Origin of the sequence: Streptomyces hyderabadensis (assembly GCF_020404845.1) — a bacterium.
In the GTDB taxonomy this organism is placed as follows: Bacteria; Actinomycetota; Actinomycetes; order Streptomycetales; family Streptomycetaceae; genus Streptomyces; species Streptomyces hyderabadensis.
Window position 1 is genome coordinate 1 of the sequence record NZ_JAIOJZ010000007.1, and the last position, 56081, is coordinate 56081.

A 56081-nucleotide genomic window follows, 5' to 3' on the forward strand; every position below is an offset into this window, starting at 1 on the left:
GGCCCCCGCCGCCCCCGGGCGGGGAGCGGCGGGCGCCCGTGCGAAGTGCCGTCGGACAGGACGGAGTTCGGCGTCAGACCGCCGAACCCGCCTTCCACTGGGCCCAGTCCATGTTCCAGCCGTTGAGGCCGTTGTCCGGGGCGATGGTCTTGTCGCCGGTGTTCTGGACGACGACCACGTCACCGATGATGGAGTTGTTGTAGAACCAGGCGCCCGGCGTGTTCGGGTCGCCCGCGCCCTTGGCGTCCTCCAGGCCCACGCAGCCGTGGCTGGTGTTGACGCTGCCGAAGATGCCCTTGCCCCAGTAGTTGCCGTGGATGAAGGTGCCGGAGGTGCTCAGGCGCATGGCGTGCGGCACGTCCTTGATGTCGTACTCGCCCTTGCCGTCGTCGTCGGTGAAGCCGACGGTCGAGCCGTCCATCCGGGTCTCCTTGAACTTCTCGGAGATCACCATCTGGCCTTCGTAGGTCTTGTTCTCCGGGGAGCCGGCGGAGATCGGGATGGTCTTGACGGTCTTGCCGTCCTGCGTGACCTTCATCTGCTTGGTCTTCGCGTCGACGTAGGAGACCTGGTTGCGGCCGATCTTGAAGGTGACCGTCTTCTGCTGGACGCCGTAGACGCCGTCGGCGCCCTCGACCCCGTCGAGCGCCAGCTTGAGGGTGACGGTCGAGCCCTCCTGCCAGTACTTCTCGGGGCGGCAGTCCATGCGCTGGGTGGAGAACCAGTGGCAGGCGACCTCCTGGCCGCTGCTGCTGTTGACCGTGATGCCCTTCTGGACGGCGGCCTTGTCGGTGATCTGCTTGTCGAAGTTGATCGACACGGGCATGCCGACACCGACGGTCTTGCCGTCGTCCGGGGTGAAGGTCCCGATGAAGCTGTTCTCGGGGGAGACCGTGGTGAACGACGTGTTCTCGTGGGCGGCGCGGCCCTCGGAGTCCTGCGCGGTCGCCGAGATCTGGTACTTGGTGGCCCGCTCCAGCTGCCCGCTGGGCTTCCAGCTGGTCTTGTCGGCGGATATCTCGCCCTTGACCTCGGTGCCGTCCGAGGCGGTCATCTTCACCTCGGTCAGCGTGCCCTTGCTCACGGTGACACCGGCGGAGTTGTTGATGGAGGCGTTGTCCGAGCCGCCCTTGGGCGTGATCTTGATCTGGGCCTCGGACGTCTTCTTGGCCGCCGCTTCGTCGACCTGGGCCTGCGAGGTCTTGTCCCCACCCCCGGAGGTGTCGGCGTCGCTACTGGAACATGCCGAGAGCACCAGCACACCGCCGAGCAGTGCGGACGCGGCCACCAGGCCCTTGCGCCGCTTACCGTCCGTCATCACACGCTTCTCCATCGTTGCCGATTCCCGAAACCCCGAGATACCCCGTCAATAACTTTCAACGCTACGACCGGTTCGTCCCGTTCCACATCGCTCACGGGTGTGGGGCATGCCACGTTTGCCGTCGAAGGCGGGAAGCGGTGCGGGGAGGTGTCGGTCAGTGCGCACCGTGAGACGAGGAAACCCCGGGCGGCGGTTGCCGCCCGGGGTCAGGAATTTCCCCACACCGCGTCAGCCGACCGTCATTTCTTCGTCTTCCGGGTCGTTCTCGCCGCCATCATCCTCGTCGAGGTCCCACTCGGGCGAGTCGGGGTCGTAGTCGATCTGCTCACTGCTCCAGGAGGCCTGCCGCAGCTCGACCCCGGGCACCGCGCCGACCAGGTCGAACGGGTCCACCAGGTGGGCCAGGGCCTCGGCGGTGTCCTCCGTCACAGCGCGCTCGGAGTCGGCCCGTTCCGCGTCGGACAGCTCGGCGTCGTCGGCGAGGGACTGCAGGGCGGCCCCGGTGACGGCCTCCTCGTCGTCGACCTCGAGGACCAGCTCGACGCGAATACGTACAAAACGTGATGTCTCAGGAGTGCTCATGCCCGGAGCGTAAGGCCGACGGCTCCCGTGACTTTCCTGTGACCCGCGCCTTTCACTAACATCTGCCCACACGGCCAATTCGCCAGCGCCACAAGGGGATCGATATTCCGTGTCATCCGCTCGCCGTTCCTTGCTGACCGCCGCCGCCGCGGGCGGCCTGCTGTGCGCCCTGTGGTTCGTCCCGTCGGCGAACGCGACACCCGAGGCGCCGGTTCTGGAGTCCGCCGCCGCGACCCCGTCCCCGCAGGTCACGGCCCAGGCGAGAGCCGCCTCCGCGGACTCGGCCACGGACACCGCGGCGTCCGGCGAGGGCACCACCCGGCTGGCCGACACCGGCAGCTTCGACAGCACGCCGTACGTCGTCGGCGGCGCCCTCTGCCTCGGCCTCGGCGCCGGCTTCGTGGGCTACTCGGTACGCCGGGAACGCCTCGGCCTTTGAGAGAACTTGACGTTCTTTTGGACTTCTTGACCCCACGCGCAGGGGCCCCGGCAGCACCCCGCCGGGACCCCTTCGGCACGTCACGGACGGCTAGCGCAGCGGTCCCGTGACCGTCTCCGCCGCCGCGACCAGGTGCCCGGCACGCACGAAGGCGTCCGCCGCGGCGAGGTCGGGCGCCAGGTGCCGGTCCGGTCCCGGCCCCGCCACCCCGGCCGCCCGTACGGCGTCGATGACGGCCTGCGAGGCGGGCGCCGGGGTCAGCCCCTCGCGCAGCTGGATCGCGCGCGTGGCGGCGTACAGCTCGACGGCGATCACGCGGGCCAGGTTGTCGACGGCCGTGCGCAGCTTGCGCGCCGCCGACCAGCCCATGGACACGTGGTCCTCCTGCATCGCGGAGGACGGGATGGAGTCGGCGGAGGCCGGCACGGCGAGCCGCTTCAGCTCGCCGACCAGGGCGGCCTGCGTGTACTGGGCGATCATCAGGCCGGAGTCGACACCCGCGTCGTCGGCGAGGAACGGCGGCAGGCCGTGGCTGCGGTTCTTGTCCAGGAGCCGGTCGGTGCGCCGCTCGGCGATGGAGCCGAGGTCGGCGACGGCGACGGCGAGGAAGTCCAGGACGTAGGCGACCGGGGCGCCGTGGAAGTTGCCGTTGGACTCCACCCGGCCGTCGGGCAGGACGACCGGGTTGTCCACCGCCGCGGCCAGCTCGCGCTCGGCGACGAGCCCGGCGTGGGCCATGGTGTCGCGTCCGGCGCCCGCGACCTGCGGGGCGCAGCGCACCGAGTAGGCGTCCTGGACGCGGGGGGCGTCGTCCTGGTGGTGCCCGGTCAGGCCCGAGCCCTTGAGCACGGCGGCCATGTTGGCGGCGCTGGCGGCCTGCCCCGGGTGCGGGCGGATGGCGTGCAGCTCGGGGGCGAGCACCTTGTCGGTGCCGAGCAGGGCCTCCAGGGTCAGGGCGGCGGTGATGTCGGCCGACTTGTAGAGGGTGTCGAGGTCGGCGAGGGCCATGACCAGCATGCCGAGCATGCCGTCGGTGCCGTTGAGGAGGGCGAGGCCCTCCTTCTCGCGCAGCTCGACCGGGGCGATCCCGTGCGCGGCGAGCAGCTCGCCGGCGGGCCGTACGGTGCCGTCGGGGCCCTCGGCGTCGCCCTCGCCCATGAGGGTCAGCGCGCAGTGCGACAGCGGGGCGAGGTCGCCGGAGCAGCCCAGCGAGCCGTACTCGTGCACGACCGGGGTGATCCCGGCGTTGAGCACGTCGGCCATGGTCTGCGCGACCTCGGGGCGGACCCCGGTGTGGCCGGAGCAGACGGTCTTCAGCCGCAGGAACATCAGTGCCCGGACCACCTCGCGCTCCACGCGCGGGCCCATTCCGGCGGCGTGCGAGCGGACGATGTTGCGCTGCAGCTGCGCCCGCAGGTCCGGGCTGATGTGCCGGGTCGCCAGGGCGCCGAAGCCGGTGCTCACGCCGTACACGGGGTCCGGCTTGGCGGCCAGCGCGTCCACGATGGAGCGGGCCGCGGCGAGGGCCGCCACCGCCTCCTCGGAAAGCTCGATCCGGGCGCCCGCGCGCGCCACGGCGAGAACGTCGGACGCGCTGACCCCCGACGTCCCCACCACCACAGTGTGCATATCCATATTCAGGAGCGTACGCAGTGAATTCGATGATGTCACGAGGGGATGTGTCACGGATGCCTGCGCGCTGCGCCCCTTACCGGCCGGATGTCACGGCGAGTGCCGCCCGCGGAACCGCCGGCGCTCCCCGTCCTCCTCCCGGGAGGGCTCGTCCGCGAGCCGCACCACGGGGTCGTCCGGCCCCTCGCGCCCGGCGACGACCGGCCAGGCCGCCCGCTCCGCCTTGGCGCGGTACTGGGCGGCGTCCGCGAGCCGGAACAGCCGGCGGGCGGAGCGGACCGGCCCGACCGGATCCTCCGTGGACGCGACCCCGCAGGCCACGCCGTCCCCCAGCTCCAGCTCGGCCGCCCGGCGGCACAGCTCCTCGGCCGCCTTGACCACCGCGTCGGCGGGCGGCCCGACCGCGAGCAGACAGAACTCGTCCCCGCCGAGCCGCGCCGCCAGCGCTCCCGGCAGCATCGCCCCGCACAGCGACAGGACCGACCCGAACCGCTCCAGGAGCCGGTCCCCGACCGCGTGCCCGTGCGTGTCGTTCACCCGCTTGAGGCCGTTCAGGTCGCAGACGACGAGGCTGACGACGACCGCCTCCTCCCGGTGTCGCTCGACGGCCTCGTCCAGCGCGGAGTCGACGGCGCGGCGGTTGGCGAGCCCGGTGAGCGCGTCCGTGTACGCGAGCCGCCTGACCTCCTCGAGGCGTTCGCTCTGCGCGATCCCGGCCGCGACGACGGACGCCAGTACGGTGGCGAAGTCGGCGTCGGCCCGCTCGAAGACCCGCTCCCCCACCGGCCGGGCCACGTACAGCTCGCCCCAGGCCCGCCCGTGCAGCACGATCGGCGCGACCACGCAGCAGCCGCGGCCCCGGCGGCGCAGGGCGGCGACGCGCTGGTGGACGTAGCCGGGACGCCCGGCGGCGGGCCCCTCGGCCGTCTCGACCCAGGCGTCGGGCTCGCCGCCGCCGGCCCAGCGCTCGTGCAGGAACTCGGTGATCTCCGCGAACTGGTGCACGGGGTAGGACTCGTTCTCGGGGAACTCCTCCTCGTCCTCGGCCCGCCGCCCGACGTTCACCAGCACCCGCAGGCGGCCCAGCTCCCGTTCCCACACCGACAGCGCGGCGAAGCTGCCGCCGAGCGCCAGGCATCCGCCGACGGCCGCCGCCCGCCACGCCTCACGCGCGCTCTGCGCGGCGGCCATCCCCTGCGCAAGCGCCACCACGGCCGCGAGCCGCCTGTCGTCACCCATCACTCCAGGCTAGGGAAATTTACGAAGAAACGTTACTCAAACGGGGCGAACCGGGCGATCATCTGCGGCTCGCGCGTTCGCCTCGCGCGGTCGGCTCACTCGCCCGGCCACCGCGGCGCCCGCTTCTCGTTGAACGCCGCCACGCCCTCCGCGCGGTCGCCCGAGAACGCCACCGACCGCCATGCCGCGTCCTCGACCTCCAGGCCCGCCCGCAGGTCGAGTCCGTGCCCGAGGCGCAGTGCGCGCTTGGCCGCCCGCAGCCCCACCGGCGAGTTGGCGGCCATCCGGGAGGCCAGCTCCAGCGCCTCCTCCCGGTCCCGCCCCTGCTCCACCAGCTGGTCCACGAGTCCCAGCTCGCGCGCCTCCCCGGCCGCCACCCGCCGTGCCGTGAACACCAGCTCGGCGGCGCGCGCCGCCCCCACCCGGCGCGGCAGCAGCTGGGTACCGCCGCCGCCCGGGATCACCCCGACCGACACCTCCGGCAGCCCCACCACGGCCGTACGGTCGGCCACGATCACGTCGCACGACAGCGCCAGCTCGAACCCGCCGCCCAGCGCGAACCCGTGCACGGCCGCCACCGTCGGCACCGGCAGCTCCAGCACCGCGGTGTACGCCCCCCGCGCCACCGGCCGCTGCCGCAGCAGGTCGGCGTCGGAGAAGGAGTTGCGCTCCTTGAGGTCCGCCCCGACGCAGAACGCCCGCTCGTGCGTCGAGGTCAGCACCACCACCCGCACGTCCCGGTCCTCGCCCAGTGCCGCGCAGGCCGCGCTCAGGGACTGGGCCATCGCGGTGGAGACGGCGTTCATGGCCTTCGGCCGGTCGAGCGCGAGCTCCGCGACGTGCCCCTCCGCGTGCCGCCGCACCAGGACGAACTCTCCGAACCGCTCCTCGCTCATGACACCCTCCGGGTTAACGCGTGTTAACAAGGTCGACGGCCCGATCATCGCAGGCGGATACGCGCGGGGGAAGGCCGGACCCGCCCGCATCGCGCACCGGTCACCGCCCACCCGTTCGAGTGACATGCGAGCGACCGCCGTACCCCGGCCCGTGGCAGACCGTAGCCTCGCTCCGCCACGGCGCGGCGGGGGCGCGGGCGGACCGGGGAGGAATCATGACGACGACCGGCACACCGACTCGGCCGCGGTACGCGTGGGGCGGTCGCGGCCGGCACCGCCGTCCCCGCCCCCGCAAGGTACTGCTGGCCGCCGGCGGCCTCGCCCTGGCGGCGGGTGCGCTGAGCGTCGTACGCCTGGTGCCCGGGCCCGGTGCCGATCCGGGGGGCTTCGGCGCCGAGGCGGGGCCGCGGGTGGAGGGCGGAGGCCCGGGCACGGCCCGGGACCGGGCGACGGCGCCCGCGGTCACCGGCGGTGGACCGTCCGGCGCGAGCCCTTCGGCGACCTCGGCCATGGGCGGCCTGAGCGGCTCCCCCGCGCCGGGCCCCGTACCCGGTCCGCCGTCCGGACCGTCCGCGAGCGGCCCGGCGGGCCCGCTGCCCGCCGCCACGACCGGGCCGGGCGGCCCCGACGGGCGGAGTCCGGGAGGAGGCGGAAAGGACCCGCGGGAAGGGGCGGGAGAAGGGGATCAGCGGGAGGACACCGGCGGCCGGGCTCCGGCCCCGGGGACGCCGCAGCCGACGCGGTCCGACCGCCCCGCATCGCCGTCCGCGCCGGTCCCGCCGCCGGACCGCGGCACACCACCGACGCACGGCCCGGAGCCGGAACCCGACGATCCGGGCCTGTGCGTGCCGGTCATCGGCCTCTGCGTGGACCTGCTCCACGGCTGACGGACGACGGCCGCGGTCCACGACGACTCGCACCCGCGCCCCACGACGGCCCACGGCCGCGGTCCACGACCGCGGCCTACGACTCCCCGCCGCCGTCCCGGCGCGTGAGCAGCCACGGTTCGACCACGCCCAGACCGCGCACCGGGCGCTGCCACATCGGCTGCAGCGCGAAGCGGTACACCGGCGGCTCCTCGCCCTCCTTCTCCGCCGCGGCGGCCTCCTCCGCCGCCGCGGCCTCCGAGGCGGGGGCGTCCCGGGTGCGGATCAGCTCCTCCGCGAACGCGGTGTCGACGAGGACGGCGTCCTTGGGGGCTATCGAGGTGAGCCGGGAGGCCAGGTTGACGGTGGTGCCGAAGACGTCGCCCATCCGGGTGGTGACCGTGCCGAAGGCGATGCCGACGCGCAGTTCCGGCATGGTCTCGTCGTTGGCCATGGTCTCGATGAGCCGCAGGGCGATCTCGGCGGCCGTACCGGCGTCGTCGGCGGCGTAGAGCACCTCGTCGCCGAGGGTCTTGACCAGCCGTCCGCCGCGCGCGGCCACCAGGTCGGCGGAGGTGGTCTCGAAGGCCTCGACCAGCTCGCCCAGCTCCTCCTCCTCCATCCGCCGGGTCAGCCGGGTGAAGCCGACCAGGTCCGCGAAGCCGACGGCGAGCCGCCGGTCCACCATCTCCTCGTCGTCCCCGGCCTGGATGACCCGGCCGGCCGAGGCGGCGAGCTGGCGCCGCCAGACGTAGACGAGGAACTCCTGCAGCTCGGGCAGGAGCAGCTCGACGATCGGGTACGTCACCTCGGTACGGGTCATCCCCGGCTCCGGGGGCTCGGTCAGGCCCTCCAGGAAGGAGTCGATCTGCCACTCGGCCAACCGGGCGGTGGTCTGGCCCGTGGACCGGGCGACCTGGACGGCCATCGCCTCGCTGAGCAGCCCCGCCTCCACCAGACCGGCCAGCCGCCTGAGGGCCAGGACGTCGGCCTCGGTGAGCGCCTTGGCCTGGCCGATGTCGGCGAAGCCCATGGCCCGCCAGAACCGGGAGGCCAGCTCCATGGAGACGCCCGCGCTGCGGGCGGCCTGGAAGGGGGTGTAGCGGCGCTCGGCGCCCAGGATGAGCCCTTCCAGGCGTAGCGCGAGCGGGTCCTCGCCGGGGTCGGCGGAGTCCGGGGCGGGCTCGGGGTCCACCCGGCCGTCCCCGTCCGCGCCGGAGCCGGTGTCGTCGACGGTCACGCCTGTTGCCTTTCCGATCTGCCGCGGTCAGGTTCGACCGGCCCCAACTTTACGTCAGGTGTGCCCCAGCTCACTCCCGTGCGGCCCGCACTCCGAGCGTGCCCCGGGGCCCGGCTCACGCCAACCGCAGGTGCACGATGTCCCCGGCCCCCACCGGCTCCTGCACGCCCGCCTCCGTCGCCAGCACCAGCCGTCCGTCCCCGTCCACGGCCACCGCCTCCCCGACGAGCGACCGGTCCCCCGGGAGTTCCGCCCGCACCTTGCGCCCGAGCGTCGCGCAGCCCGCCGCGTAGGTCTCCTGCAGCCCGCTGGCCGCCGGGTCGCCCCCGGCCTCGCGCCAGCGCCCGTACCAGTCCTCCAGCGACCGCAGCACCCCGCGCAGCAGCGGGTCCCGGTCGGTGTTCGCGGCCCCGGCCAGCGCCAGCGACCCGGCCCGCGGGACCGGCAGTTCGTCGGCGCGCAGCGAGACGTTGATGCCGACGCCGATCACGACGCCGTCGTCCCCGGCCCGCTCGGCGAGGATGCCGCCGGCCTTGCGCTCCTCGTCGCCGACGGTCACCAGCAGGTCGTTGGGCCACTTCAGGGCGGTGTCGACGCCCGCGGCGCGGGACAGCCCGGTCGCCACGGCGACGCCGGTGAGCAGCGGCAGCCAGCCCCAGCGGGCCACGGGGACCTCGGCGGGCCGCAGCAGCACGGAGAAGAACAGCCCGGAGCGGGCCGGCGCCGACCACTGCCGGTCGAGGCGCCCCCGTGCGGCGCTCTGCTCCTCGGCGACGAGGACGACGCCCTCCGCCAGGTCGCCCTCCGCAGCCCGGGCCACGAGGTCGGAGTTGGTGGACCCGGTGCGCTGCACGACGTCTACCCGCCGCCACAGCCCGCCCTCCCGCACCAGCCCCCGGCGCAGGGCGGTGCTGCTGAGGGGCGGCCGGTCCAGGTCGGACCACCGGTCGCGCGGGGAGTCTGCGGAGCCAGAGGAATCACGGGGCGTCATGCAACCCACCCTAGGTGTGGGAAAGACCGCACTGCCGAACGGAAGGGCCCCTACTACTCTACGAACGAGTAACCGTCCCCCCTTTTGAGCAGGCAGGGAGCCGCATCCCGATGTCCGAGCCGGAAGAGCAGCAGCCCGACATCCACACGACCGCGGGCAAGCTCGCGGATCTCAGGCGCCGAATCGAGGAAGCGACACACGCCGGTTCCGCACGCGCCGTCGAGAAACAGCACGCCAAGGGCAAGCTGACGGCTCGTGAGCGCATCGACCTCCTGCTCGACGAGGGTTCCTTCGTCGAGCTGGACGAGTTCGCCCGGCACCGCTCCACCAACTTCGGCCTGGACGCCAACCGCCCCTACGGCGACGGTGTGGTCACCGGCTACGGCACCGTCGACGGCCGCCCGGTCGCCGTCTTCTCCCAGGACTTCACCGTCTTCGGCGGGGCCCTCGGCGAGGTCTACGGCCAGAAGATCGTCAAGGTGATGGACTTCGCCCTCAAGACCGGCTGCCCGGTCATCGGCATCAACGACTCCGGCGGCGCCCGCATCCAGGAGGGCGTGGCCTCGCTCGGGGCGTACGGCGAGATCTTCCGCCGCAACACCCACGCCTCCGGCGTGATCCCGCAGATCAGCCTGGTCGTCGGCCCGTGCGCGGGCGGCGCGGTCTACTCCCCCGCGATCACCGACTTCACGGTGATGGTCGACCAGACCAGCCACATGTTCATCACCGGACCCGACGTCATCAAGACGGTCACCGGCGAGGACGTCGGCTTCGAGGAGCTGGGCGGCGCCCGCACCCACAACACCGCCTCCGGCGTGGCGCACCACATGGCGGGCGACGAGAAGGACGCCGTCGAGTACGTCAAGCAGCTCCTGTCGTACCTGCCGTCCAACAACCTCTCCGAGCCCCCCGCCTTCCCGGAGGAGGCCGACCTCGCGGTCACGGACGAGGACGCCGAGCTGGACGCCATCGTCCCGGACTCGGCGAACCAGCCCTACGACATGCACACCGTCATCGAGCACGTCCTCGACGACGGCGAGTTCTTCGAGACCCAGCCCCTGTTCGCGCCGAACATCCTCACCGGCTTCGGCCGCGTGGAGGGCCGCCCGGTCGGCATCGTCGCCAACCAGCCCATGCAGTTCGCGGGCTGCCTGGACATCACCGCCTCCGAGAAGGCGGCCCGGTTCGTGCGCACCTGCGACGCCTTCAACGTCCCCGTGCTCACCTTCGTGGACGTCCCCGGCTTCCTGCCGGGCGTGGACCAGGAGCACGACGGCATCATCCGCCGCGGCGCCAAGCTGATCTTCGCCTACGCCGAGGCCACGGTCCCGCTGATCACGGTCATCACCCGCAAGGCCTTCGGCGGCGCCTACGACGTCATGGGCTCCAAGCACCTGGGCGCCGACCTCAACCTGGCCTGGCCCACCGCCCAGATCGCCGTCATGGGCGCCCAGGGCGCGGTCAACATCCTGCACCGCCGCACCATCGCCGAGGCGGGCGACGACGCCGAGGCCACCCGCGCCCGCCTGATCCAGGAGTACGAGGACACCCTCCTCAACCCCTACACGGCGGCCGAGCGCGGCTACGTCGACGCGGTGATCATGCCCTCCGACACCCGCCGCCACATCGTCCGCGGCCTGCGCCAGCTGCGCACCAAGCGGGAGTCCCTGCCCCCGAAGAAGCACGGCAACATCCCCCTGTGACCCCTGCGGAAGGAGCCGCCGTGACCATCAAGGTCGTACGGGGCAACCCCACCCCGGAAGAACTGGCCGCCGCCCTGACGGTCGTCCGTGCCCGCGCCGCGACGCCGGCCACCGAGCCGTCCACCACCGACCGCCCGCGCGACGCCTGGTCCGACCCGTCCCGCATCGCGACGACCCGCCTCCCTCAACCGGGCCCGGTGTCATGGACCCGCACGTACTGGCCCGGGTGAGGTCGGACACTCAGGGGCGCGGGGAACCGCGCACAGACCTGCAACCCCGCGCCCCGATTTAAGTACCCGTACTCAAGTCACCCCCCACGGCCAAGCCCCACGCTAGTGACATGCTGTGGTCCGACCCCGAGAACGAGCCGCCCAAGGAACTGCGCGACATGCAGGACATGCTGCGGCGGCTGAGCGTCTTCCTGGCGCTGGCCATGGTCCTCGCGATGATCGTCCTCGGCCTGGGGTGAGCCGCCCCGCCCCCGGGGTGACTAATGTGACCCCATGACTGCTGCTCAGCCCCGCCGCCGACTCGTCCTCGCCTCCCAGTCCCCTGCCCGGCTCGGCCTGTTGCGCCAGGCCGGACTGGAGCCCGAGGTGCTCGTGAGCGGTGTCGACGAGGAGGCCGTCACCGCCCCCACCCCCGCCGAGCTGGCCCTGGCCCTGGCCGAGGCCAAGGCGTCCGTGGTGGCCGCGAGGCCGGAGGTGCACGGCGCCCTGGTGATCGGCTGCGACTCGGTGCTCGACCTGGACGGCCGGGCGCTCGGCAAGCCGGCGGACGCCGAGGAGGCCACCGCGCGCTGGAAGGCGATGCGCGGCCGGGCGGGCACGCTGCAGACCGGCCACTGCGTCTGGGACACCGCCTCCGGCCGGCACGTCTCGGCGACCGCGTCCACGGTCGTCCGCTTCGGCGAGCCGACCGACGACGAGATCGCCGCCTACGTGGCCTCCGGGGAGCCCCTGTACGTCGCCGGGGCGTTCACCCTGGACGGCCGCTCGGCCCCGTTCATCGACGGCATCGACGGCGACCACGGGAACGTCATCGGCCTCAGCCTGCCCCTGCTGCGCCGCCTGCTCGCCGACCTCGGGACCGGCATCACGGAGCTGTGGGCGCCGGCGGAGGACTGACCGGGGAACCGTCACCGCCCTTGCCGTCCCCGGGCCGCTGCCCCGCGGCGGCGGGCTCCTCCCGGGCGTCGTACGTCATGAGCAGCAGCACGATCAGAGCCAGTACGACGATCATGAAGACGAAGGCGCCGGGGCCCACCAGCCCCCAGGTGAAGGCGCCGAGCAGCCCGTGCACCACGGCGGCGCTGATCAGGAGGACCCGGCCGAGCCCGGCAGGGGCGCGGTCGCGCACCGCCACGAGCAGCGCGACCAGGCCGCACAGCGCGAAGTACAGCCCGAAGACGATCCCGCCGATCTTCGAGGACAGGGACATCATGTGCGGGTCGAGACCGGCCAGGGACATGTCCTGACGGTCGACGACGATCCCCAGGAACCAGTTCAGCGCCGCGACGCCGACCGCCTCCGCGAAGAGCACGACCGCCACGGTCCACGCCACCGGCCTGCGCACTGACACCGGTCCCCACCCACTTTCGACCGCTGCCGCACCGGACAGCTGTTACCCCAAGTACGTTCGAGACTCCCCGAACGCTACTAACGGGTAAACCTCGCCACAAGGGTTCCGGCACGAGCAAAGAATCATTGGGCCATTAGTAGGGACTCCACAAAGAAACCGAGTGGCCCGCAGCACGCTCTTACAGAGACCTTGACCACACCGGAGGGCTAGGGTTTCCCCCGGGAGCCCTGCGTATCGCGACACTACAAGGGCTTTCGCGGGTCGAGCGGGCCTCGAATCACGCTCCGTGTGGGCAAGCTCACCATTGGGGACGGGTCGAAGTGCCGTGTCGGCAGTCCCTAAACTCGGCTTGTTTCAAGGAGGGAGCCTCAATCGTGCGCAAGGTGCTCATCGCCAACCGTGGCGAAATCGCTGTCCGCGTGGCCCGGGCCTGCCGGGACGCCGGGATCGCGAGCGTGGCCGTCTACGCGGACCCGGACCGGGACGCATTGCATGTCCGCGCCGCTGATGAGGCGTTCGCCCTGGGTGGTGACACCCCCGCGACCAGCTATCTGGACATCGAGAAGGTCCTCAAGGCCGCGCGCGAGTCGGGCGCGGACGCCATCCACCCCGGCTACGGATTCCTCTCCGAGAACGCGGAGTTCGCGCAGGCGGTCCTGGACGCGGACCTGATCTGGATCGGCCCGCCCCCGCACGCCATCCGCGACCTGGGCGACAAGGTCGCGGCCCGGCACATCGCCCAGCGGGCGGGCGCGCCGCTGGTCGCCGGCACCCCGGACCCGGTCTCCGGCGCGGACGAGGTGGTCGCCTTCGCGAAGGAGCACGGCCTGCCGATCGCGATCAAGGCGGCATTCGGCGGCGGCGGCCGCGGCCTGAAGGTCGCCCGCACCCTCGAAGAGGTGCCCGAGCTGTACGACTCCGCGGTCCGTGAGGCCGTGGCGGCCTTCGGCCGGGGCGAGTGCTTCGTCGAGCGCTACCTGGACAAGCCCCGGCACGTGGAGACCCAGTGCCTGGCCGACCAGCACGGCAACGTGGTCGTCGTCTCCACCCGTGACTGCTCGCTGCAGCGGCGCCACCAGAAGCTGGTCGAGGAGGCCCCGGCGCCCTTCCTCTCCGACGCCCAGATGGAGGAGCTGTACTCGTCCTCCAAGGCGATCCTGAAGGAGGCCGGCTACGTCGGCGCCGGCACCGTGGAGTTCCTCGTCGGCATGGACGGCACGATCTCCTTCCTGGAGGTCAACACCCGGCTCCAGGTCGAGCACCCGGTCACCGAGGAAGTCGCCGGCATCGACCTGGTCCGCGAGATGTTCCGCATCGCCGACGGCGAGGAACTCGGCTACGACGACCCGGTCCTGCGGGGCCACTCCTTCGAGTTCCGCATCAACGGCGAGGACCCCGGCCGCGGCTTCCTGCCCGCCCCCGGCACCGTCACCCGCTTCGAGGCGCCCACCGGCCCGGGCGTCCGCCTGGACGCCGGCGTCGAGGCCGGATCGGTGATCGGCCCGGCCTGGGACTCCCTCCTCGCGAAGCTGATCGTCACCGGCCGCACCCGCAAGGAGGCCCTCCAGCGCGCCGCCCGCGCCCTGGACGAGTTCCAGGTCGAGGGCATGGCCACCGCGATCCCCTTCCACCGCACCGTGGTCCGGGACCCGGCCTTCGCTCCCGAACTCACCGGCTCCACCGACCCGTTCACGGTCCACACCCGCTGGATCGAGACCGAGTTCGTCAACGAGATCAAGCCCTTCACCGCCCCCGCGGACACCGAGGCGGACGAGGAGAGCGGCCGCGAGACGGTCGTCGTCGAGGTCGGCGGCAAGCGTCTGGAGGTCTCCCTGCCCTCCTCGCTCGGCATGTCGCTGGCCCGCACCGGCCTGGCGGCGGGTGCCCGCCCCAAGCGCCGGGCGGCCAAGAAGTCCGGCCCCGCGGCCTCCGGCGACACCCTGGCCTCCCCGATGCAGGGCACGATCGTGAAGATCGCCGTCGAGGAGGGCCAGCAGGTCCAGGAGGGCGACCTGATCGTCGTACTCGAAGCGATGAAGATGGAGCAGCCCCTCAACGCCCACAAGTCGGGCACCGTCAAGGGCCTGGGCGCCGAGATCGGCGCGTCCATCACCTCGGGTGCCGCGATCTGCGAGATCAAGGACTGAGGACAGCTACGACAGGGGCGCCCGGCCGGACCCAACGGTCCGCCGGGCGCCCCTGTCGCTGCCCGGCGGGACCGCGGAACGCGCCTACCGGCGACGCAGGTCGGCGACGCGCGCCCGCTCCGCCCCGCCGCCCTGCTCACCCAGGGCGGCGGCCGAGCGCAGCCCCGCACCCGGAACCTGACGGCGTGGCCCCGGAAGCGGCACGTCCCGGCGCTGCTGACGCGCCACGGCATCACCCCCCGAGACCCCCGACGTCCCGCTGCCGCTCCCCGTACCACCCCCCGACGCCCCGGCCACGGCGATCTGCACGCCCTGGTCGGCCAGGGCCTGCAGCTCGGTGGCGGCGCGGTCGTCGTGGGCCGGCGACTCGTCGGTGACCAGACGGGTGATGACGTCGGTGGGCACGGTCTGGAACATGGTGTCCGTGCCCAGCTTGGAGTGGTCGGCGAGGACGACCACCTCGGCGGCGGCCTGGACCAGCGCCCGGTCGACGGAGGCCGAGAGCATGTTGGAGGTGGACAGCCCCCGCTCGGCGGTCAGCCCGCTCCCGGACAGGAAGGCCTTGGAGACCCGCAGCCCCTGCAGGGACTGCTCGGCCCCCGACCCCACCAGGGCGTAGTTGGACCCCCTGAGGGTGCCACCGGTCATCACCACCTCGACCCGGTTGGCATGGGCGAGGGCCTGGGCCACCAGCAGCGAGTTGGTGACGACCGTCAGCCCGGGGACCCGGGCGAGCCGACGCGCCAGCTCCTGCGTCGTCGTACCCGCCCCCACCACGATGGCCTCGCCTTCTTCGACGAGACCCGCGGCGAGGTCGGCGATGGCCGTCTTCTCGGCGGTCGCGAGATGAGACTTCTGCGGAAAGCCGGACTCTCGCGTGAACCCGCCCGGCAGTACCGCACCGCCGTGCCGGCGGTCGAGGAGTCCTTCTGCCTCCAGTGCGCGCACGTCCCGCCGTACGGTCACTTCGGAGGTCTGGACGACGCGGGCGAGCTCACGGAGCGACACGGCCCCGTTCGCTCGCACCATTTCGAGGATCAATTGGCGACGTTCTGCAGCGAACACGAAACTGACAGTAACCCCAACGACCGTCTGCTTTCAGCAGTATGCGCCGAATAACAGAAGTTGTTCGCATGCCACCACTGGAAGTGGTATACGGGCCTACCCGGGTCGCCTATGCCACCCGCAAGCACCGCAACTCCCCGTGACCAGCGGGGAGTCATTTCCGGCCGCGCCCGCCGTGCTACTGCTCCCCGCCGGCCTTCCGGGTGTGCAGCTGCCGGGCCACCTCGGCGATCGACCCCGACAGCGAGGGGTACACGGTGAAGGCGTTGGCGATCTGCTCCACCGTCAGGTTGTTGTCGACGGCGATGGAGATCGGATGAATCAACTCGGAGGCCCGCGGCGCCACCACCACACCCCCCACCACGATCTCGGTACCGGGCCGGCAGAAGATCTTGACGAACCCGTCCCGGATGCCCTGCATCTTGGCGCGCGGGTTGCGCAGCAGCGGCAGCTTCACCACCCGGGCATCGATCTTGCCGGCGTCCACGTCGGCCTGCGAGTACCCGACGGTGGCGATCTCGGGGTCGGTGAAGACGTTGGCGGACACGGTCTTCAGATTCAGCGGAGTAACCGCGTCACCGAGGAAGTGATACATGGCGATCCGCCCCTGCATCGCCGCCACCGAGGCCAGCGCGAAGACACCGGTGACGTCACCGGCGGCGTACACCCCGGGCGCCGAGGTCCGCGAGACCCGGTCGGTCTTGATGTGCCCGGAGTCCTTGAGCCGGACACCGGCCTCCTCCAGACCCATCCCCTCCGTGTTCGGAATGGCACCGACGGCCATCAGGCAGTGCGACCCGCCGATGACCCGCCCGTCCGAGAGCGTCACCTCGACCCGGTCCCCCACCCGCTTGACGGACTGGGCCCGGGACCGCGACATGACGTTCATCCCACGCCGCCGGAACACGTCTTCCAGAACAGCCGCCGCATCCGGGTCCTCACCCGGCAGCACCCGGTCCCGCGACGACACCAGCGTGACCCGCGACCCGAGCGCCTGATAGGCCCCGGCGAACTCGGCACCGGTCACACCGGACCCGACCACGATCAGCTCTTCGGGCAGCTCCTCCAGGTCGTACACCTGGGTCCAGTTCAGGATCCGCTCGCCGTCGGGCCGCGCGTCCGGCAGCTCCCGCGGATGCCCGCCCGTGGCGATGAGCACCGCGTCGGCGGTCAGCGTCTCCTCGCTCCCGTCGGCGGCCCTCACCACGACCTTGCGCGACCCGTCGAGCCCCTGCATGCCCTCCAGCCGCCCGCGCCCGCGCATGACCCGCGCGCCCGCACGCGTCACGGAGGCGGTGATGTCGTGCGACTGCGCCAGCGCGAGCCGCTTCACCCGGCGGTTGACCTTGCCCAGATCGACGCCCACCACCCGGGCGGCCTGCTCCATGGGGGGAGTGTCGTCGGCGACGATGATCCCCAGCTCCTCGTAGGAGGAGTCGAAGGTGGTCATCACCTCAGCCGTGGCGATGAGGGTCTTGGACGGCACGCAGTCGGTCAGCACCGACGCCCCGCCCAGACCGTCGCAGTCGACGACGGTCACCTCCGCGCCGAGCTGAGCGGCCACCAGCGCCGCTTCGTATCCGCCGGGTCCGCCACCAATGATCACGATCCGAGTCACGTACCCCATTGTCCCGCACCCTTCAACGAGAAGCCGCCCGGGGCCACCACCGTTACGACAGCGATGCCCGACACCCCTGCCGTACCCTTCCCCCCATGTCGCTCTACGCCGCCTACGCCGGCAACCTCGACGCGCGGCTGATGACCCGCCGCGCCCCGCACTCGCCGCTGCGCGCCACCGGCTGGCTGAACGGGTGGCGGCTGACCTTCGGAGGCGAGCACATGGGCTGGGAGGGCGCACTGGCGACCCTGGTGGAGGACCCGATCTCCCAGGTCTTCGTGTCCCTCTACGACATCGCCCCCATGGACGAGGACTCCCTCGACCGCTGGGAGGGCGTGGGCCTGGACATCTACCGCCGCACCCGGGTCCGCATCCACACCCTCGACGGCGAGGAGGGTGCCTGGACCTACGTCCTGAACGCCTACGAGGGCGGCCTGCCCTCCGCCCGCTACCTGGGCGAGATCGCGGACGCCGCCGAGTCGTCCGGCGCCCCCCACGACTACGTCATGGAACTCCGCAAACGCCCCTGCTGAGCACCCCCTCGTCAAAACCTCCAAGGCAAAAACCACCATCCCGTGACCTCCGCCATCTACGCGCGTAGCCACAAACCGGCTACCCTCTTCGGCGTGAACGCATCTCTTCTTCCGGACGACATCCAGGGCGACCCCTACGCCGCCGCCGACGCCGCCGCGGCCCGCCTGCGCGAACTCACCGGCGCCGAGACCCACGACGTCGCCCTCGTGATGGGCTCCGGCTGGGCACCGGCCGTGGACGCCCTGGGCTCCCCCGAGGCCGATCTCCAGGTCACCGACCTGCCGGGCTTCCCCAAGCCCGCGGTGGAGGGCCACGGCGGCAGGATCCGCTCGTACACCCTCGGTGACAAGCGTGCACTGGTCTTCCTGGGCCGCACCCATTACTACGAGGGCCACGGCGTGGCCGCCGTCTCCCACGGCGTGCGCACCGCGGTGGCGGCCGGCGCCAAGACGATCATCCTGACCAACGGCTGCGGCGGCCTGCGCGAGGGCATGCGCCCCGGCCAGCCGGTCCTGATCAGCGACCACATCAACCTCACCGCCACCTCCCCCATCGTCGGCGCCAACTTCGTCGACCTCACCGACCTCTACTCGCCCCGTCTGCGGGCGCTGTGCAAGGAGGTCGACGCCACGCTGGAGGAGGGCGTCTACGCCCAGTTCCCCGGCCCGCACTACGAGACCCCGGCCGAGATCCGCATGGCCCGCGTGATCGGCGCCGACCTGGTGGGCATGTCGACGGTCCTGGAGGCGATCGCGGCCCGCGAGGCCGGGGCGGAGGTGCTGGGCATCTCCCTGGTCACCAACCTCGCCGCCGGCATGACGGGCGAGCCCCTCAACCACGAGGAGGTCCTCCAGGCGGGCCGCGACTCGGCGGCCCGCATGGGGAAGCTGCTGACGCAGGTGCTGGGCCGGCTGTAGCCGGGGCCCAGCGGTCCGGCGCTTGCTCGGCACCCGGCGCGGGTGTGGCCGCGGGGTGGGTCACGCGGCCCGGCGCCGCACGCGGTGCCCGGCGTGGGTGTCGGCGCGGGGTGGGGAGCGCAGCCCGGCGCTACCGGGGTGCCGCTGCGCCCACCCGTGCCGCCCCAGCGGCACGACTGCCCGCAGCGGCGGCGGCCGGCGACTGCCCGCAGCGGCGGCGGCTGGCGACTGCCCGCAGCTACGCGGGGGCGACGCGGCGGGAGAGCCGCGTACGGCGGGAAGGGGACGTGTCGGGGGGTGTTCGCCCGCAGCGGTTGGCGCGTCCGCGCCGGGGACTTCTCGGCCGACCGATTCCGCGCCGTTCCGAGGACGAACATCCCCCGGCGCGGCCCCGACCCACCCACCGAACCCAAGGCGCTACGCGCACCCCCACCAAACCCGCACATGCGCCGCAGGCACAACGCGCACCCCCACCGACACCCGAGAGGCTGACCAACGTGCAAGACGACCTCCTCGCACGAGCCAAGGCATGGCTGGCCGAGGACCCCGACGCGGACACCCGCGCGGAACTCGCCCGCCTCATCGACGCCGAGGACCACGCCGAACTCACCGCCCGCTTCTCCGGCACCCTCCAGTTCGGCACCGCGGGCCTGCGCGGCGAACTCGGCGCCGGCCCGATGCGCATGAACCGCTCGGTCGTCATCCGCGCCGCCGCCGGCCTCGCCGCGTATCTCAAGCGCCAGGGGACCCCCCACGGGGACGACACGGCCGGCCTGGTCGTCATCGGCTACGACGCCCGCCACAAGTCCGCGGACTTCGCCCGCGACACGGCCGCCGTGATGACCGGCGCCGGCCTCCGGGCAGCCGTCCTCCCCCGCCCCCTCCCCACCCCCGTCCTCGCCTTCGCGATCCGGCACCTCGGCGCCGTCGCCGGGGTGGAGGTCACCGCCAGCCACAACCCGCCCCGCGACAACGGCTACAAGGTGTACCTCGGCGACGGCTCCCAGATCGTGCCCCCCGCCGACGCCGGCATCGCCGCCGAGATCGACGCCGTACGCTCCCTCGACGACGTCCCCCGCCCCGACACCGGCTGGCAGACCCTCGGCGACGACGTCCTCGACGCCTACCTCGCCCGCACGGACGCCGTCCTCGCCCCCGGTTCCCCCCGCACCGCCCGCACCGTCTACACCGCGATGCACGGCGTCGGCAAGGACACCCTCCTCGCCGCCTTCGCCCGAGCCGGTTTCCCGCGGCCCACCCTCGTCACCGAGCAGGCCGAGCCCGACCCGGAGTTCCCCACCGTCGCCTTCCCCAACCCGGAAGAGCCCGGCGCGATGGACCTCGCCTTCACCACGGCGCGCGGCACCGACCCCGCCCCCGACCTGATCGTCGCCAACGACCCGGACGCGGACCGCCTGGCGGTGGCCGTACCCGACGCCGCGGAGGCCACCGGCTGGCGCATGCTCCGGGGCGACGAGGTGGGCGCCCTGCTCGCCGCCCACCTGGTCACCCGCGGAGCGACCGGCACGTTCGCGGAGTCGATCGTGTCGTCGTCCCTCCTCGCCCGCATCGCCGCGAAGGCGAACGTCCCCCACGTCGAGACCCTGACCGGCTTCAAGTGGATCGCCCGCGTCGAGAACATCCGCTACGGCTACGAGGAGGCCCTCGGCTACTGCGTCGACCCGGAGGGCGTCCGCGACAAGGACGGCATCACCGCGGCCCTCCTGATCACGGAGCTGGCCTCCGTCCTCAAGCAGGAGGACCGCACGCTCCTCGACCTCCTCGACGACATCGCCGTGGAACACGGCCTGCACGCCACGGACCAGCTCTCGGTCCGCGTCGAGGACCTCTCCCTCATCACCGCCGCGATGAACCGCCTGCGCGAACAGCCCCCGGCAACCCTCGCGGGCCTCCCGGTCACCACCGCGGAGGACCTCACCCGGGGCACGGACACCCTGCCGCCCACCGACGGCCTGCGCTACACGCTCGACGGTGCCCGGGTGATCGTCCGCCCGAGCGGCACGGAGCCCAAGCTGAAGTGCTACCTGGAGGTGGTCGTCCCGGTGGCCGCGCACGCCGACCTCCCGGCCGCCCGCGCCGGAGCCGCACGGCTGCTGGCCGCGCTCAAGCGGGACTTGGCACAGGCGGCAGGCCTGTAACCTCCGGCGCCCCGGTCGCCGCCCCGTCCACCGGGACGCTCCCGGTGGGCGTGGGCTCAACCGACCCGCTCGGAGACGGCGAGGGCCCACCGGTGGGCGTCGCACTCCCGGTGGGACCGGGCGTGCCACCGGGACCGGTCTCGACAGGCTCGGTCTCGACAGGCTCGGTCACCCCGGGCCCGGTCACCACGGGCCCGGGGGACCGCGTAGGCCGTGGCCGCGAGGACGCGCCGGGCGCCCGGGTCGGCGACGGGGCAGATGCCGACGCCCCGGGCGCAGTCGCCGTCGGGGAAGCGGCCGGGGAAGCGGCCGGGACCACGGCCCGAGAATCGCCCTCAGTCCGCCCACCCGCCCTTCTGGCCGCGCTGTCGGCCCCCGTCGGCACGGTCCCCCCGCCGTCGGGCACGGTGTGCACCCCGCGCAGGTAGAACTCCATCCAGCCCCGCACGAGGTTGAGGTACTCGCGGGAGTGGTTGTAGCTGAGGATCGCGCGGTCCAGTCCCGCGCCGGTGCGCAGGTCGCGCCCGCCGGCGCAGAGGTAGTGCGCGGCGGCGAGCGCGGCGTCGTGGACGTTGTTCGGGTTGGCGGTGCCGTCGCCGTTGCCGTCGGCGCCCCAGGTCTTCCAGGTGGTCGGCAGGAACTGCATCGGCCCCACAGCACGGTCGTAGACGGCGTCCCCGTCCCAGACCCCGCCCTCGCTGTCGCGTATCAGCGCGAAGCCGTTGCCGTCGAGGGCGGGGCCGGTGATCCGGGTCAGGGTGTCACCGTTGGCCGCGACGGCGCCGCCGCGTGCGTGCCCCGACTCGACCTTGCCGATCGCGGCGAGGAGTTCCCAGCGCAGGCCGCAGCCCGGGTCGGTCCGTCCGACGGACGCCGCGGCCCGCCGGTAGGCGGTGAGGACACCGGCGGGCAGCCCGGCTTCGGAGGCGGCGCGCTCCGGTGTGAAGGCGGTGGACGAGGCGGCGGCCCGCGCGCCGAAGACGCCCTCGACGTCCCGCACGGTCTTCAGCGGCGGCAGGTCGACGTAGTACGAGTCGTCGCCCTGGGAGGGCACCTCGGGCAAGGCTGCGTCCGGGGAGACGAACCCGCCGGGCACCGCCGGCCCGTCGTCCCGCACGACCGGCGCGGTCTCGTCCGGCCCCGGTGCCTGGGAACCCGCCGTCAGCAGCGTGGTGACGACGCCGCAGACGACCGCACCGCGCAGTCCGCGCGGAGCGGCGACGAAGGTCCAGCCCTTCATGAGACAACTCCTGTCATTGACAACGAAATTCACGACAAACCCTGACCAGATAGCTGAACCCCGTGTCGGGTCCCACGCAGGACTGGAGCGTGAGGTCGCCCCAGTAGAGACCGGCGGCCGGTGCGCCGCGCCCGGGGGTGACGTAGTTCGCGTAGACCTCGTAGGTCCAGGCACCGCGGACGGTCGCCAGCGTGACGCGGGTCCCGACCGGCAGGGTGGCGAACCGGTCGAAGCCGTTGCAGTAGTCGTGGCCGACGATGACGACGGTCCGCATCTCGTAGCCGTCCTCGGTGCCGATCTCGGGCCCGGTCCACTGCACCGCGTCCCGGCACGCGTCCACCTCGTCCTGACCGCCCCGCCGGACGTACGACGTCCAGGTGCCGATGGTGAGAACGGCGCGACCGGCGGAGGGCTTCGCCCCGGTGGCCGCCGTGCGACCCCGTGCCGGGGACGAGGCGGAGCCGGCGGAGGGCCCCGGGCTCCGCGAGAGGTCGGGCCCGCGACGCCGCCCGGCACCCGCCTCGGTACGCGCGGCGTCCGGCGCGGCACCCTCCCGCCGCTCCCCGGCGTCCCCGCCCCCGCCTGCCGGAGGCACGGCGGCGACCGGCGAGGCCGACGGCACCTGCGGCACGGATACCGCCCCGGAGGGCGACGGCACCGGTCCCCCGGCGGCGGAACGAGAAGCCCCCGACGCGGACGGCAACAACCCCCCGGAGCCGACACCCGCACCACCACCGCCACCACCGCCACCGACCTCCCCGGCGCCCGCCCCGGTCCCGGACCGGTCCCCGCCCCCGGGCCCGCTCCCGGCGCCCCCGCACCCCGACACGAGGAGCGCGGCCAGCACCAGCGCGACCGCGGCGACCGAGGCGCGCGCGGCCGGCCGCCCCCGGATCACCCGAAGCGCCCGTTGACGTAGTCGGAGGTCCGCTCGTCCTGCGGTGAGTCGAACATCGCGTCGGTGTCGCCGTGTTCGACGATCACGCCGGGTGTGCCGTGCGAGGCGAGGAAGAAGGCGCAGGTGTCGGAGACCCGGGCGGCCTGCTGCATGTTGTGGGTGACGATGACGATGGTCACCTCGGACTTCAGCTCCGCGATGGTCTCCTCGATCCGGCGGGTGGAGGTCGGGTCGAGTGCCGAGCACGGCTCGTCCATCAGCAGCACCCGCGGCCGTACCGCCAACGACCGGGCGATGCAGAGGCGTTGCTGCTGACCGCCGGAGAGCGCGCCGCCCGGCTGCCGCAGCCGGTCCTTGACCTCAGACCACAGCCCGGCCTTGGTCAGGCACTCCGCCACGAGGTCGTCCTTGCCGTCCCGGGTGGCCTTGATGGCGTTGAGCTTCAGGCCCGCGAGGACGTTGTCGTAGATGGACATGGCGGGGAAGGGGTTGGGCTTCTGGAAGACCATGCCGATCTCGCGGCGGGCCCGGGTGATGCGGCGGCCCCGGTCGTAGATGTCCTGTTCGTCGAGGAGGACGCGTCCGGCCAGCGAGGCGGAGCCGACGAGTTCGTGCATCCGGTTGAGGATGCGCAGGAAGGTCGACTTGCCGCAGCCGGAGGGTCCGATGAGCGCGGTGACCCGGCGCGCGGGCATGGTCAGGGACACCCGGTCCAGGACCTTATGGTCGCCGAACCAGGCGGAGACCGCCTCGGCGCGCAGCGTGGCGGGCCCCTGCCCCGCGACGGCCGCGCGGCCGGGGACGACCCGCGGCTGAACGACGGTGTCCGCTTCGGTGCTGGTGTCGGAAGACATCGTGTACGTCAACTCCCTCATGTCTGTACGGAGCAGGTTCCTGTTCAGAGCAGGTTCGGCAGCAGCGCGCTGATCGCCCCGGAGTCCGCGAGGCCCAGCGCGGCCAGGACGGGCGCGGCGCAGATCCAGGTCTGCCAGTAGCCCCAGAAGCGGTACGCGGCGACCGTGAGCAGCGAGGCGAGCAGCAGCGCCTGGCTCCACAGGAAGACCGCCAGCCAGGCGCCGTCGTCCGTGCCCAGGGCCTGCTCCGAGTCGGCGATCCACCCGGAGGCGAGGGTGCGGGGCGGGTTGGGCACGACGTCGGTGAGCAGTTCGGCGTCGACGCGCAGCACGCCCCGCGGGGTGTACGGGCCGCCGCTCGCGGTGATGAGGGTGAGCCGCCCCTCGCTCCGGGCGGGCGGCTCGGGCAGGTCGTCGCCCGCCCGGCGCAGCCCCGTGACCGCGTACACCGCCTTGCCCTGGCCGGTGGTGAGTTCGACGCGGGCGCCGACGGGGAGTTCGTGCAGGTCGTTGAAGGGGCTGCCGTAGGCCCACTGTCGGCCCATGAGGACGGTGGTGCCGGCCTGCCCGGGCATCGGGGTGTCGCGGCGGTGGCCGGGGCCGGACATCAGCACGCTGGACGTGGTTCCCTCGCCGACGACTTCGCTGAGGCCCAGGGCGGGGATCTTCAGCAGCGCGACCGGATCGCCCGGCGCCAGCGGCTTGCCCTCGAAGTCGCGCTGGCCGACGGGCGCGGTGCCGAGGGCGAGTTGGCGGCGCAGTTCGTCGTGCGCGATCTGCTGGTCGCGGGCGTGCTGGAGGTGGCCGACGACCGTGAGGTTCGCGGCGAAGCCGAGCAGCAGGGCGGCCAGGACGCACAGCGCGGCTCCGGCCAGCGCCGGTCCGGGACGGGCGAGTGGCCGCGGTGCCCGTCCGGAGGGCGGGGCGGGCGCGGGCGGCGGCGGTACGGCGGGCGGACCGGCCTCGGCGGGAGGCAGGACCGGGGGCGGGCTGAGCGTGGTCACGGGCAGCGCTCCTGGAGGTCCGGACGACGGATGGGTCCGGAGGCGTCGGCGGACACCTCCGGACCGGCCGGCCTCTCGGCCGGCACAACGGCACTACGGGTCTACGACTCGGCGACTCGGCGACTCGACGGGTCTGCGCCTCGACGACTCGACGGGTCTGCGCCTCGACGGGTCTGCGCCTCGACGACTCGACGGGTCTGCGCCTCGACGGGTCTGCGCCTCGACGACTCGGCGGGTCTGCGACTCGGCGACGCACGGCGATTCAGCCGTGGGCTCGACGGCGCAGGGCGATTCAGCCGTGCCGCGAGTCGGTTCCGCCGCGCAGCAGCCCCGTGGCCCCGGTGTCGCCGCCGAAGGACAGCAGTCCCCTGCGGCGCACGTGGACGACCAGGGCCGCGCCGGCGCCGATGAGGGCGAGCCCCGCGAGTCCGATGGCCCCGACCTGGGCGCCGGTGGAGGCCATGGAGCCGCCGGTCCCGCCGCCACCGCCCGTGCCGCCGCCACCGCCGACGGTGCCGCCGGAGTCCGCACCGCCGTCGGCGCCGCCGTCCGCCCCCGCGGTGTCCGTACCGTCGCTCGCGGAGGGGGACGGGCCCGGGTCGCCGCCGGGCTCCTCGCCGGTGGTGAACGCGAAGTCGACGGAGTGCCCCTCCTCCTTGGCCTCGGCCAGGGTCAGGGTGTGGTCGCCGTCCTCGATCTTCGCGGGCACGGTGAACGCGTACTCCTCGACCGTGCCGTCGGCGTTCGCCTTGGCGTCCTCGAAGTCCGCCTCGCTGTCGGCGAGGGCGACCGAGACCGCCGCTTCGGCGGAGAAGCCCCGGGCCGTGATCTTCACGGTCTGGCCGGGGTCGAGGTTCGGGTTGTCGCCGAGCGGCGCGCCGTCCTCGTCGGTGACTTCGAGACCGGCGGGGTCGGTGGGGTCGGTGGGGTCGTCCGTGGGTTCGTCGGCGGCGACGAAGGCGAAGGTCGCGCGCTTGTTGGCCGAGCCGTCCTCCGCGAAGTAGAGGTCGGTCTCGCCGCTGATGGTGCGGTCGGGAACCGTGTACGCGTAGTCGACGACCGTGCCCTCGGCGTTGGGGACGGCGTCGGGGAACTCGACGCCGTTGGCGTTCTGCTGGGTCACCTCTACCTTCGCGCCCGGCGTGAAGCCCTTGATCGTGATCTTCGCGCTCTGGCCGATGGCCAGCGTGGGCTTGTCGCCGAGGGGGGACCCGTCGGCGCCCTTGGCGCTGACGAGGTAGGTGATGCCCGCGCTGACCGTGCCCACCGCGTCGGTGTAGGCCTCCTGGTCGGCCGCCGTGAAGGCCGCCGTGTAGGTGTGCGGCCCGCCGACGGACGGTGCTGTGACCGTCGTCCTGGCCACCCCGCCGGCCACGTCCACCGTGCCGAGCGAGCGGTCGCCGTCCTTGAACTCCACGGTTCCGGCCGCCTCGGCCGGCGTCACCGTGGCCGTGAGTTCGAGGTCGCCGCCCACGGGCACGCCGGCGACGGGAGCGCTCAGCGTGAGGCTGGTGGTCCGCTGCTGGACCATGGTCCAGGTGTCGCCCGCCACCTGGATCTTGCCGAGGAACCGCGGCCCCGAGGTGAAGCCGCCGCCGCAGGTCAGCGTCAGCGCGTAGGTGCCGTCCAGGGACCCGGTGGTGGACCAGGCCTCCAGCGCCGTCTTCAGCGTCTTCTTCGAGGCGTGCGGACCGAGGCTGACCGTGAAGGGCGCTTCTCCGGCCGGGATCGCCGTGGTGGCCCTGGCGATCGCGGTCGCCGCGACGCCGGTGACGGGCGCTCCCGGCTTGTACACCGCGAGCGTGGGGAAGGTCCCTGCGGTCGACTCCGGGCAGCCGGCGCCGGTCGCGGCGGACGCGGCCGGGGGGTCGTCCGTGATCTTGCCCGAGCCGGGGGAAAGGGTGAACGCCCCGACGGTGGTGGGGGCGGCGTCGGCCCGGCCCGCGGAGGCGACGATCGCGGCCAGGGCGGCGCACAGCAGCGCGCAGCAGGTGAGCAGCGCGACCGGGGATCTGAGCGGTGCGGTGCGTAGGTTCATGTGGTGGTCCCCCCACGGGGTGGTGTCGGTGTCGGACGGATACGCCGCCGGGCCGGGCACCCGGTGGGTGCCCGGCCGTCGCGCGGACTAGTGGGTGGCGATCAGTTCTCGCCCTTCAGGGTGGTGGCGCCGCAGTTGGCGACGGTGCCGAAGCCGTAGGCCTCGACGGTGGCCGTGTCCTGGCAGACCTTGGAGCCGGCGCCGACGAAGGTGTCGGCGATGACGGGGTCGCTCAGGCGCGCGGTCTCGACGACGTTGTAGACGTCGCGGCTGTACTCGCCGCCGTCGATGGTGTTGAGCACCGTGGCCCCGTGGTGGTCCGGGATCAGGCCGTTGACCTGGGAGGTGTACTTGGCCACGGAGTAGGGGGCGAGGTCCCCGGCGCTGTCCAGCTCCCGGCCGTCGTGCTCCTGCATCGTGCCGACGCAGGAGCCCAGGGCCGGGTTGCCGATGGACGACAGGAAGAAGCTGCGGGTGCCGGAGCCGCTCTGCGGGACGAGCGGGGTCACGGGGACGCCGTTCACCTGGGTCGTGGTGCACTCGTAGATGGACTTGAGGTCCGCCGTGCTGAAGTCCACGCCGGCCAGCGGGCCGTCGCCGCGGACCGCGATCCGCAGCTTGTCGGACGCGAACGGCACCCAGGTCAGGTCGTCGCCGGCGGTCTGCACACCGCGGGAGGAACGGGCGAAGTCCAGGCAGCCGGAGCCCGCGTCGATGTCGTTGTTCAGCGCGGCGATGCCTGCCGAGGAGCCGTTCGGACGGGGCAGCTCACAGCCGTTCAGACGGGTCTTGATGTCCGCGTCGCCGTCCTCCGTGATCGCGTCGTACGAGGCGATCAGCGTGCCGGCGTCGATGGACTCGCCGAGGCCGTTGAGGACGTCCTGGGTGGTGTCGGAGCCGACACCGGCCAGCACCCGGTAGTCGCCGGGACCCGGGTCCGCCGAGGCGACCGGGACCATGACGGTGAGTGAGAGGGCGGCGGCGCCGACGACGGCGCCGGCGAAGGCACGGGACTTGACGTTCACTTCTGTTCTCCTCCGTGACAACGGATTGCGAGCGAGGGACGGTCAAGCGGAATGGAAAGAGGAATCCGGATTCGCATTTCCCGGCCGACCCGTCGACCGGCCGGTGATTACCATTCCAGGGCGCCCCGCCGACGGCCACCAACTTCAGCCGCTGATCAGGTTACGACGCCGTTTACTAAGTGAATCCAAGGGAATTCCACAGAAAGTGCGGGTATTCCCCGGTGCCGGGGGCGCCCCGGGGAACAGGAAAGGGGAGACTGAATTCCCGGCGCTCCCCTTCCGTCAGCCGCCGGCCGCCGCCCTGCGGGCGGAGAACCGCAGCATGAGCGGACCGGCCAGTCCGGCCACGCCGCCGACGATCAGCACCCCGAGCAGCACCCAGCGGATGAGTCCGAGCGCCTCCGCCGGGGTGATGCCGCCCGACTTGGCCACGTTCTGCTTCGCCGGGTCGGTCTCCGTCGGGTCCGCGGTCCGGGCGGCGGCCGACGCGTCCGGGTCGGCGCCGCCACCGGCGCCCGTCCCGGCCGGGCCGCCGCCCGGGGCACCGGCGGCCGCGCCGCCCGCACCGGCACCGCCGCCCGGTCCACCGCCCGGTCCGCCCGCGCCTCCCGGTCCCGCCCCGGCGGCCCCCTGGGCCTCGGGGCCCCCGGAGTCCGCCTCCGGGTCCGGTGCGCCCTTCTCCAACTGCTCGGCGGCCTTCCTGGCCTGCTCCCGCAGGGCCGTGGGCAGCGGGGCGTACCCGTAGGGCAGTTCACCGCTCGCGGTGCCCTGCCGCTGGCCCTCGCCGGCGGCGTACCGGAGCACCCTGGCGTAGTCCCGCCGCGCGTCCTCGGCCTGGTCGAGGCGGGCCGCCGCGTAGACCACGGCGGTCAGCGGGTACGCGCCGTCCGTCATCCTGGCGGGGTCGGGTGTCCGGACGCCGGCCACCGCCGACTCGGGCATCCGGGCGACCGCCTGGAGCAGGGACGCCTCGGTGGGCTTCACGTACTGCCCGTCGGCGTTCGGCAGGGCGGCGGAGCTCAGCTGGTACCGCTCGGCGTTCACGACGTCCAGGACGCCCAGCTGGCGCTGGTCCACCGGGCTGGGCCGCTCGACCCCCGACCATTTGGCCGTGTTCAGGTCGACGACGCACTCGTAGACGCTGCCGATGTCGCCCCGGCGGACCTTGACGGCCGCCTCGTGCATGTCCAGGGCGTAGGGGACCACTTCGAGCCCGGTGCGCTTCATGCTCTGCCCGGCGCCGGCGGGGCTGCACGGGACGTCCGTGGCCGTGAGGTCGGCCTTGGGGAAGTAGTCGAGGTCGTCCCAGGCGATGGCGGCCTCGGTGTATTTCTCGTTGATGCGCATCCCCCAGGGGTCCGGCTCGCCCGCCAGGAATTTCTTGGCGTCCGCGTCGGCCAGGATGTAGCGCCAGAGCATGCGGGCGGAGTCCGTGTTCTCGGAGGTGACGACCATTCCGATCGGGGAGTGCCGGTCCTGCCCCTCGAATTCAGGATTGAGCTTTCTGAATTCCGGGTCCGCGACGAGGTACCGCGGATTCTTCCCGAGGTATTCGGGCAGGTTCTCCTGGGAGGCGACCAGACTGCTGCCGTAGGACTGGGTCAGAGCCTTGGCCAGCAGTCGCTGGTTGAGGCGTACGTCCTTCAGCGGCAGGTAGTTGAAGGATCCCTTCTCGTACATCCAGACGAAGCCGATGGACAGACCGCTGACCGCGACGGGCGCGTGCACCACGGGCGAGGCGCCCTCCGGTGGCCGGACGGGGTCCACGGTCATGGCCATCCCCGCCGAGCCGGTGCCGGGCGAGGTGAGGACCTCCCGGGCGGCCGGCTCGCCGGACTGGGTGTAGGTGAAGCGGTGGGTGGCGTCGCGGCACAGGGCGCCCTGCCACGAGGTGATCGCGTCGGTGGCCAGCTCGGAGCCGGTGATCACCCGCTCCGGCTTGTCCGGGTCGCACGCCTGGGTGACCGGCTCGAAGGCGAGCGGGAACACGATCCGCCGGTCCCAGTTGGTCTTGCTCAGCGCGGAGGTCAGCACGGCCCGGCCCGGGTCGGACACCCCGTCCGGCTCGTGCTCGCCCCGGGGCACCACGACCAGCCAGCAGGGCCGGACCTTCCCGTCCGGCGTCGTCCGCGCCCCGCAGCCCAGGTACTCCGCCTCCAGCGCGGACTTCAGCTCGAAGACCGTCTCGCCCTCGCCGTTGCCGTCGTTGGGCAGCCAGGCGAGCGAGTTGGTGTCCCCGGCGCCGAAGTACGTGGAGTCGTACGGCGAACTCGTGGGATCGCCGGTCACGGGCCGGAAGGGGACGTAGGGGCGGCCGTAGTCGTCGGGGACGGTGTCGCCCGTGCCCGCCTCCTCGGGGTCCGTCTCGGGGTAGACCAGGCGTCCGCTGCCCGGCGGGACCCTGGCCTCGTTCCCGAACTCGCACTGGGACCGGTCGGGTCCCTGCTGCGGGTCGTCGCCCCAGCACTGCATGATCTGCAGGAAGTTGAACTTGGTCCCCGACTTCGGCGCGGGCCTGCCGCCCGTCCAGGAGACCTTGACGCCCTGCCAGGTCAGCCCGCGCGTCTGGTGCACGGTGACCTCGAGGGAGGAGAAGTCGTCGTACTTCCCCTCGGTCCCGCTCTTGGTCACCGCGGAGGACTCGACGGCAGCCGCCCGGGCGCGGTCCGCGCCCTCGGGCAGCGGCAGCAGCGCGAGGACGACCGCGGCGAGCAGGCATCCCACGCCCAGCCGGAGCCGACGGCGGTGCCGGCGGACGCCGGCCTCCGCTCCGGCGGACCGCCGCCCGAGCCCGGCGCGTTCGCGCGGTGCCGGCCCGGCAGGCCGTGCGCGCCCGGCGCCTGTGCGCCGTACCAGCCCCGCGCGCCGTACGAAGCCGGCGCCTCCGCGCCGTATCGCCCCCGCGCGCCGTACCAGCCGTACGCGACGTTTCATCGGTCCTCTCCTCTGCGTCGGGTGCGTGCCGCCAGCGCTCGCGCGGTCAGCGGCGGTCCGACGACCACCGCGACGAGCAGGGCCGCCGACAGCGCCATCAGGGCGCCGCGCATGCCGAAGGCGTCGGCGGCGGCGAGGCTGACCGGGTCGGCCACGACGGAGCCGTCGCCGGCACCGGTGCCGTCGCCGCTGATCACCTGGCCGGTGTCGGGGTCGATCGCCCCGCCCGCCGTCCCGCCCGGCCCGGCGCTCTCGGCGGCATCGGGCGTGCCGTCGCCGTCGGCGTCGGCGTCCGCCGCGGCGGATCCGCCCGACCCGCCGGACGCGGCGCCGCCGGAGCCGCCCGACGCCGTGCCGCCGGTCGATCCCGCGGACCCTCCGGAGCCGCCCCGTGCCGCGGGCTTCACCGGCGTCTCGGTGTCCGCGGCGCCGGCGGTGCCGGTGGTGCACTGGGTCGGGCCCTTCTTGTCGCAGCTCCTGGGGTGCGGCGCGTTCTTGATCAGGGTGTTGACACCGCCCGAGAAGGTCGGGTTGCGGCACTCGTTGATGTTGATCGAGCCGGTGGGCGCGCCGGGCACCCTGCGGATCTGGTCGAAGCCCGCCTGGACGAGGTTCTTCGGCAGCGGCGAGTAGCCGAGGTCCTCCGCCTGCTGCTGGCCGTCGCAGAGGAAGTAACGGCTGAACGCGCCCAGCGAGTTGCCCTTGGCCTTGGTGAAGCCGCCCTCCTCGGCGGTCGGCAGGATCATGTAGCTGTAGCTGGACAGCGGGTAGGTGCGGTCGTCGGCGTTGTCGTAGACGCCGTCGAGGATCTGTGTGAGGTAGTTGACCGACCTCTTGTTCTGGTTGATCTGCGCCTTGGTCAGGGCGACGGCCACGCTGGCGGCGGTGGGCTCGACGTAGTAGTTCGCCCGGTTCAGCACCTTGGCCACGGGGAAGCCGGTGTTCTTGGCGTAGGAGTACTCGACGTAGGTGATGGCGCCCTCGCCGGAGGCCTGGCGCACATGGCCGGACACGCCCAGCGAGCCGGACTTCGCGACCATCGCGGAGCCGCTGAGCAGCGGGTAGTTGGAGGTCATCCCGCAGTTGCCGCTGCCCCGGCCGGTACGGGAGCAGTAGTTCGCCCAGAGGGAGCCGTGCTCCTTGGAGAGCCAGGTGGTGAACTGGGCGCTGGTGCCCGAGCCGTCGGAGCGGACGACGGGGACGACCGCCCGGGCCGGCAGGGTCAGGCCCGGGTTGTCGGCGCGGATGGCGGGGTCGTTCCAGCGGGTGATCGCCCCGGTGAAGATCTTGGCGACGGTGGCGCCGGACAGCCGCAGGTTGGTCACCATCTTGCCGTTGATCCGGAGGTTGTACATGAACGCCGTGCCGCCGGCCACGATCGGCATGTAGGCGTAGCCGCGCCGGGGCGGCTGGTCGGTGATGCCCTGTTCCTTGAGCCCGTAGGGGATCTCCGAGACGGCGAAGTCGACGGTGTTGTTCTTGAACTGCTCGCGGCCCTGGGAGGAGCCGTTGGCCGTGAAGTTCACCGTCATGCCGTAGTTGGCCTTGACGTTGCGGATCCACTGCTGGACCGCGTTGGAGCTCCAGGTGGAGCCGGATCCGGTGATCTTGGCGTACGAGGCAGCCGTGGCGGGCGGCGTGACGGTGGCCAGCAGCCCGCACAGCAGGGCCAGCACGGTCGCCGCCAGACGGAAGCGGTTGGCGGGTTTCACGAGGAACTCCCGGGTCGGGTACGGAACGGGTCGGAGGACTGGGGGGTGGCGGGACCGGAGGGTCCGTCGGGCCGGTCCGCCGCGGGGACCGGGGGCTTCGCATCGGCGGACGGCCGCGCGCCCGCGCCGCGCTCGGCGAACCGGCTCGCGTCCCGGCGGGACGCCGTGACCCGGCGGTGCTCCTGGCGCCGGGTCAGGTGACCGGGACCGCGTCCGCCGACGACGCGGGCGGCGACGAACAGCAGCAGCACGAGCGCCATCAGCAGGGACGCGGTACCGAAGCCCCGGGAGGCCATGGCGGGTTCGGGCGACTTCACGAACTCGAAGGTCGCCAGCGGCAGGGAGACCATCGGACCGTGCAGCGGATCGAGGTTGGTCTCCGAGGTGAACCCCGCGGTCAGCAGCACCGGCGAGGTCTCGCCGATGCCGCGGGCGGTGCCGAGGATCACCGAGGTGGTCAGGCCCGAGCGGCAGGTCGGCAGGACGACGTGCCAGGCGGTGCGCCAGCTCGACGCGCCGGTGGCGTACGCCGCCTCGCGCAGTGTGCCGGGCACCAGCCGGATGACGACGTCGGCGGCCCGGATGATGATCGGCAGCATCATCACCGAGAGCGCGAACGAGGCGGCCAGGCCCGACTGGTCCATGCCGAGTCCCAGGATCACCGTGGCGTAGATGAACAGCCCCGCCACGATCGACGGCAGCGCCGTCATCGCCTCGACGATGGTGCGGACGAACCGTGCGAACGGACCGGGCACCTCGTTCAGGAACACCGCGCAGACCAGCCCCAGCGGCACCGTGACCACCAGGGCGATGACGATCATGATGAGCGTGCCGAGGGCGGCGTGCAGCGCGCCGCCGACGCTCAGCGGCTCCAGCGGGCCGGCCAGCTCCATGTCCTGGGTGAAGAAGTTCAGGTGCACCAGCGCCTTGCGGCCCTCGACCAGCGCGTACACCACGACGACCGCGAGGATGGCGACCAGCAGCAGGCCCAGCGACCGCACCACGGCCGCCGCGATGCGGTCCACCACGGCCGGTCCGCTCTCGTCGAAGGACACGAGCAGCGCGTAGAGCAGCAGGAAGAAGCCGTACGCGGTGACGACGAACCCGACGACGCCGTCGAAGGGCAGCAACCGGGTGAACAGCAGCCAGGTCAGCGCGAGGGCGGCGGCCAGGGAACCGACCACGGCGTAGACGTCGGTGTCACGCAGTGCGGTGAGGGTACGGCGCCGCTCGCCCCCGGGGGCCTCGGTGCGCGGCAGGAGGCCGGGCAGTTCGGTGCGCGGGGGCCACGGCGGCCGACGCGCACCGGGCGCTTCAGGGGCAACGGTCATGGTCGCTCTCTCCTGTGGGCGGGTTCACGGGCTGCTCGCCGCAACGGGCCGGCGGACAGGTCGGCGGGCGGGGTGCGGTCGGGCCGGCGGGCGGGGTGCGGTCGCCGGCGGGCGGGCTCAGGCGTCGCTGCCCGCGCCCGAACGGGAGCGGGCGACGATCGACGAGGCGGCGAAGTTGACGACGAGCGTGAGGACGAACAACGCGAAGCCGGCCGCCATCAGCGCGGACATGCCGAAGCCGCTCGCCTCCCCGTAGCGCAGCGCGATCAGCGAGGAGACCGAGCTGCTGCCGGACTGGAGGACGTGCCACTGGATGTCGAAGGTCAGCGAGATGATCATGAAGACGGCGATGGTCTCGCCGAGCGCGCGCCCCAGGCCGAGCATGGTGCCGCCGATCATGCCGCCCTTGCCGAACGGCAGGACGACGGAGCGGATCATGCCCCAGCGGGTCGCGCCCAGCGCGTAGGCGCCCTCGCGCTCACCGGCCGGCGCCTGGGAGAAGACCTCCCGCATGATGGAGCAGATGATGGGCGCGATCATCATGCCGACGACGAGACCGGCGATGAAGGTGGAGGACGTGTAGAGGCTGGCCGGTGCCAGCGGGTCGGCCGGGTCGGCTCCGGTGACGTCGAGGAAGGGGATCCAGCCGAGGTAGGTGGCGATCCAGCGGGCGGTCGGCAGCACCCTGTCCTGGAGGAAGAACACCCCCCACAGGCCGTAGACCACCGACGGCACGGCGGCCATCAGGTCGACCACGCTGATCAGCGTCCGGCGCAGGCCGGGCGGGGCGTACTCGGAGATGTACAGGGCCGCGCCGGTGGCCAGCGGTACGGCCACGCAGACGGCGACGGCGGCGATGAGCAGGGTACCGACGAGCACCGCCGCGATGCCGAACCGGCCGGCGTCCGGAGCCCACTCGGCGGTGGTCAGGAACGACCACCCGGCCCGGTCGAGCGCCAGCCACGCCCGGTACAGCAGGAAGCCCCCGACCAGCAGCATGACGGCCAGCACCAGGCCGCCGCCGGAGCGCAGCACCAGGCGGAAGAGCCGGTCGGGCAGCCCGGGGTCGGCGTGGAGCCGTCTCGGTCCGTCGGCGCCGATGTCCGCGGCGCCGCCGACGTCGACGCCGGCCGTCACGAGCCGTGGTTGTCTGGTTCTTCTCAACGAACGCACGTTCCCGACGCTCCGGGCCGCTCACGGACACGCGTGTCCCGAGAGGTGAACCAGAGGTGCCCCGGGGGCAACATCGGTCACGCTTCAACCGTCAGGCGACACCCCATAACCCCGGCCCCGATAAATGGAGTTCGGGCAGCGCGGCGCGGAACCGCTCATAGGAGGCGCGGCAGGTCGCATGCCGCTCGTAGGCGCGCGCCGAACCGGCCAGGTGCTGCCCGGACCGGTCCCAGACGGCCCACACCCAACTGCCCTCGGGGCTGTGCTGCACCCCGCCGCCGACCTCCTCGTGCCGCTCGCAGAGCCGCGCGAAGGCGGCACGGCACCCGTCGTGGGTGTCGTGCGAGGTGAGGGACACCGCGACGGGTCTCCCGTTGGGAGCCACCAGCCGCCAGCCGAACCCTCCTGAACCGTCGATGTCGATCAGACATCTCAGACCCGCCGCCGGCATGGCGGATCTCGCCGTCCCCTCCGGCTGTTCCACTTCCCCACCCCCCGTCGCCCAGGATCGAGTAAGACGCAGGTGACGAGCTGTGGGCGACAGAGGCAATCTAGTGAGACGGCAGTGACGACAGACAGGTCAATCCGGTCACCGGGGCCACGGTTCATGTCGAAGTATCCCCTTGGCAACCCCTAGGAGGGCAAAGGGGAAACGCTCCCACCGCACGAGGTCCGGACCACCCCGCGGAGCACCTACGCGGACCGGACACCGACCGGCCGCACCGGGCCCGGACACCAACCGCGCCCCGGCTCAGCCCACCCCGAAGAGCACGCCCAGCGCCACCGCGCCCGCCACCACCGGCACGACGATCTCGTAGGCCCAGCGCACCGTCACCTCGCCCTGGGAGCCCGCGGCGTCCTTGCGCGCCTCCCACAGCTCACGCAGCTCGTCCATGACCTTGTCGGCCTCGGCCCGCACCGGCCCGTCCGCCTCGACGGCCGCGGCCCCGGCGCCGCCGGCCCGCGATCCGAACTGCCCCATGCCGCCGAGCACGCCGCCGCGCCTGCGGCCGACGGACCCGCCCGCGGCCCGCCGGTCCTCCTGGCGCGCGGCCTTCTTGCGCCCGCGCAGCGAGACGGGAACGGACCACAGCTGGTACTTGCCGCCGCCCTCGGAGAAGACCTCGTTGGTGTACGCGGAGCGGAACGACTCGACCTGCGCCCAGGGCAGCACGATCACGCGGAGCGGATTGCGCACCCGCATCCGGTCGTCGTTCGCGAAGACCGCGGGCCGCACGGTGTAGGCGGCGACGAGCGGCACCAGGAAGACCAGCGCCGCCAGCGCCTTCCAGCGGGTGTTCCCGTCGCCCGAGACGAGGGCGTCGATGCCGAGCCACAGCGCGAGGGCGAGCACCAGCACGCCTCCGGAGATACCCGCGGGCGAGCGGTAGACCCGGTCCTTGGACACGGGTCCCGACGGCTGCGGCGAGGATGACTGTGGCTCCGGGGTGGTCATGCTGCCGATTGTGCCCGACGAGCCGTCCGACGCTCACATGCGGTGCCGGTACATCGGACGAGCCCGTGGGGCTGTACAGACCGCTACGCGCGTAGATATGCTCATCTGGTGACCATGCCCACCACTGAACCGCCATTCGCCCTCAAGGACGCCACCGCGTCCGACAGCACGCTGCGCCGCTTCCTCCACGGGCTGCCCGGCGTCGACGCGGTCGGCCTGGAGGCGCGCGCCGCCTCGCTCGGCACCCGTTCCATCAAGACCACCGCGAAGGCGTACGCCCTCGACCTCGCCATCTCGATGGTCGACCTGACGACGCTGGAAGGCGCGGACACCCCGGGCAAGGTCCGGGCGCTCGGCGCGAAGGCGGTCCGCCCGGACCCGGCCGACCGCACGGCCCCGGCGACGGCGGCCGTCTGCGTCTATCCCGACATGGTGCCCACCGCCAAGGAGGCCGTCGCGGGCTCCGGCGTGAAGGTCGCCTCGGTCGCCACCGCGTTCCCGGCCGGCCGCGCCTCCCTCGCCGTGAAGCTGGCCGACGTGCGCGAGGCCGTGGCGGCGGGCGCGGACGAGGTCGACATGGTCATCGACCGCGGCGCGTTCCTCGCCGGTCACTACATGAAGGTGTACGACGAGATCACCGCCGTGCGCGAGGCCTGCGGCACCTCGGCCCGCCTCAAGGTGATCTTCGAGACCGGCGAGCTGTCGACGTACGACAACATCCGGCGCGCGAGCTGGCTCGGCATGCTGGCGGGCGCTGACTTCATCAAGACGTCCACCGGCAAGGTGGCGATCAACGCCACGCCCGCCAACACCCTCCTCATGCTGGAGGCGGTCCGCGACTTCCGCGCGCAGACCGGTGTGCAGGTCGGCGTGAAGCCGGCCGGCGGCATCCGCACGGCGAAGGACGCGATCAAGTTCCTGGTCCTGGTCAACGAGACGGCGGGCGCGGACTGGCTGGACAACCACTGGTTCCGCTTCGGCGCGTCCTCCCTCCTGAACGACCTGCTGATGCAGCGCCAGAAGCTGGCCACAGGCCGTTACTCCGGCCCCGACTACGTGACGGTGGACTGATCACCATGGCATCCGCATTCGAGTACGCACCGGCGCCCGAGTCCCGTGCGATCGTCGACATCGCGCCGTCGTACGGCCTGTTCATCGACGGCGAGTTCGCCGACGCGGCCGACGGCAAGGTCTTCAAGACGGTCTCCCCGGCCACCGAGGAGGTGCTGTCCGAGGTGGCCGAGGCCGGCGAGGCCGACGTCGACCGCGCCGTCAGGGCCGCCCGCAAGGCCTTCGAGAAGTGGTCGGCGCTCCCGGGCTCCGAGCGCGCGAAGTACCTCTTCCGCATCGCCCGGATCATCCAGGAACGCAGCCGCGAGCTGGCCGTCCTGGAGACCCTGGACAACGGCAAGCCGATCAGGGAGACCCGCGACGCGGACCTCCCCCTGGTCGCCGCGCACTTCTTCTACTACGCAGGCTGGGCCGACAAGCTCGACCACGCCGGCTACGGCGCCGACCCGCGCCCGCTGGGCGTGGCGGGCCAGGTCATCCCGTGGAACTTCCCCCTCCTGATGCTGGCGTGGAAGATCGCCCCCGCGCTCGCCACCGGCAACACGGTGGTCCTGAAGCCCGCCGAGACGACCCCCCTCTCCGCGCTCTTCTTCGCGGACATCTGCCGCCAGGCCCAGCTCCCCAAGGGCGTCGTCAACATCGTCACCGGTGACGGCCGCGCCGGAGCGGCGCTGATCGCCCACCCCGACGTCAACAAGGTCGCCTTCACCGGCTCCACCGCCGTCGGCAAGGAGATCGCGCGCACGGTCGCGGGCACCCGCAAGAAGCTCACGCTCGAACTGGGCGGCAAGGGCGCCAACATCGTCTTCGACGACGCCCCCGTCGACCAGGCCGTCGAGGGCATCGTGAGCGGCATCTTCTTCAACCAGGGCCAGGTCTGCTGCGCGGGCTCCCGCCTGCTGGTCCAGGAGTCGATCCACGACGAGCTGCTCGACTCCCTCAAGCGCCGCCTGTCCACGCTCCGCCTCGGCGACCCGCTGGACAAGAACACCGACATCGGCGCGATCAACTCCGCCGAGCAGCTGGCCCGGATCACCGCGCTGGCCGACCAGGGCGAGGCGGAGGGCGCCGAGCGCTGGTCCCCGGCCTGCGAACTGCCCTCCTCCGGCTACTGGTTCGCCCCGACGCTCTTCACCAACGTCACCCAGGCGCACACCATCGCCCGCGACGAGATCTTCGGCCCGGTGCTGTCCGTCCTCACCTTCCGCACGCCGGACGAGGCGGTCGCCAAGGCCAACAACACCCCGTACGGCCTGTCGGCGGGCATCTGGACGGAGAAGGGTTCGCGCATCCTGGCGGTCGCGAACAAGCTCCGCGCGGGTGTGATCTGGTCCAACACGTTCAACAAGTTCGACCCGACGTCGCCGTTCGGCGGCTACAAGGAGTCGGGCTTCGGCCGCGAGGGCGGCCGTCACGGCCTGGAGGCATACCTCGATGTCTACTGAATCAATCAGCGGCTCCGCCGCGGGACGACTCAGTGTCCTCAAGACCTACAAGCTGTACGTCGGCGGGAAGTTCCCGCGTTCCGAGAGCGGCCGGGTGTACGAGGTGACCGACGCAAAGGGCAAGTGGCTGGCGAACGCCCCCCTCTCCTCCCGCAAGGACGCCCGTGACGCGGTGGTCGCCGCGCGCAAGGCGTTCGGCGGCTGGTCCGGTGCGACGGCGTACAACCGCGGCCAGATCCTGTACCGGATCGCCGAGATGCTGGAGGGCCGCCGCGACCAGTACGTCGCGGAGGTCGCCGACGCGGAGGGCCTGTCGAAGTCGAAGGCGGCGGCGCAGGTGGACGCCGCGATCGACCGCTGGGTCTGGTACGCGGGCTGGACCGACAAGATCGCCCAGGTGGTCGGCGGCGGCAACCCGGTCGCGGGCCCCTTCTTCAACCTCTCCTCCCCGGAGCCGACCGGCGTCGTCGCCGTCCTGGCCCCGCAGGAGTCGTCGTTCCTCGGCCTGGTCTCGGTCGTCGCCCCGGTCATCGCCACCGGCAACACGGCGGTCGTGGTGGCCTCGGAGAAGTCCCCGCTGCCCGCCCTCTCCCTGGGCGAGGTGCTGGCCACCTCCGACCTGCCCGGCGGCGTGGTCAACATCCTCTCCGGCCGCACGGCCGAGATCGCCGCCCCGCTCGCCGCCCACCAGGACGTCAACGCCATCGACCTCGCGGGCGCCGACGAGGAGCTGGCCAAGGAGCTGGAGATCGCGGCGGCGGACAACCTCAAGCGCGTCCTGCGTCCACAGCCTGTGGACGGCGCCGGCTGGTCGGCGGCGCCGGGCACCGACCGCATGACGGCGTTCCTGGAGACGAAGACGGTCTGGCACCCGACGGGCGCGCTGGGCGCCTCCGGCTCGTCGTACTGACCGACTCCGCCGTCACCCGACGCCGACGCCGACGGGCCGCGGTTCCTCCCCGTCCGGAGGAGCCGCGGCCTTCACTCGGCCGAGCAGGGCCTCAGTTCCGGTCTGCTCGGTGCGGTCTTCCGCCCCGTCAGCGGGGACAGGTCCTTCATGTACATCTCCGACCACTGCTTTCCGGCGAGGATCTCCCGCAGCCCCGAGCACACCTTGCTCTTCAGCAGCGGGTCGTCCTTCCGCATCGCCACCCCGTAGGGCTCCGTGCCCGCGCCGCTGGGCAGCAGCTTCAGCTCCTCCGGATCATTCCGGGCGTACCCGGCGAGGAGCACGTCGTCCGAGGCGACCGCGTAGACGCTGGAGCGCTTGTCCAGCAGTCGTTCCACGCACTCCTTGTAGGTGTCGGGCTGCCACTTCCCCGTGGTGTAGCCGTCCTTCTGCAACCTGTCCGCGTAGGTGGAGTCTCGCGCCGTGCACACCTCGACCTGGTTCCGCTTCACGTCGACGGCTTCGTCGAGGTCGTACTTCGCGGAGTTCTTGCGCACCAGGAGGCTGCTGCCCGCGTTGTAGTAGGGGCCGACGAAACTGATGCCGTCCCGCTTCTCGCGCTCGGGCGTCATGCTGTACGAGGCGACGACCAGGTCGACCTCCCCGTTCTTCAGCTTGCTGGCCCGGTTGGCCGTGGTCACCCCGTAGAAGTCCACCTCTTCCCTGTCGTAGCCCAGGCGGCCGGCGAGGGCGTACGCGATGTCGACGTCGAACCCGCTCCACACCCCGGTGTCCTTGTCGTAGAAGCTCAGCCCTGGCTGATCCTCCTTGGCGCCGATCGTCAGCCGCTTCCTGGCGCTCTTCCACTGCTCCCAGGCCTGCTTCGCGTCGCCCCCGGCGGATCCCGCCCCCTGCTGCCCGGAGGCGTCGTCCTGCTTGTCCCCGGAGCCGCCCTGCGAGACGAGCCAGCCTCCGCCGGCCAGCAGGACGACGCACGCGGCGGCCGCCGCCACCTTCCAGCCCCGGAACCGGCCGCGCCCCTCGCGCGATGCCGACGACGTCCCGGAAGACACGCTTCCGGCAGGGACCGGCCCGGAAGGAGCTGTTCCGGAAGAGGCCGTTCCGGAGGCGACGGCTCCGGAGGAAGACACGGCGGGCGGCGTGGGCCGGGCCGTGGGCGGGTGCGCGGGGGTGGCGGCCCGGACGGGGGTCGGCGTGCCCGGCTCGGCGAGGACCTCCCGGAGCATCGCCTCCGCCGTGGCCGCGTCCAGGCGGCTGTCCGGGTCCACGGCCAACAGCCCCTGGATGACGGGGCCGAGGGGACCGGCGTACCGCAGGGCGGGTTCGGGCGACTGCTGGATGTTCGCCTGCACCTCCCACACCTCGTTGCCGGCGAAGGGCAGCCGGCCCTCGACCATCTCGTACAGGGTGACGCCCAGCGCCCACAGGTCGGAGGCGGACGTGGGTCCGGGGGTGGCGGGGGCGAAGAGTTCGGGCGCCAGGTAGGGAGGCGTGCCGATGACTCCGCCGTACCGGGTGACCCGGTCGGCGCCCTCGAAGGTGGCGATGCCGAAGTCCACCAGGACCACCTGGCCGCCGTCCCGCACCAGGACGTTGCCCGGCTTGACGTCGCGGTGCAGGACCGACGCCTCGTGGACCGCCCGCAGCCCCTGGGCCATCTGGAGACCGATGTCCGCGGCCCTCGGCACGCCGAGGACCCCGTCACGGCTCAACAGATCGGCCAGCGACCGCCCTTCCAGCAGCTTCATCACGATCCAGACCTGGTCGGCGGTCTCGATCTGGTCGTGGACCGTCACCACGTTCTGGTGCTCGATCTTGGCGAGCGCCTCCGCCTCGCGGCGGGCCCGCTGCACCGCCGCCTGCTGTGTGTCCGGGGTCATGGCCCGGCGGTCCAGGAGCCCCTTCACGGCGACGAACCGGCGCAGCCGCCGGTCGTGGGCCTTCCAGACCTCGCCCATCCCGCCGCTGCCGATCGGCTCCAGCAGTTCGTAGCGGCCCTCGATCACGGTGTGGGGAACGGGGGGACGATCCTCGGGATGCCCGCCAACACCGCCGCCGGCCCCGCTGATTCCGTCGTCGTTGTGCACTCGGCCCCCTAGCACCACTTGCGCGAAACGTGAGTCACCACAGGTTAGACGGCCATCCAGATGTGCACACAAGTGCTTCCTTCTGACATCATGTGCCCATGACTGAGATCGCCATCAGCGCCGCCCGTTCGCAGCTCGGCGACCTCGTGCGCCGCGCCGCGCACGGCCGCGAGACCATCGCCCTCACCGACCACGGGCACGTGGCCGCCCTTCTGGTGTCCCCCCAGGTGATAGAGGATCTGGAGGATGCGCTGGCAGTGGCGGACTATCAGCGGCGCAAGGCGGAGGGGACGCTCGGAGAGGGCATCCCCATGGCTGAGGTACGCCGACGGCTGGGGCTCGAACAGAAGTGACCTACGAGATCATTTTCGAGCCACGGGCTCTCAACGCCGCCGCCCGGTTCCTCGAAGACGACCCGAGCGGCCTCGCCCTGGTGCTGGACACCATCGACAAATTGGCGGACGACCCCCGCCCCGCCGGTTCGGTTCCGTACGGATCAACCGACGTCCGACGACTGCGCGTCGATGAGTACCGAGTTCTGTACGTCATCGACCAGGACGTCATTCGCATCATGGTGGCCCACCTCGGCCGGTCCGCCTGACCCGAGCGACGAGCCGCGCCCCGCCACCAAGGAAGGGCGCGGCTCGTCGCCTGCCGTTGCCGAGGCGCGCGTCAGCGCACCAGCTCCGTCACCTGCCCCAGCACCGGCACGGCGCCCAGGGACTGGGCCTGGGCGACCGGACCGGTGAGGGCCGTCGAGGTCAGCGGCTGGAAGTCGGCGACCTTGGTGCCGACGCCGTTGTCCAGCGGGTCGACACCGGTGCCGGCCAGCGGGTTGGGCTTGAGGTCGGCGACCGGGCCGGTGACGTAGCCGACGGTGCCGGTGACGGCCGCCAGGCCCGCCTGCGGGTCGATGTTGCCCAGCGAGGTGGGACGGGTGTGGGCCAGGCCGGCGATCGTGTCGCCGCCGCCGTCCGCCGCGGAAGCCGTCGCCGCCCCTGCTGCCAGGGCGGCCCCGGCGGTCGCGAGGGCGACCAGGGCGCGCTGTGCGTGCGGGGTACGGGGGGACGCGTGTCGGGCCATCGCTGCTGCCACCTCTTGCTGTGGATTGCTACGGACTGCCCTGATAACAGCGCACACCGTGATCAGGTCACCACGGAGTGCCGCCGGGATGTGACCCTCGCGGCAAAGTCCACCCGCGGGGTCGTACGGCGGCCGTCCGATGCCTCAGACTGGTGTCCCGTGAGCTCCCATCCGCCCATACCGACGCGAGTCGTGCTGCTCTGCGGCCCCTCCGGCTCCGGCAAGTCCCTCCTCGCCGCGCGCTCCGGCCTCCCGGTGCTGCGCCTCGACGACTTCTACAAGGAGGGCACCGACCCGACGCTGCCGACGGTGCCCCTCAGTTCCGACATCGACTGGGACCACCCGGCGTCCTGGGACGCGGACGCGGCCGTCGCCGCCATCGGGGAGCTGTGCCGCACGGGACGTACCGACGTGCCCGTCTACGACATCTCGCTGAGTGCCCGCACCGGCGAGGAGACGGTCGACATCGGGCGGACGCCGCTGTTCCTCGCGGAGGGCATCTTCGCCGCGGAGCTGGTGGAGCGCTGCCGTCAGCTGGGCGTGCTGGCCGACGCGCTGTGCCTGAGCCGGGGCCCGCTGACGACCTTCCGCCGCCGCTTCCTGCGGGACCTGCGCGAGGGCCGCAAGTCCGTGCCGTTCCTGCTGCGCAGGGGCTGGCGGCTGATGCGTCTCGAACGGTCCCTCATCGCCCGGCAGACGGCCCTGGGCGCCCACGCCTGCGACCGGGACGAGGCGATGGGCCGGCTGGCGGCCGCGGCGGCGGGCCGGTGCGCCACCAGCCGTACGGCGGTGTGACGCCCGCGCCCCCGCACGCGGAAGCGGGACTGGACGGACCCCCCGGCCCTCCAGTCCCGCTCCCTTTCCACTCCCCCGTGGATCCCCCGTGATCCCCGTCCCCCGTGTTCCCCCGTGTCCCCCGTTGTTCCCCCGTGGTGCTTCCCCGTGAGTAAGAGCCCGGGTCCCTCCCCCTGATACACCCCGGCTCGGAACTTTTTTCACGGGGCCCCGCCCCTCGGGCCGGTGCTCCCGGCCCGTACCTTCAGGCGACCAGTTCGCCGAAGGCGTCCTCCTGGTCACGGCCGAAGCTGAGGACCTCGTCCTCGCGCAGCCGGCGGAGCGACCGCCAGATGCTGGACTTCACCGTGCCCACACTGATGTCGAGGATGTCCGCGATCTCCGGGTCCGTGCGGCCCTCGTAGTAGCGCAGGACCAGCATGGTGCGCTGGAGTTCGGGCAGCCGGGCCAGCGCCTGCCACAGGACCGTACGCAGCTCGGTGCCGCGCATCGCGTCCATGTCGCCGGGCGTCTCCGGCAGTTCCTCGGTCGGGTACTCGTTGAGCTTGCGGCGCCGCCACGCGCTGATGTGCAGGTTGGTCATGGTGCGGCGGAGGTATCCGCCGACCGCCGCCTTGTCACTGATCCGGTCCCACGCCCGGTAGGTCGAGAACAGCGCGCTCTGCAGCAGGTCCTCGGCCTCGAAGCGGTCGCCGGTGAGGTGGTAGGCGGTGGCGTACAGGGAGGAGCGGCGCTCCTGGACGTAGGCGGTGAACTCCGCCTCCGACAGGGAGCGGCGCTCCCCCCGGTCCCCCGTGGCCCCCGTTTCCCCCTTGTTCGCGTCAACCACCGTCATGTACGCGGTGTGCTGACGCCCGGTGCCGCGAGCGCACCCCCGCCCGCTCACGGCACCGGACTTCTCGGAACCCCGGTGTGCGTGCACGTCGTGCAGACGCGTGACCACTGCGCTGGTGTTGGTGCCCTTCAGCGTGTTCATCTCGCGCCCCCCGTCGTGGACTGCCGGTGTTGCCTGTGCCGAAAAGCTTGCCCGGGTGACTTCATGGCCGTGTCCGCCGACTGTCACAGAGCTGTCACAGGGGTCCGTCACGCCCGCACCACCGTTCCTTCACAGGGTCCGGCGGTGTCCGCGGGCCGCATCCGCACCCGCAGGTCGAACACCGGCCCCCTCATGGGCCAGAATGAGCGCGTGCCTTCCCTGTTGCTGATCGAGGACGACGACGCCATCCGCACGGCCCTGGAGCTCTCCCTGACCCGCCAGGGCCACCGGGTGGCCACCGCTGCCAGTGGTGAGGACGGTCTGAAGCTGCTGCGCGAGCAGCGGCCCGACCTGATCGTGCTGGACGTGATGCTGCCCGGCATCGACGGTTTCGAGGTGTGCCGCCGCATCCGGCGCACCGACCAGCTGCCGATCATCCTGCTGACCGCGCGCAACGACGACATCGACGTGGTCGTCGGTCTCGAGTCGGGCGCCGACGACTACGTCGTCAAACCCGTCCAGGGCCGGGTCCTCGACGCCCGCATCCGGGCCGTGCTGCGGCGCGGGGAGCGGGAGTCCACCGACTCGGCGAGCTTCGGCAGCCTGGTCATCGACCGTTCCGCGATGACCGTGACGAAGAACGGCGAGGACCTCCAGCTGACGCCGACCGAGCTGCGGCTGCTGCTCGAACTGAGCCGGCGGCCGGGACAGGCGCTGTCCCGGCAGCAGTTGCTGCGGCTGGTGTGGGAGCACGACTACCTCGGTGACTCCCGGCTGGTGGACGCGTGCGTGCAGCGGCTGCGCGCCAAGGTCGAGGACGTGCCGTCGTCGCCGACCCTGATCCGTACCGTGCGCGGTGTCGGCTACCGGCTGGATCCGCCTCAGTGACCCAGGAACACCAGGGGGGTACCCGCAGCCTGGCCGCGGCTCGCAAGGGATTCTGGTCCGGGCTGCGCTTCACCAGCCTGCGCCTGAGGCTGGTCCTCGTCTTCGGCCTGGTCGCGCTCACCGCCGCCGTGTCCGCGTCCGGCATCGCGTACTGGCTGAACCGGGAGGCGGTGCTGACCCGCACCCAGGACGCCGTGCTGCGCGACTTCGAGCAGGAGATGCAGAACCGGGCGGGCGCGCTGCCCGAGCACCCCACGCAGGACGAGTTGCAGCACACCGCGGGGCAGATGGCCAACAGCAGCCAGCGGTTCGGCGTGCTGCTGGTCGCCGAGGACGCCGACGGCGGTGCCGTGTACGGCAGTTCGGGCGGCCTGGGCGGCTTCGCGCTGTCCGACGTGCCCGAGTCGCTGCGCACGGCGGTGAACAAGGAGCAGAAGGTCACCTCGGCCAACAAGCACCCGTACCACCTGTACTGGCAGCGGATCACCGACGGCGACACCCCGTACCTGGTGGCCGGCACCCGGGTGATCGGCGGCGGGCCGACCGGCTACATGCTCAAGTCGCTGGAGCCGGAGGCCAAGGACCTGAACTCGCTCGCCTGGTCGCTGGGGATCGCCACCGGGCTCGCGCTGCTCGGCTCCGCCCTGCTCGCGCAGGCCCTGGCGACGACGGTGCTCAAGCCCGTGCACCGGCTCGGGGTCGCGGCGCGGCGCCTGGGCGAGGGCAAGCTGGACACCCGGCTGCGTGTCTCCGGCACCGACGAACTGGCCGACCTGTCCCGGACGTTCAACAGCGCCGCCGAGAACCTGGAGAAGCGGGTCGCGGACATGGCCGGCCGGGAGCAGGCCTCCCGGCGCTTCGTCGCCGACATGAGCCATGAGCTGCGTACCCCGCTGACGGCGCTCACCGCGGTGACGGAGGTGCTGGAGGAGGAGCTGGAGTACGCGGGCGAGGGCGACGGCGAGGGCGGGAGCTTCGACCCGATGGTCGAGCCGGCCGTGCGGCTGGTGGTGAGCGAGACCCGGCGGCTGAACGACCTGGTGGAGAACCTGATGGAGGTCACCCGCTTCGACGCGGGCACCGCCCGCCTGGTCCTGGACGACGTGGACGTCGCCGACCAGATCACCGCCTGCATCGACGCCCGCGCCTGGCTGGACGCCGTCGAGCTGGACGCCGAGCGCGGCATCCACGCCCGGCTCGACCCGCGCCGCCTGGACGTCATCCTGGCCAACCTGATCGGCAACGCGCTCAAGCACGGCGGGTCGCCGGTCAGGGTGTCCGTGGCGCGGGCGGACGACGAGATCGTCATCCGGGTGCGGGACAACGGCCCCGGCATCCCCGAGGACGTGCTGCCGCACGTCTTCGACCGCTTCTACAAGGCGAGCGCCTCCCGGCCGCGCTCCGAGGGCAGCGGGCTCGGCCTCTCCATCGCCATGGAGAACGCGCACATCCACGGCGGCGGGATCACCGCCGAGAACGCCCCCCAGGGCGGTGCGGTGTTCACGCTGCGGCTGCCGCAGGACCCGTCCCCGCCCGCCGACGAGGACGCCGAGGACACGGCGACAGCCGCGGGCGACGGGAGCAAGGGCAAGGACGCGAAGGGACAGGTCTGATGACCGTACGCCGGCTGCCGGCCCTGACCGGGCTCCTGGTACTGGCCGTGCTGCTGACCGGGTGCGGCATCCGCGCCACCGAGGTGCCCACGGACTACGGTCCGGCGCCCTCGCGGGTGCGCTGCTCGCTCGCCGAGCCGGACGTGTCGACGCAGGCCGCGCCCGGTCTGCCCGTGCGGGTGTTCCTGCTGTGCGGTTCCTCGCTGGTGGCCGTGGACCGCACGGTGCGGGTGCCGGACGGCGCCTCGGACTCGGGGCGGCGCGTGCTGGTGGCCCAGGGGCTGCTGGACGAGCTGGCGGCCCAGCCGTCGGCCGCGGAGAAGGAGGCCGGGTACACCTCGGACGTGCGCCGCGGCATCACGGTGACGGGACCGCGGGCCGGCGACCCCGAGGACACGCTGCGGCTGAGCGCCGACCCCGACGACCTCACCTCGTACGCCCTCGCGCAGGTCGTGTGCACCTTCTCCGACTCCGCGGCGGCCGAGGGCGACGGCTCCGTGATCCTGGCCGGACCCGCCGACCGCTCCGCCCGGCGCTACACCTGCACGGACGAGGTCCGGGCCCGGCCCGGCAGCAACGAACCGCCGGCCGACGAGGTCACGGACGCCTGAGGGGCGCCGCGGGGCCATGTGGCGCAAGCCTCACCCTTGCGTGTAGGTGCCCGGAACCGCGCACGGCGGGGGGTGCGTCTAGGGGGACGTGCAGCGTCATGGGTTCCTCGGCGGCAGCGCCGCGCTCCGCATCCGTGTGACCGGGAGTGTCCTCCTGGTCGCACATCTCGCGTTCGTCGCCTGGTACGCGCTGCGTCCGCTGGACGTCCCCTGGGTGCTGCCGCCGAACCTGGAGCCCCTCGCCGGGATCCGCGCCGACCTGGCGCTGGGCGGGGGCGCGGCGGCCCGTTCGCTGGGCGGGGCGCTGGTCCTGCTGGCACCGCTCGGGGTGCTGCTGCCGATGGCCGGCGGGCGGCTGCACGTCTCGCCGCTGGCGTCCCTGCTGCGCACCACGGCCGCCGCCGCGCTGCTGTCGGTGGGCATCGAGCTGCTGCAGACCGGGGTGCCCGGCCAGGTCGTCGACATCGACTCGGTGCTGCTGAACACGGTGGGCGTGGCCCTGGCGCACCTCGCCGTGGTCCCGGCGGGCCGGGCCCGGCTCCGTCGCTGGTACCGGCAGGCCGGGCGGGAGGGCATCCCCCAGGAGGAGCCCGCTCAGGGTCGGACCCCGACGATTCCCAGGGTCGGTATCGCCCCGTAGAGCGACGCTTTGTGCCGTTCGTCTCCGTAGCGTGGAGGGCAGATGACGGGGAAGCCGAAGGGCGGCCCCACCCACACGCTCACGAAGGAGCCGCGATGTCCAGCCTCGCCCGCCCCACCCACGGCCGCATGATCGGCGGAGTGTGCGCCGCGCTGGCCCGGCGCTTCGGCACCTCGAACGGCACGATGCGGGTGATCTTCCTGGTCTCCTGCCTGCTGCCCGGCCCGCAGTTCCTGCTCTACCTGGCCCTGTGGATCCTGCTCCCGTCCGAGGCGAAGGCCGCCCGCACGGCCTGGTGAGTCACGTACCTCCCTCTGGTACGCCGATGGGGCGCACCCGGTGTCGCCGGGTGCGCCCCATCGGCGCGTACGGGGGGGGAGGCGGTGGCGCTCAGCCGCCCAGCGGGAGGCCGTTGACCGGCAGGCCCTGGGTGGGCAGCCCCTTCAGCGGCACCCCGCCGAGCAGCTTGGCGACCGGCTCGGTCGGCCCCTCGGCGAGCTGCTCGGCGACCACCTGCTCGACGACCGGCTGCGCGACGGTCAGACCGGTGTGGGAGATCCTGCGGCCCTGCTCCAGCGCGTTGCCCGCGCCGGGCGCCACCTGGGAGACCGTTTCCGCGGGGAGGGTGCGGGCGACGGAGTCCACCGTCTGCGCGGTGTCGGGGAGCTCGGGGGCCGCGGTGGCCGCGCCCGCGCCGGCGGCGGCGAAGGCGGCACCGAGGGCGGCGACACCGAGGGTCTTGGCAGCAGACTGCTTCATGGAAATGCGTCCTCGTAATGGGGTGACGGGGATGTGAGCGGTCCTTGACCGTAAACACGTCCGCCCCCCGGCGGCAAACATCGAAATGCGGACGGATTGTGAAAGCCCGGCCGCGTTTCCGTATTACCGTCCGCCCGCACTCACCCCTCGGACTCCGAAGAACCGCTGGTCGAAGCCGTCTGCTGGAACAGCCATTCGGACTTCAGCTCCGCATATCCGGGCTTGATGACGTCATTGATCATGGCCAGTCGTTCATCGAAAGGAATGAACGCTGATTTCATCGCATTGACGGAGAACCACTGCATGTCGTCGAGCGTGTAGCCGAACGCCTCGACAAGGTGCTCGAATTCCCGGCTCATGCTGGTGTGGGACATCAGCCGGTTGTCGGTGTTGACGGTGGCCCGGAAGTGCAGTCGGCGCAGCAGCCCGATGGGGTGCTCGGCGTAGGAGTCGGCGGCGCCGGTCTGGAGGTTGGAGCTGGGGCACAGCTCCAGCGGGATCCGCTTGTCCCGGACGTAGGAGGCGAGCCGGCCGAGCTTGACCGAGCCGTCCTCGTGGACCTGGATGTCGTCGATGATGCGCACCCCGTGCCCGAGCCGGTCGGCGCCGCACCACTGCAGGGCCTGCCAGATGGACGGCAGCCCGAACGCCTCACCGGCGTGGATGGTGAAGTGGTTGTTCTCCCGCTTCAGGTACTCGAAGGCGTCCAGGTGCCGGGTGGGCGGGTAACCGGCCTCGGCGCCCGCGATGTCGAAGCCGACGACGCCGAGATCGCGGTACCGGTTGGCGAGTTCGGCGATCTCCAGGGAGCGGGCCGCGTGCCGCATGGCGGTGAGCAGGGCGCCGACCCGGATGCGGTGGCCGTTGTCCCGGGCGCGCCGCTCGCCCTGCCGGAAGCCCTCGTTGACGGCCTCGACGACCTCTTCGAGGGTCAGCCCCTTCTCCAGGTGCTGCTCGGGCGCGTACCGCACCTCGGCGTAGACGACGCCGTCCTCGGCGAGGTCCTCCGCGCACTCGGCGGCGACCCGGACCAGGGCGTCGCGGGTCTGCATGACGCCGACGGTGTGCGAGAAGGTCTCCAGGTACCGCTCCAGGGACCCGGAGTCGGCGGCCTGCCGGAACCAGCTGCCGAGCCGGTCGGCGTCGGTCTCGGGGAGGTCCGGGTAGCCGGTCTCGCGGGCGAGTTCGACGACCGTGCCGGGGCGCAGCCCGCCGTCGAGGTGGTCGTGCAGCAGGACCTTGGGCGCCCGGCGGATCCGGTCCGGCGACGGTGTCTTCGAGACCGTGGCGGTGTTCGCCGCGGCGCTCTTCTCGGTGCTTCGGCTCGTCATTTCCGCACTCTAACTCCTACGCGCGTAGAACGCCGGGTGAATGCCGGGACCCGGTGCGGTGTACGGACTCCCCGAAATGTAACGGTGACTGCGCGGACGGGTTCCGTACACCCGGACTTCTGAGAATCTTCTGCCATGGCACAGCAAGCGACGCCGGTCCGTCGGGCCCGGCTGGGGCGGACGCTCGGTCCGGAGGGGACGGCGGTGAGCGGTGTGGTGCTGCTGCTTCCCGAGGGCGACGAGGTGTCCGACCGCAGGCCCTCCGCGCTGCTCGCGGCCGCGTCCGTGCGCGCGTTGGGGCGCAGGCTGGCACGCGCGGGCCGGGAGGAGGGGCTGGCCACGCACGTCGTGCACTACCGCTACCGCGGCTGGAACGGCGCCGAGGCGCACCTGGCCCGGGACGCCGAGTGGGCCGCCGACGAGGCGGTACGGCGCTACGGCGACGTACCGGTCTGCCTGGCCGGCGTCGGCATGGGCGGCCGGGCGGCGTTGCGGGCGGCCGGGCACGAGGCCGTCAACTCGGCGCTGGCGATCGCCCCTTGGCTGCCGGAGGACGACGTGGCCGCGCCACCCGAACCGGTGAAGCAGCTCGCCGGGCGCCAGGTGCTGATCGTGCACGGCACCAACGACGGGCGCAGCGACCCGGAGTTGTCCTTCCGGCTCGCCTCCCGGGCGAAGAAGGCGAACCGCGGCGTGTGCCGGTTCGAGGTGCACTCCGACGGCCACGGGCTGCGGCAGTACCGGGACGAGGTCGCCGCGCTGGCCGAGGACTTCGTGCTGGGCGTGCTGTTCGGGCAGTCCTTCTCGCGCCCGGTGGAGGACGCCCTGGCCGCTCCCCCGCCGCTGGGGCTGCGGATGCCGCTGGCGGCGGGGTTCGGGAAGTCGTTGCGGCGGTAGCGCGCCCTCGGCCGCGAGGCCCGCACGCCCTTCACCGTGTGGTTCAGGACGGCAGCAGGCTGCCCCGCCGCGACAGCAGGAACCTCTTGAACGCCGCCACCGGCGGGGTGTCCGTGCGGCCCGCCAGCCAGGCCACGCCGATCTCGCGGGCGGCGCGCGGGGCCGTGACCGTCAGTTCCGCCACGCCGGGCCGGGGCACGGCGGGCGGCGGCAGCAGGGCGACGCCGAGCCCGGCGGCGACCAGGCCGCGCAGCGTCTCCGCCTCCTCCCCCTCGAAGGCCACCTTGGGCCGGAAACCGGCCTCCCGGCACAGGGTGTCGGTGATGCGGCGCAGTCCGTAGCCGGGCTCCAGGGTCACGAAGTTCTCGTCGGCGGCCTCGGCGAGGCGGATCCGCCTGCGGCCGGCCAGGGCGTGGTCGGCCGGGACGACCAGGCGCAGCTTCTGCTCGTCGAGGCGGCGGGCGACCAGGTCGGGCGCGTCGGGCACCGGGGAGGTCAGGCACAGGTCCAGCTCTCCCGCGCGCAGCCGCTCCAGCATGGCCTCGCCGTAGTTCTGCACGAGGCTGAAGCGGACCCGGGGGTGGTCGGCGCGGAAGGCGTGCAGCAGGCCGGGGACGGTCTCGGCGCCCATGGTGTGCAGGAAGCCGAAGGCGACCTTGCCGGTGGCCGGGTCGGCGTCCGCGCGGACCTCGTCGGCGGCGCGCTCGACCTCGGCCAGGGCGCGTTCCACGGAGCCGAGGAAGGTGCGCCCGGCGACGGTCAGCGCCAGGGTGCGGCCGCGGCGCACGAACAGGTCGACGCCGAGGTCCTCCTCCAGCCGGACGAGGGCGCGCGAGAGGGTCGACTGGGGGACGTTCATCTCCTGGGCGGCCCGGGTGACGTGCTCGGTGCGGGCCACACCGGCGAAGTGTGCGAGGCGCGGCGCGAGCAGCGCGACGATGTCTTCCGTGTCACCGGACGGTGACAGGCGGGGCCGTGAGCTTGACTGATGCACCATGGGAACGATTATGGCCATTCCATGCATTGGACGGATGAGTAAGGGGCTTCGTACCGTCGTGGCATGACTCCCGCCGATACCGGGGCGTCCACCGTCGTGGACGCCGCTTCCGCCGCCTCCGCCGTGTCCGACACCCCCGACTCGCGCATGACCCCGGGCGGTCCCGGCTACCGCCGGATGAGCTTCGCGCTGTTCCTGGCGGGCGTCGCCACCTTCGCACTCCTCTACTCCACCCAGGCCCTGCTGCCGCTGATCTCCGGCGACCTGGGCGTCACGGCGAGCGACGCCAGCTGGACGGTGGCCGCCGCCACCGGTGGCCTCGCGGTGTTCGTACTGCCGATGAGCGCGCTGTCGGAGCGGTTCGGACGGCGCACGGTCATGACGGCCTCGCTGGCGGTCGCGGTGACCGTCGGGCTCCTGGTGCCCTTCGCGCCCTCGCTGCCCGCGCTGGTGGCGCTGCGGGCGGTGCAGGGCGCGGCGCTGGCCGGGCTGCCGGCCTCGGCGACGGCGTACCTCGCGGAGGAGGTCCGGCCGCGGGCGCTGGTCACCGCGATCGGCCTGTTCGTCGCGGGCAACAGCGTCGGCGGGATGAGCGGCCGGGTCATCACCGGCTGGGTCGCCCAGGAGTGGGGCTGGCGGGTCGCGGTCGGGGCCATCGGCCTGGTCGCGGTGGCCTGCGCGGTGGCCTTCCGGCTGCTGCTGCCGGCGCCGAGGCACTTCACGCCGGGCTCGCTGCGCCCCCGGGTCCTGGTCCGCACGGTCCGCGACCACCTGGCCAATCCGCTGCTGCGCCGCCTGTACGCGATCGGCGCGCTGTTCATGACGGTGTTCGGCGGCGTCTACACGGTGATCGGCTACCGGCTGACCGAGGCGCCGTTCTCGCTGCCGCAGGGTCTGATCGGCTCGATCTTCCTGGTCTACCTGGTGGGCACGGTCTCGGCCTCGACGGCGGGCCGTCTGGTGGGCCGCCTGGGCCGCCGCGGGGCGCTCTACCTGGGCGCGGGGACGACGGCGGCGGGCCTGCTGCTGTCCCTGGCGCCGTCGCTGCCGCTGGTCCTGCTCGGCCTGGTGCTGATCACGGCGGGCTTCTTCGCCGGGCACGCGGTGGCCTCCTCGGCGGTCGGCAAGACCGCCCAGCACGGCCGCGCCCAGGCCTCGGCGCTCTACCAGTCCGCCTACTACGTGGGCTCCAGCGCGGGCAGCACGGTCGGCGCGGTGGCCTTCCACTCCGGCGGCTGGGCCGGGACGGTCGGGGTGGGGGTGCTGGCGGTGCTGGGCGTCGTGGTGATCACGGTCTCCGGATCACTGGCGGCCCGTCGGCAGGTCGGCGACGCGCCGGTCAAGGCGCTGAGTGTGTCCCGCTGAGGTTTCCCAGCCCTCGTTGACCTGCGCGTTCATTGACTGCACAGGCCATTGTCAGTCCCCTGCGGTAGCTTCCGAAGTGCGAGGCGCGAAGACGCGCACGACGGGACGCCACAGGGGTGGGTGGACGATGACCAACGGCACCGTGACGACGGAGCTGGACTCCGCGCTGGAGAAGCACCGGCCCGAGCTGACGGGGTACTGCTACCGGATGCTCGGTTCCTCCTTCGAGGCCGAGGACGCGGTGCAGGACACACTGGTCCGCGCCTGGCGGAGCTACGACAAGTTCGAGGGCCGCTCCAGCCTGCGCTCGTGGCTGTACCGGATCGCGACCAACGTCTGCCTGGACATGCTGACCGCGGGCAACAAGCGGGCGCGTCCGATGGACCTGACGGAGGCGACCCCGCTCGCCCAGGCCGCCCTGTCCCCCCGCCCGGACCACACCTGGCTGGAGCCGATGCCCGACGCCCGGGTGCTGCCGCAGACCGCCGACCCGGCCGAGGCGGCGGTCGCCAAGGAGTCCGTGCGGCTCGCCTTCATGGCCGCCCTGCAGCAGCTGCCGCCCAAGCAGCGTGCGGTGCTGATCCTGCGCGAGGTGCTGGCGTGGAAGGCGAGCGAGGTCGCCGAGCTGCTGGGCACCTCGGTCGCCTCGGTCAACAGCGCGCTGCAGCGCGCCCGCGCGACGCTCGCCGAGCGGGCGGACCGGGGGGCCGACGCGGCGGTCTCCGACCCGCTGGACGAGGAGCAGCAGAAGCTCCTGGAGCGCTATGTCGCCGCCTTCGAGGGGTACGACATGACGGCGCTGACCGCGCTGTTGCACGAGGACGCGGTGATGACGATGCCGCCGTTCGACCTGTGGCTGGCCGGTCCGGCGGACATCACGGGTTTCATGACCACGCTCGGCGCCGCGTGCGCCGGTTCCCGGCTGCTGCCGGTCCAGGCCAACGGGCTGCCGGCCTTCGCGCACTACAAGCCGGACCCGGAGGCGGGCGGCTTCGCGCCGTGGGCGGTCCAGGTGCTGGAGATCTCAGACGGCCGCATCACCGGGTTCCACTGCTTCCTCGACACCAAGCGGTGGTTCCCGCTGTTCGACCTGCCGCTCCGTCTCGAAGCGGAGGCCGACGAGGTCCAGTAGGGCGTGCAGGGCCGGATCGGGGTCGCGCAGTCTGATCCGGCCCCCGGCCCGCCGGGCGGTGAGTTCCAGCCGGGCCAGCAGGTCGACGACGCCGAGCCCGGGCGGTCCGAGACCGCCGACGTCGCAGACGACCACCCCGGCCCGGGTGGTTTCCAGCAGCGCGCGCACCTCGTCGCAGAACCGGGGCGTCTCCCCTCGGGAGACGGGCCCCGGCAGCACGAGTACGGCGGGTGTCACGGCGTCCACGTGCGGTAGACCCGGCGGGCCGGCGGAACTCATCGGTGCCGGGGCCGTCGGGGATCACATTGACCTGCGCGTGCCCTCCAGCAGAGGGTTCGCTGTATGCCCCACATACCCGGTCCCGTATCCGCCGCGCCGCCCGGCACCCGCCGCTCCGTGCGTGAGGGGGCGCCGTGCAGGGGGTGCTGACCGGGTTCGCGGTCATCGCGGTGGTGATCGGGGTCGGCTATCTGCTCGGCCTGCGTGGCCACCTCGGTCCCCAGGGCCGCGAGGTGCTGACCAAGCTGGCCTTCCACGTGGCCTCCCCGGCCCTGCTGTTCACCACCCTCGCGACGGCCGATCTGTCGGTGGTCTTCTCCGCCCGGCTGCTGGTGACGGCGCTGTCCACGGTGGCGGTGGCCGGCGCGTTCGTCGCGGTGGGCGTCGCACGGGGCTGGGGCGTGGGCCGTACGACGATCGGCGCGCTCTGCTCCGGCTACGTCAACTCCGGCAACCTCGGCATCCCGATCGCCGTGTACGTCCTGGGCGACGCCTCGCTGGTGGCGCCGGTGCTGCTGTTCCAGCTGGTGCTGGTGACGCCGGTGGCGGTGACGATCCTGGACCTGTCGCGCGGGGGCGCGCAGGGCTCCCTGTGGCGGCGGCTGCT

54 protein-coding genes (1 of these 54 running past the window's edge) are annotated in these 56081 nt (G+C 72.7%); 25 read left to right on the plus strand and 29 right to left on the minus strand.

What is annotated here, in order from left to right; all coding sequences use genetic code 11:
* Positions 1-73 precede the first annotated feature (73 nt).
* Complete coding sequence (locus K7854_RS07740; RefSeq protein ID WP_226025629.1) at positions 74-1318, minus strand: L,D-transpeptidase; 1245 nt, start codon at positions 1316-1318, stop codon at positions 74-76.
* Between the two features lie 231 nt (positions 1319-1549).
* Complete coding sequence (locus tag K7854_RS07745; RefSeq protein ID WP_226025630.1) at positions 1550-1903, minus strand: hypothetical protein; 354 nt, start codon at positions 1901-1903, stop codon at positions 1550-1552.
* 109 nt (positions 1904-2012) lie between these two features.
* Between K7854_RS07745 and K7854_RS07750 the strand changes: the two genes are divergently transcribed.
* Complete coding sequence (locus tag K7854_RS07750) at positions 2013-2342, plus strand: hypothetical protein (RefSeq protein ID WP_226025631.1); 330 nt, start codon at positions 2013-2015, stop codon at positions 2340-2342.
* Between the two features lie 90 nt (positions 2343-2432).
* On the opposite strand, the gene hutH is transcribed toward K7854_RS07750, so the two are convergent.
* The 3 genes from hutH to K7854_RS07765 form a co-directional block, all read right to left on the minus strand.
* On the minus strand, positions 2433-3971 hold the full coding sequence (gene hutH / locus K7854_RS07755) for a histidine ammonia-lyase (protein WP_226025769.1): 1539 nt from the start codon (positions 3969-3971) through the stop codon (positions 2433-2435).
* Between the two features lie 93 nt (positions 3972-4064).
* Positions 4065-5213 (minus strand): GGDEF domain-containing protein, encoded by a 1149-nt coding sequence (locus K7854_RS07760; protein WP_226025632.1) that lies wholly within the window; start codon positions 5211-5213, stop codon positions 4065-4067.
* A gap of 95 nt (positions 5214-5308) precedes the next feature.
* Entirely contained in the window at positions 5309-6109 is an 801-nt protein-coding gene (locus K7854_RS07765; protein WP_226025633.1) for an enoyl-CoA hydratase/isomerase family protein, read from the minus strand.
* 215 nt (positions 6110-6324) lie between these two features.
* Here K7854_RS07765 and K7854_RS07770 point away from each other — a divergent pair, with 215 nt between their 5' ends.
* Positions 6325-6996, plus strand: coding sequence for a hypothetical protein (locus tag K7854_RS07770; protein WP_226025634.1), 672 nt, complete (start codon positions 6325-6327; stop codon positions 6994-6996).
* Positions 6997-7072: 76 nt separating this feature from the next.
* Here the strand turns inward: K7854_RS07770 and K7854_RS07775 are convergent, their stop codons facing one another.
* Both K7854_RS07775 and K7854_RS07780 read right to left on the minus strand, forming a co-directional pair.
* Positions 7073-8215 (minus strand): adenylate/guanylate cyclase domain-containing protein, encoded by a 1143-nt coding sequence (locus tag K7854_RS07775; protein ID WP_226025635.1) that lies wholly within the window; start codon positions 8213-8215, stop codon positions 7073-7075.
* A 115-nt stretch (positions 8216-8330) separates the two neighbouring features.
* The gene (locus K7854_RS07780) at positions 8331-9206 is read right to left on the minus strand and encodes a biotin--[acetyl-CoA-carboxylase] ligase (protein ID WP_226025636.1); all 876 of its coding nucleotides are present in this window, start codon (positions 9204-9206) and stop codon (positions 8331-8333) included.
* A gap of 110 nt (positions 9207-9316) precedes the next feature.
* On the opposite strand from K7854_RS07780, the gene K7854_RS07785 reads away from it, so the two are divergent.
* The 4 genes from K7854_RS07785 to K7854_RS07795 all read left to right on the plus strand — a co-directional run bounded on the left by K7854_RS07785 (position 9317) and on the right by K7854_RS07795 (position 12036).
* Complete coding sequence (locus K7854_RS07785; RefSeq protein ID WP_226025637.1) at positions 9317-10909, plus strand: acyl-CoA carboxylase subunit beta; 1593 nt, start codon at positions 9317-9319, stop codon at positions 10907-10909.
* Positions 10910-10929: 20 nt separating this feature from the next.
* Positions 10930-11139, plus strand: a complete 210-nt coding sequence (locus tag K7854_RS07790; protein WP_226025638.1) for an acyl-CoA carboxylase subunit epsilon — start codon at positions 10930-10932, stop codon at positions 11137-11139.
* 110 nt (positions 11140-11249) lie between these two features.
* The gene (gene mmpB, locus K7854_RS37445; RefSeq protein WP_042825042.1) at positions 11250-11378 is read left to right on the plus strand and encodes a morphogenic membrane protein MmpB; all 129 of its coding nucleotides are present in this window, start codon (positions 11250-11252) and stop codon (positions 11376-11378) included.
* Positions 11379-11412: 34 nt separating this feature from the next.
* The gene (locus K7854_RS07795; RefSeq protein WP_226025639.1) at positions 11413-12036 is read left to right on the plus strand and encodes a nucleoside triphosphate pyrophosphatase; all 624 of its coding nucleotides are present in this window, start codon (positions 11413-11415) and stop codon (positions 12034-12036) included.
* Here K7854_RS07795 and K7854_RS07800 read toward each other — a convergent pair.
* A complete protein-coding gene (locus tag K7854_RS07800) occupies positions 12005-12490 on the minus strand; it encodes a hypothetical protein (RefSeq protein ID WP_226025640.1) in 486 nt (161 codons plus the stop codon). The genes K7854_RS07795 and K7854_RS07800 overlap by 32 nt on opposite strands.
* Positions 12491-12864: 374 nt before the next feature.
* Between K7854_RS07800 and K7854_RS07805 the strand changes: the two genes are divergently transcribed.
* Positions 12865-14637 carry an acetyl/propionyl/methylcrotonyl-CoA carboxylase subunit alpha gene (locus tag K7854_RS07805; protein ID WP_226025641.1) on the plus strand — a complete coding sequence of 591 codons (1773 nt, stop codon included), beginning with the start codon at positions 12865-12867 and terminating at the stop codon, positions 14635-14637.
* 84 nt (positions 14638-14721) lie between these two features.
* On the opposite strand, the gene K7854_RS07810 is transcribed toward K7854_RS07805, so the two are convergent.
* Positions 14722-15702 carry a DeoR/GlpR family DNA-binding transcription regulator gene (locus K7854_RS07810; protein ID WP_226025642.1) on the minus strand — a complete coding sequence of 327 codons (981 nt, stop codon included), beginning with the start codon at positions 15700-15702 and terminating at the stop codon, positions 14722-14724.
* Positions 15703-15880: 178 nt separating this feature from the next.
* Positions 15881-17329 (minus strand): NAD(P)H-quinone dehydrogenase, encoded by a 1449-nt coding sequence (locus tag K7854_RS07815; RefSeq protein ID WP_059301043.1) that lies wholly within the window; start codon positions 17327-17329, stop codon positions 15881-15883.
* Positions 17330-17415: 86 nt separating this feature from the next.
* On the opposite strand from K7854_RS07815, the gene K7854_RS07820 reads away from it, so the two are divergent.
* The 3 genes from K7854_RS07820 to K7854_RS07830 all read left to right on the plus strand — a co-directional run bounded on the left by K7854_RS07820 (position 17416) and on the right by K7854_RS07830 (position 20930).
* Positions 17416-17853 (plus strand): gamma-glutamylcyclotransferase family protein, encoded by a 438-nt coding sequence (locus tag K7854_RS07820; RefSeq protein WP_003974055.1) that lies wholly within the window; start codon positions 17416-17418, stop codon positions 17851-17853.
* A 93-nt stretch (positions 17854-17946) separates the two neighbouring features.
* Positions 17947-18771, plus strand: a complete 825-nt coding sequence (locus tag K7854_RS07825) for a purine-nucleoside phosphorylase (RefSeq protein WP_161376091.1) — start codon at positions 17947-17949, stop codon at positions 18769-18771.
* Positions 18772-19268: 497 nt separating this feature from the next.
* Positions 19269-20930 carry a phospho-sugar mutase gene (locus tag K7854_RS07830; protein ID WP_226025643.1) on the plus strand — a complete coding sequence of 554 codons (1662 nt, stop codon included), beginning with the start codon at positions 19269-19271 and terminating at the stop codon, positions 20928-20930.
* Here the strand turns inward: K7854_RS07830 and K7854_RS07835 are convergent.
* From K7854_RS07835 to K7854_RS07890, 12 genes are all read right to left on the minus strand, one after another.
* The gene (locus tag K7854_RS07835; RefSeq protein ID WP_226025644.1) at positions 20896-22170 is read right to left on the minus strand and encodes a lytic transglycosylase domain-containing protein; all 1275 of its coding nucleotides are present in this window, start codon (positions 22168-22170) and stop codon (positions 20896-20898) included. The genes K7854_RS07830 and K7854_RS07835 overlap by 35 nt on opposite strands.
* Positions 22171-22183: 13 nt before the next feature.
* Positions 22184-22801, minus strand: coding sequence for a sortase family protein (locus tag K7854_RS07840; protein WP_226025645.1), 618 nt, complete (start codon positions 22799-22801; stop codon positions 22184-22186).
* Positions 22802-23064: 263 nt separating this feature from the next.
* On the minus strand, positions 23065-23922 hold the full coding sequence (locus K7854_RS07845; RefSeq protein WP_226025646.1) for a phosphate ABC transporter ATP-binding protein: 858 nt from the start codon (positions 23920-23922) through the stop codon (positions 23065-23067).
* Between the two features lie 44 nt (positions 23923-23966).
* Positions 23967-24926: a sortase gene (locus tag K7854_RS07850; RefSeq protein WP_226025647.1), complete on the minus strand. Its 960-nt coding sequence runs from the start codon at positions 24924-24926 to the stop codon at positions 23967-23969.
* Positions 24927-25218: 292 nt separating this feature from the next.
* The gene (locus tag K7854_RS07855; RefSeq protein WP_226025648.1) at positions 25219-26964 is read right to left on the minus strand and encodes an Ig-like domain-containing protein; all 1746 of its coding nucleotides are present in this window, start codon (positions 26962-26964) and stop codon (positions 25219-25221) included.
* 101 nt (positions 26965-27065) lie between these two features.
* Positions 27066-27989, minus strand: coding sequence for a type 2 periplasmic-binding domain-containing protein (locus K7854_RS07860; RefSeq protein ID WP_226025649.1), 924 nt, complete (start codon positions 27987-27989; stop codon positions 27066-27068).
* A 282-nt stretch (positions 27990-28271) separates the two neighbouring features.
* On the minus strand, positions 28272-30923 hold the full coding sequence (locus K7854_RS07865; protein ID WP_226025650.1) for a hypothetical protein: 2652 nt from the start codon (positions 30921-30923) through the stop codon (positions 28272-28274).
* Positions 30920-32635 (minus strand): phosphate ABC transporter substrate-binding protein PstS, encoded by a 1716-nt coding sequence (gene pstS, locus K7854_RS07870; RefSeq protein WP_226025651.1) that lies wholly within the window; start codon positions 32633-32635, stop codon positions 30920-30922. The genes K7854_RS07865 and pstS overlap by 4 nt, the downstream gene beginning before the upstream one ends.
* The gene (pstA, locus tag K7854_RS07875; RefSeq protein ID WP_226025652.1) at positions 32632-33966 is read right to left on the minus strand and encodes a phosphate ABC transporter permease PstA; all 1335 of its coding nucleotides are present in this window, start codon (positions 33964-33966) and stop codon (positions 32632-32634) included. The genes pstS and pstA overlap by 4 nt, the downstream gene beginning before the upstream one ends.
* Before the next feature lie 117 nt (positions 33967-34083).
* Positions 34084-35103: a phosphate ABC transporter permease subunit PstC gene (pstC, locus tag K7854_RS07880; protein WP_226025653.1), complete on the minus strand. Its 1020-nt coding sequence runs from the start codon at positions 35101-35103 to the stop codon at positions 34084-34086.
* A gap of 127 nt (positions 35104-35230) precedes the next feature.
* Positions 35231-35623, minus strand: coding sequence for a YegP family protein (locus K7854_RS07885; protein ID WP_226025654.1), 393 nt, complete (start codon positions 35621-35623; stop codon positions 35231-35233).
* Positions 35624-35890: 267 nt separating this feature from the next.
* A complete protein-coding gene (locus tag K7854_RS07890) occupies positions 35891-36595 on the minus strand; it encodes a PH domain-containing protein (protein WP_226025655.1) in 705 nt (234 codons plus the stop codon).
* A 114-nt stretch (positions 36596-36709) separates the two neighbouring features.
* Here K7854_RS07890 and deoC point away from each other — a divergent pair, with 114 nt between their 5' ends.
* From deoC to K7854_RS07905, 3 genes are read left to right on the plus strand one after another with little or no spacing between them, the layout of a single operon-like run.
* Positions 36710-37666: a deoxyribose-phosphate aldolase gene (deoC, locus tag K7854_RS07895; protein WP_226025656.1), complete on the plus strand. Its 957-nt coding sequence runs from the start codon at positions 36710-36712 to the stop codon at positions 37664-37666.
* 5 nt (positions 37667-37671) lie between these two features.
* Complete coding sequence (locus K7854_RS07900; protein ID WP_226025657.1) at positions 37672-39111, plus strand: aldehyde dehydrogenase family protein; 1440 nt, start codon at positions 37672-37674, stop codon at positions 39109-39111.
* On the plus strand, positions 39101-40021 hold the full coding sequence (locus K7854_RS07905) for an aldehyde dehydrogenase family protein (RefSeq protein WP_226025658.1): 921 nt from the start codon (positions 39101-39103) through the stop codon (positions 40019-40021). The genes K7854_RS07900 and K7854_RS07905 overlap by 11 nt, the downstream gene beginning before the upstream one ends.
* 71 nt (positions 40022-40092) lie before the next feature.
* On the opposite strand, the gene K7854_RS07910 is transcribed toward K7854_RS07905, so the two are convergent.
* Positions 40093-42108 carry a bifunctional serine/threonine-protein kinase/glutamate ABC transporter substrate-binding protein gene (locus tag K7854_RS07910; protein WP_226025659.1) on the minus strand — a complete coding sequence of 672 codons (2016 nt, stop codon included), beginning with the start codon at positions 42106-42108 and terminating at the stop codon, positions 40093-40095.
* Between the two features lie 98 nt (positions 42109-42206).
* Between K7854_RS07910 and K7854_RS07915 the strand changes: the two genes are divergently transcribed.
* Together K7854_RS07915 and K7854_RS07920 are read left to right on the plus strand one after the other, a co-directional pair.
* Positions 42207-42461, plus strand: a complete 255-nt coding sequence (locus K7854_RS07915; RefSeq protein WP_217161759.1) for a type II toxin-antitoxin system Phd/YefM family antitoxin — start codon at positions 42207-42209, stop codon at positions 42459-42461.
* Positions 42458-42709, plus strand: a complete 252-nt coding sequence (locus K7854_RS07920; RefSeq protein WP_226025660.1) for a type II toxin-antitoxin system RelE family toxin — start codon at positions 42458-42460, stop codon at positions 42707-42709. The genes K7854_RS07915 and K7854_RS07920 overlap by 4 nt, the downstream gene beginning before the upstream one ends.
* Before the next feature lie 71 nt (positions 42710-42780).
* Here K7854_RS07920 and K7854_RS07925 read toward each other — a convergent pair whose 3' ends face one another.
* Positions 42781-43191 (minus strand): hypothetical protein, encoded by a 411-nt coding sequence (locus K7854_RS07925; RefSeq protein ID WP_226025661.1) that lies wholly within the window; start codon positions 43189-43191, stop codon positions 42781-42783.
* 159 nt (positions 43192-43350) lie between these two features.
* Between K7854_RS07925 and K7854_RS07930 the strand changes: the two genes are divergently transcribed.
* Positions 43351-43986: a uridine kinase family protein gene (locus K7854_RS07930; protein ID WP_372481010.1), complete on the plus strand. Its 636-nt coding sequence runs from the start codon at positions 43351-43353 to the stop codon at positions 43984-43986.
* Positions 43987-44230: 244 nt separating this feature from the next.
* Here K7854_RS07930 and K7854_RS07935 read toward each other — a convergent pair whose 3' ends face one another.
* Positions 44231-44962: a SigE family RNA polymerase sigma factor gene (locus K7854_RS07935; protein WP_226025662.1), complete on the minus strand. Its 732-nt coding sequence runs from the start codon at positions 44960-44962 to the stop codon at positions 44231-44233.
* A 210-nt stretch (positions 44963-45172) separates the two neighbouring features.
* On the opposite strand from K7854_RS07935, the gene afsQ1 reads away from it, so the two are divergent.
* The 5 genes from afsQ1 (at position 45173) to K7854_RS07960 (ending at position 49013) form a co-directional block, all read left to right on the plus strand.
* Entirely contained in the window at positions 45173-45850 is a 678-nt protein-coding gene (afsQ1, locus tag K7854_RS07940) for a two-component system response regulator AfsQ1 (protein ID WP_003974066.1), read from the plus strand.
* Positions 45847-47463, plus strand: coding sequence for an ATP-binding protein (locus K7854_RS07945; protein WP_226025663.1), 1617 nt, complete (start codon positions 45847-45849; stop codon positions 47461-47463). Before afsQ1 ends, K7854_RS07945 begins: the two co-directional genes overlap by 4 nt.
* Entirely contained in the window at positions 47463-48074 is a 612-nt protein-coding gene (locus K7854_RS07950; RefSeq protein ID WP_226025664.1) for a hypothetical protein, read from the plus strand. The genes K7854_RS07945 and K7854_RS07950 overlap by 1 nt, the downstream gene beginning before the upstream one ends.
* A gap of 88 nt (positions 48075-48162) precedes the next feature.
* A complete protein-coding gene (locus K7854_RS07955) occupies positions 48163-48714 on the plus strand; it encodes a VanZ family protein (RefSeq protein WP_226025665.1) in 552 nt (183 codons plus the stop codon).
* A gap of 95 nt (positions 48715-48809) precedes the next feature.
* Positions 48810-49013, plus strand: a complete 204-nt coding sequence (locus K7854_RS07960) for a PspC domain-containing protein (RefSeq protein ID WP_226025666.1) — start codon at positions 48810-48812, stop codon at positions 49011-49013.
* Positions 49014-49104: 91 nt separating this feature from the next.
* Here the strand turns inward: K7854_RS07960 and K7854_RS07965 are convergent, their stop codons facing one another.
* Both K7854_RS07965 and K7854_RS07970 read right to left on the minus strand, forming a co-directional pair.
* Positions 49105-49473 (minus strand): ATP-binding protein, encoded by a 369-nt coding sequence (locus tag K7854_RS07965; RefSeq protein WP_226025667.1) that lies wholly within the window; start codon positions 49471-49473, stop codon positions 49105-49107.
* Positions 49474-49613: 140 nt separating this feature from the next.
* On the minus strand, positions 49614-50804 hold the full coding sequence (locus K7854_RS07970) for an adenosine deaminase (RefSeq protein ID WP_226025668.1): 1191 nt from the start codon (positions 50802-50804) through the stop codon (positions 49614-49616).
* 135 nt (positions 50805-50939) lie between these two features.
* On the opposite strand from K7854_RS07970, the gene K7854_RS07975 reads away from it, so the two are divergent.
* Positions 50940-51701: an alpha/beta hydrolase family protein gene (locus K7854_RS07975; protein WP_226025669.1), complete on the plus strand. Its 762-nt coding sequence runs from the start codon at positions 50940-50942 to the stop codon at positions 51699-51701.
* A gap of 43 nt (positions 51702-51744) precedes the next feature.
* Here K7854_RS07975 and K7854_RS07980 read toward each other — a convergent pair whose 3' ends face one another.
* Complete coding sequence (locus K7854_RS07980; RefSeq protein WP_226025670.1) at positions 51745-52698, minus strand: LysR family transcriptional regulator; 954 nt, start codon at positions 52696-52698, stop codon at positions 51745-51747.
* Positions 52699-52761: 63 nt separating this feature from the next.
* On the opposite strand from K7854_RS07980, the gene K7854_RS07985 reads away from it, so the two are divergent.
* Both K7854_RS07985 and K7854_RS07990 read left to right on the plus strand, forming a co-directional pair.
* A complete protein-coding gene (locus tag K7854_RS07985; protein ID WP_226025671.1) occupies positions 52762-54063 on the plus strand; it encodes an MFS transporter in 1302 nt (433 codons plus the stop codon).
* Between the two features lie 127 nt (positions 54064-54190).
* On the plus strand, positions 54191-55195 hold the full coding sequence (locus K7854_RS07990; protein ID WP_159324016.1) for a sigma-70 family RNA polymerase sigma factor: 1005 nt from the start codon (positions 54191-54193) through the stop codon (positions 55193-55195).
* On the opposite strand, the gene K7854_RS07995 is transcribed toward K7854_RS07990, so the two are convergent.
* Positions 55088-55474 (minus strand): STAS domain-containing protein, encoded by a 387-nt coding sequence (locus K7854_RS07995; protein WP_226025672.1) that lies wholly within the window; start codon positions 55472-55474, stop codon positions 55088-55090. The genes K7854_RS07990 and K7854_RS07995 overlap by 108 nt on opposite strands.
* Before the next feature lie 134 nt (positions 55475-55608).
* Here K7854_RS07995 and K7854_RS08000 point away from each other — a divergent pair, with 134 nt between their 5' ends.
* Positions 55609-56081 carry the 5' portion of an AEC family transporter gene (locus K7854_RS08000; RefSeq protein ID WP_226025673.1) on the plus strand. It continues 448 nt past the right edge of the window, so the window shows 473 of its 921 coding nt (coding positions 1-473); its start codon is at positions 55609-55611; the stop codon falls past the right edge of the window.

Coding starts and splice junctions, on each gene's coding strand:
- K7854_RS07740 (WP_226025629.1), bottom strand. CDS start 1,318: ATGACGGACGGTAAGCGGCGCAAGGGCCTGGTGGCCGCGTCCGCACTG.
- K7854_RS07890 (WP_226025655.1), bottom strand. CDS start 36,595: ATGACCACCCCGGAGCCACAGTCATCCTCGCCGCAGCCGTCGGGACCC.
- pstA (WP_226025652.1), bottom strand. CDS start 33,966: ATGACCGTTGCCCCTGAAGCGCCCGGTGCGCGTCGGCCGCCGTGGCCC.
- K7854_RS07785 (WP_226025637.1), top strand. CDS start 9,317: ATGTCCGAGCCGGAAGAGCAGCAGCCCGACATCCACACGACCGCGGGC.
- K7854_RS07760 (WP_226025632.1), bottom strand. CDS start 5,213: ATGGGTGACGACAGGCGGCTCGCGGCCGTGGTGGCGCTTGCGCAGGGG.
- K7854_RS07770 (WP_226025634.1), top strand. CDS start 6,325: ATGACGACGACCGGCACACCGACTCGGCCGCGGTACGCGTGGGGCGGT.
- K7854_RS07835 (WP_226025644.1), bottom strand. CDS start 22,170: ATGAAGGGCTGGACCTTCGTCGCCGCTCCGCGCGGACTGCGCGGTGCG.
- K7854_RS07900 (WP_226025657.1), top strand. CDS start 37,672: ATGGCATCCGCATTCGAGTACGCACCGGCGCCCGAGTCCCGTGCGATC.
- K7854_RS07995 (WP_226025672.1), bottom strand. CDS start 55,474: ATGAGTTCCGCCGGCCCGCCGGGTCTACCGCACGTGGACGCCGTGACA.
- K7854_RS07815 (WP_059301043.1), bottom strand. CDS start 17,329: ATGGGGTACGTGACTCGGATCGTGATCATTGGTGGCGGACCCGGCGGA.
- hutH (WP_226025769.1), bottom strand. CDS start 3,971: ATGCACACTGTGGTGGTGGGGACGTCGGGGGTCAGCGCGTCCGACGTT.
- K7854_RS07980 (WP_226025670.1), bottom strand. CDS start 52,698: ATGGTGCATCAGTCAAGCTCACGGCCCCGCCTGTCACCGTCCGGTGAC.
- deoC (WP_226025656.1), top strand. CDS start 36,710: ATGCCCACCACTGAACCGCCATTCGCCCTCAAGGACGCCACCGCGTCC.
- K7854_RS07905 (WP_226025658.1), top strand. CDS start 39,101: ATGTCTACTGAATCAATCAGCGGCTCCGCCGCGGGACGACTCAGTGTC.
- K7854_RS07820 (WP_003974055.1), top strand. CDS start 17,416: ATGTCGCTCTACGCCGCCTACGCCGGCAACCTCGACGCGCGGCTGATG.
- K7854_RS07865 (WP_226025650.1), bottom strand. CDS start 30,923: ATGAAACGTCGCGTACGGCTGGTACGGCGCGCGGGGGCGATACGGCGC.
- K7854_RS07845 (WP_226025646.1), bottom strand. CDS start 23,922: ATGTCTTCCGACACCAGCACCGAAGCGGACACCGTCGTTCAGCCGCGG.
- K7854_RS07925 (WP_226025661.1), bottom strand. CDS start 43,191: ATGGCCCGACACGCGTCCCCCCGTACCCCGCACGCACAGCGCGCCCTG.
- K7854_RS07935 (WP_226025662.1), bottom strand. CDS start 44,962: ATGAACACGCTGAAGGGCACCAACACCAGCGCAGTGGTCACGCGTCTG.
- K7854_RS07985 (WP_226025671.1), top strand. CDS start 52,762: ATGACTCCCGCCGATACCGGGGCGTCCACCGTCGTGGACGCCGCTTCC.
- K7854_RS07795 (WP_226025639.1), top strand. CDS start 11,413: ATGACTGCTGCTCAGCCCCGCCGCCGACTCGTCCTCGCCTCCCAGTCC.
- K7854_RS07990 (WP_159324016.1), top strand. CDS start 54,191: ATGACCAACGGCACCGTGACGACGGAGCTGGACTCCGCGCTGGAGAAG.
- K7854_RS07765 (WP_226025633.1), bottom strand. CDS start 6,109: ATGAGCGAGGAGCGGTTCGGAGAGTTCGTCCTGGTGCGGCGGCACGCG.
- K7854_RS07960 (WP_226025666.1), top strand. CDS start 48,810: ATGTCCAGCCTCGCCCGCCCCACCCACGGCCGCATGATCGGCGGAGTG.
- K7854_RS07745 (WP_226025630.1), bottom strand. CDS start 1,903: ATGAGCACTCCTGAGACATCACGTTTTGTACGTATTCGCGTCGAGCTG.
- K7854_RS07780 (WP_226025636.1), bottom strand. CDS start 9,206: ATGACGCCCCGTGATTCCTCTGGCTCCGCAGACTCCCCGCGCGACCGG.
- K7854_RS07975 (WP_226025669.1), top strand. CDS start 50,940: ATGGCACAGCAAGCGACGCCGGTCCGTCGGGCCCGGCTGGGGCGGACG.
- K7854_RS07855 (WP_226025648.1), bottom strand. CDS start 26,964: ATGAACCTACGCACCGCACCGCTCAGATCCCCGGTCGCGCTGCTCACC.
- K7854_RS07970 (WP_226025668.1), bottom strand. CDS start 50,804: ATGACGAGCCGAAGCACCGAGAAGAGCGCCGCGGCGAACACCGCCACG.
- K7854_RS07965 (WP_226025667.1), bottom strand. CDS start 49,473: ATGAAGCAGTCTGCTGCCAAGACCCTCGGTGTCGCCGCCCTCGGTGCC.
- K7854_RS07950 (WP_226025664.1), top strand. CDS start 47,463: ATGACCGTACGCCGGCTGCCGGCCCTGACCGGGCTCCTGGTACTGGCC.
- K7854_RS07915 (WP_217161759.1), top strand. CDS start 42,207: ATGACTGAGATCGCCATCAGCGCCGCCCGTTCGCAGCTCGGCGACCTC.
- mmpB (WP_042825042.1), top strand. CDS start 11,250: ATGCTGTGGTCCGACCCCGAGAACGAGCCGCCCAAGGAACTGCGCGAC.